The sequence below is a fragment of the Acidovorax sp. DMC1 genome, from assembly GCF_056314325.1.
In genome coordinates this window covers 147,113-204,783 of record NZ_JBQUYO010000006.1, presented here as the reverse complement: position 1 = coordinate 204,783, position 57,671 = coordinate 147,113, and the positions used below count along the sequence as shown (strand labels likewise).

Sequence of the window (57,671 nt, the reverse complement as noted above, 5' to 3'; positions counted from 1 at the left end):
TCGTCACGCGACGCGAGGGGCGGCAGTTGCGCCGTTATGGACACCTGTCCACCGGCAACTACAACGTGCGCACAGCCAAGCTGTATACCGACCTGAGCTACCTCACGGCCGACGAAGAGACCACGGCCGACATGGATGGTGTTTTCAATCATCTGGCCAGCCAGAACCGGCCTCCCAAGCTGCGTAAGCTCATGCTGGCGCCGTTCCATCTGCACCGCCGCATGATCGAAAAAATCGAGCGCGTAGGTCTGGCGGCAAGCCGTGGCGAAGAAGCGCGGATCGTGGCCAAGATGAACGCCCTGACAGATGAGGGGCTCATGCGTGCGTTGATCCTCGCCGGGCAGCGCGGTGCGCGCATCGATCTGATTGTGCGAGGGGCCTGCATGCTGGCGCCCCAGGTGCCGGGAGTGACTGACAACATCCGCGTGCGCTCGGTGATTGGACGGTTTCTGGAGCACACCCGTGTTTTCTACTTCTGTGCGGGTGATGAAGAAGACCTGTACCTGTCGAGCGCCGACTGGATGAACCGCAACATGATGCGTCGCGTGGAGCTGGCGTGGCCCGTCACGGACGCCAAGCTGCGGCAGCAGATCATTGACGAGTGTTTGGTGGCGTACCTGTGCGATGACCGGGATGCCTGGACATTGAATGCAGCCGGCATTTACGACCGCGCAGCACATCCTGTGGATGGTCATGGCGCACAGAACGCCTTGATGGTGCGCTACGGGCCGCGCCCAGTCCTTGGCCGCAAGGAGCCAGGGGCCGCATGATGGACTTGATTCTCTGGCGTCACGCCGAGGCGGAGGAAGCCCAGGACGGCGGGGATGACCTGGCCCGCCCGCTCACGCCCCGGGGCGAGAAGCAGGCAGCGCGGATGGCTGCTTGGTTGGACCGGCAGTTGCCGGAGGGCCTCAGGGTGGTGGCGAGTCCCGCGCGGCGAACGGAGCAGACGGCCCATGCCCTGGGACGCAAATTCAAGATGCGCGCTGAGCTGTTGCCTGGAGGAACGCCCCAGGATTTGCTGGAGCTGGTGCAGTGGCCTCGCGCCAAGGGGGCGGTGCTGGTGGTGGGCCACCAGCCCATGCTGGGCCAGACCGTTGCCCACTTGCTGCAACTCCAGGCCCCTGAATGCCCCGTGCGCAAGGGCTCTGTATGGTGGTTGCGCCAGCGCCAGCGCTGGGATCACAGCCAGACCGTCCTGATGGCGGTGCAGTCCCCCGAATTTCTGTAACTTGCCCGGCGATGTCCGAGTGCGAAAGCGCTCGCTCTGGACACGCCGTGTCTTGGGACAGACTTACTTGCGACCGGCTTTGCCGCCGGCCTTGGTCGCTGGCTTGGCAGGGGTTGTTGGCGCGGCTTCTGCTGCATCGGCCTTGGGGCGCCCGGTCTTGATCGACGGCACAGCTTGCAAGGCGCTGCGCAACGCGCTGTCTGACAGACCCGCGAGCACCTTGAGCCCTGCGCGCAGCAGCTCGCTTTTTTTGACAGGGTGGGCCAGTGCTGTGGCGCGGTCTTTCAGGGTGTCGAGTACCGCGTACTCGTCTTTGGGGATGGTGAAGCTGTCACGGACCAGTTTGGGCTTTTTGCCCTTGGGCTCCGTGGCCTTCACTGCAGCCACTGCCTTGGCAGGCTTGGTCGCGGTGGCTGGCTTGGAGGCTGGCGCCTTTTCTGCCGCAGCCTTTTTGGCGGGCTTTGCAGCCTTGGATGCCTTTGGAGCCTTGGGTGCCGTTACCGGCTTGGTTGTCTTGGCAGCTTTGACTGGCTCAGCGGCTGGGGTGACGATGGGGCTGGGGGTTGTGGTGGCAGTGGTCATGGCAGAAGATTGATAAACGGTATAAACAGTTTATACCGTTTTTGTTTCCCCTCAAGGCATGTCCACAGCCAGCTCCCATGGGGTTTTTTGCCAAGCTTGAACTTCTTCGCGCAGAAGGTGGGCCGACTGGGGGTATGCGATGGCCCATCCCGGGCGCGCGCTGACCCGAAATCGCTGTCCGTCCGCCTGCAATGACAGCCCTTTGCTATCAGGCTCCCGGCGTGCGTGGCACAGGGCCACGGCCAAGCGCAAGCACAGCAGTTGCAGCACAAAAATCGGATCGCCCAGTTCCACCCCCAGCTTGCGCACCTTCCCCCGCTGCCCCTGCACCAGAACTCCCAGACGGTGCAGTTCGGGCACCGCAAACCCAGCGGCATCCGTGTTGTCCAGAATGTAGGCGCCGTGACGGTGGTAGTCACTGTGTGAAATGCGGCAGCCAATCTCGTGCAACCGAGCGGCCCAGTCCAGCTTGCGGCTGGCGCGTTCGCTACCGGGCGGGGCAGCCTGGTCAAACAATGTGCAGGCAGTGCGCGCAACACGGTCTGCATGCTCCATGTCCACGCCAAACCGCTGCATCAATCCTTGGACGGTCGCAGTGCGCAGGTCGGTGCCAGGTTGTTCGCGATCCAGGAGGTCATACAAAGCCCCTTGGCGCAGGGCCCCTTGTGCAACGTGCATTTCGTGGATATCCAGCAGATCAAACACGGCACGCAGCACGCTGATGCCACCCCCGATGACTGCTCGGCGCTCCTCCTTGAGCCCGTCCAGGCGCAGACGGTCGGCACTTTGGGCGCGGAGCAAACGCTCCCGCAGCCAGTTGAGTCCATCGCGGGTGATCAGGCCTGGCGATCCTCCAGCGGCAGACAGAATGTCACCCACGGCGCCTGCTGTGCCCGACGACCCATAGGCGATGTCCCATGCATCGGGGCGAAAGGTTGCGAGCGCCTCGTCCAGCACTGCCTTGGCCGCAATCTCTGCCGCCAGAAAGGCCTGGGGAGAGAACTCACCATTGGAAAAATAGCGTTGTGACCAGGCCACGCTGCCTACCCGGAAAGAGGCCACCGCATGCGGCGTGAACTGCTCGCCAAGGATGAGTTCGGTGGATCGTCCTCCGATGTCCACAACCAAGCGGCGCTCGTCGGACTGGGGCAGCAGTCGCGCGACGCCCTGATAGATCAATCGGGCCTCTTCAGGCCCGGAAACCACATCAATCGGATATCCCAGCACCTCACTGCCGCGTGACAGGAACTCCTCGCGGTTGCGCGCTTCGCGCAGCGTCTGTGTGGCCACAGCGCGCACCTGGGCGCGGGGAAAACCTGCCAAGCGCTCCCCGAAACGAGCCAGACAAGCCCAACCCCGCTCCATCGCGTCGCGGGTCAGGTTGCGGTCTTCGTCCAGCCCATTGCCCTGTCGCACCGTTTCCTTCAGGTATTCCACCCGCTGGATGTGTCCGAACTCATAGCGCCCGATTTCCAGGCGAAAACTGTTGGAGCCGAGGTCGACCGCGGCGAGGCGTGTGCCGTTCTGCATGTGTGTTGGGTGGGAGCTGCGTGCGGCATCGTACCGCGATGCGCGTGCCCCGATCCGGGGCGTGGGCCGCTAATGCCTGGGCAGGCACGGATCGGGCTATGGAGGGAGTGTGATGGGGTTGTGTGACACATCCATGACGTCGGGTACACGGCGTCATGGCGGTTGTCGCAATGTTCCGGGGGTGGTCTTTTGTGTCACCGAATTGTCACGATAGGTCTCTAGAGTTCGCTGTGTTCCTGTTAACCCCTGCCGAAAGGTACCTCATGAAACGCGTATTTCTCAAAACCGTCGCAGTAGCACTGGCCGCCCTGGCAGTGGGCAACGCCTTTGCGGCAGACATCACCGGCGCTGGCGCCACGTTCCCTTTCCCGATGTATGCCAAGTGGGCGGAAGCCTACAAGAAGGAAACCGGCGTGGGCCTGAACTACCAGTCCATCGGTTCCTCGGGCGGTATTCGCCAGATCCGCGCCAAGACCGTGGCTTTTGGCGCGACCGATGCCCCACTGTCGGGCGCTGAGCTGGAAAAAGACGGCATGGTGCAGTTTCCTGCCATCATCGGCGGCACCGTGCCTGTGGTGAACCTGGACGGCTTCAAGCCCGGCGAACTGCGCGTGACCGGCCCCGTGCTGGCCGAAATGTACCTGGGCAAGATTACCAAGTGGAATGATGCCAAGCTGGCAGCTCTGAACCCCGGCAAGACACTGCCCGACCAAAACATCACCATCGTGCACCGCGCCGATGGCTCTGGCACCACGTTCAACTGGACCGACTATCTGAGCTCCGTCAGCAAGGAGTGGGCTGATACGGTGGGCAAGGGTGCTGCGGTGAAGTGGCCTGCTCAGTCTTCCGTGGGCGGCAAGGGCAATGAAGGCGTTGCGGCGAACGTGACCCGTGTGAAGGGTGCGCTGGGCTACGTGGAGTACGCCTACGTCAAGAAGAACAACATGACATTCCTGCAGCTGCAGAACGCCGATGGCAAGTATGTGTCGCCTGACGATGCCACCTTTGCTGCGGCAGCCGCCAGCGCTGACTGGTTCAGCGTGCCTGGCATGGGGATTTCGATGGTGAACGCCAAGGGGGCCAACAGCTGGCCCGTGAGCACGGCGTCCTTCATCCTCATGTACAAGGACCCTGCCGACAAGGCGCAATCGGCGGAAGTGCTGAAGTTCTTTGATTGGGCCTTTAAGAACGGCAAGGGCATGGCTTCGGAGTTGGACTATGTGCCACTGCCCGACAGCCTGACTGCGGAAATCCGCTCCAAGGTCTGGTCGCAAATCAAGAAGTAAAGCGGTTTGCCCCAGAATAGTGCCCATCGGTCGGCAGGTCTGGCCGATGGGCGCTGGTTTGTGGGGTCTCCAGAAGCCAGATGGGAGTCAACATGAGCGTGGGAACCACCATGAGTTCGCAACCCGTGTCCGTCAAGACGACGGACGCCCCCACACCGTCCATGGTGTCGATTGCCAAGCGGCAGCGGCTGCAGGATATCGTTTTCCATCGGCTGACCCAGAGCCTGTCGCTGCTGGTGCTGGTGGCGCTGCTGGGCATCATCGTCTCGCTGTTCATTTACGCGTGGCCAGCTTTCCACAAGTTTGGCATCCAGTTCATCTGGCGCGCTGAGTGGGACATCATCAATGAAGAATTTGGTGCGGCGATTGCCATCGTCGGCACCCTCGCCAGCGCTGGCATTGCACTGCTGATCGCCGTGCCGCTGGCATTTGGCATTGCCCTCTTTCTCACAGAAACCTGCCCCGTGTGGCTGCGCCGCCCGCTCGGCACGGCGGTGGAGTTGCTGGCGGCCGTGCCGTCAATCATCTATGGCATGTTTGGTCTGTTTGTGTTTGCGCCGTTGTTCGCAGACCATTTCCAGGTACCGGTGCAAAAGCTGCTCGGGTCCATGCCGTTGATTGGCTTCCTGTTTGGCGGCAGTACCAACGGCTTTGGCATCCTGGCTGCTGGCATCGTGCTGGCCTTCATGGTGCTGCCCTTTGTGGCGGCCGTGATGCGCGATGTGTTCGAGATCGTTCCCCCCATCCTGCGCGAGTCCGCCTACGGCCTGGGCTGCACGACCTGGGAGGTGGTGCGCCGGGTGGTGCTGCCCTACACGCAGAAGGGTGTGATTGGCGGCGTGATGCTGGGCCTGGGCAGGGCCTTGGGCGAGACCATGGCCGTCACTTTCGTGATCGGCAACGCCAACCGCATGCCCACCTCTCTGTTCTCGCCCGGCACGTCCATCGCATCCACGCTGGCCAATGAGTTCGGCGAAGCGGCGGACTTCCACTTGTCCACACTGTTCGCCCTGGGCTTCCTGCTGTTCGTGATCACGTTTGTGGTGCTGTCGGCCGCCAAGATCATGCTGCTGCGCGCCGAGAAGGCCAAGGGCCTGTAAGCCCTGCAGCCCGCTCCCGACCCTCTTCAGAGACAAGCTCCATGGAATTCAATCAACAACTCTACGCAAAGCGCCGTCGCTCCAACGCCATTGGCCTGACCCTGTCACTGGGCGCCATGGCACTGGGCCTGTTCGTGCTGCTCTGGATCCTGAGCGTGCTCCTGTCCAACGGTTTTGCCGCTTTGGACTGGAACATGTTCACTCAGTCCACCCCAGCGCCCGGCTCCGACGGCGGTGGCCTGGCCAACGCCATCGTGGGCAGCCTGCTGATGGTGGGCTTCACCGTGCTGGTGTCCACGCCCATCGGCGTGCTGGCGGGGGTGTACCTGGCCGAATACGGGGACCAGAGCAAGACCGCCGAACTGACCCGCTTTGTGACGGACATCATGCTGTCGGCCCCTTCCATTGTGCTGGGCCTGTTCGTATATGCCATTGCGGTCGCTACCGTGGGCAACTTCTCGGGCTGGGCGGGCAGCCTGGCGCTCTCGCTCATCGCCGTGCCAGTGGTGGTGCGCACCACCGAGAACATGTTGCGCCTGGTACCCGGCAGCCTGCGCGAAGCCGCCTTCGCCTTGGGCGCGCCGCGCTGGAAGGTCTCCACCATGGTCACCCTGCGCGCCGCCCGCAGCGGCGTGATGACCGGTCTGCTGCTGGCCGTGGCCCGCATCAGCGGCGAGACCGCGCCTCTGCTGTTCACCGCGCTGAACAACCAGTTCTTCAGCACCAACATGAATGCGCCCATGGCCAACCTGCCAGTCGTGATCTTCCAGTTTGCGCTGAGCCCTTACGAAAACTGGGTGCGCCTGGCCTGGGGTGGTGCGCTGCTCATCACGCTGTCGGTGCTGATCCTCAACGTCGTGGCGCGGGTGTTCCTGCGCGAAAAGAACCGCGTCTGATACCGGTTGCTGATCCGGCCAACACAATCGACAAGACTGCCTCCATTTTCAGGAATTGACAATGAACGCCACTGCTACCGCCACTGCCAGCAAGAACGCGCTGGAGCTGCGTAACCTGAGTTTTTTCTACGGCAAGTTCCAGGGCCTGCGCAACGTGAGCCTGGACATCGCCGAGCACAAGGTCACTGCCTTCATCGGCCCCTCGGGCTGTGGCAAGTCCACGCTGCTGCGCACACTCAACCGCATGTACAGCCTGTACCCCGGCCAGCGCGCCGAGGGTTCCATCAGCTTCTATGGCCAGGACATCCTGGACCCCAAGCAGGACATCAACCTGCTGCGCGCCCGCATCGGCATGGTGTTCCAGAAGCCCACGCCGTTCCCCATGTCTATCTACGACAACATCGCGTTCGGTGTGAAGCTGTACGAGACGCTGAGCAAGAGCGAGATGGACGACCGCGTGGAATGGGCGCTGTCCAAGGCGGCGCTCTGGACCGAGGTGAAGGACAAGCTGCACCAGAGCGGCCTGTCGCTCTCCGGCGGCCAGCAGCAGCGCCTGTGCATTGCGCGCAGCGTGGCGGTGAAGCCTTCCGTGCTGTTGCTCGACGAGCCCACCTCGGCGCTGGACCCGCTGTCCACCGCCAAGATCGAAGAGCTGATCGACGAACTCAAGCACGACTACACCATTGCCATCGTGACCCACAACATGCAGCAGGCCGCCCGCTGCAGCGACTACACCGCCTATATGTACCTGGGCGAGATGATCGAGTTCGGCGCCACCGAGCAGATCTTCTTCAAACCCGAGCGCAAAGAAACCGAAGACTACATCACCGGCCGTTTCGGCTAAGGAGACAGCAGATGCCCGATAAACATCTTTCGTCCCAGTTCGACAGCGAACTCAACAGCGTCTCTGCCCGCGTCATGGAAATGGGCGGCCTGGTGGAGTCCCAGATTCGCCAGGCGGTGTACGCGCTGTCGCAATTCAGCCTGGAAGCCGTGGAGACGGTGGCCTCGATGGAGACCCGCATCAACGCGATGGAGGTCGAGATCGACCAGGAGCTGTCCTCCATCATCGCCCGCCGCCAGCCCACCGCGCGCGACCTGCGCCTGCTGCTGGCCTTCTCCAAGGCCACAGCCAATCTGGAGCGCATGGGCGACGAGGCCAACAAGATGGCACGCATGGTGCGCTCCATCATCGAAGGCGGTGCGCCGCGTTCGTTGCCATCGAGCGACCTGCGTGTGGCGGCCGAGCTGGCCTCGGGCCAGCTGCGCAAGACGCTGGATGCATTTGCGCGGCTGGACGTGAAGGCGGCGGTGGCCATCCTCAAGGAGGATGACCTCATCGACAAGGAGTTCGACGGCTTCGTGCGCAAGCTCATCACCTACATGATGGAAGACCCCCGCACCATCTCCCCCAGCCTGGATCTGCTGTTCCTCGCCAAGGCCATCGAGCGCATTGGCGACCATTCCAAGAACGTGGCCGAACTCATCATCTATCTGGTCAAGGGCAAGGACGTGCGTCACACGGCCCTCGACGAGATCGAGTCGGCAGTGCTGTAAGTACGGGGCGCTGATTCACCATGAGAAAGCTTCCCCGTGTCCTCATCGTGGAGGACGAACCCGCGATTGCCGAGCTGATTGCGGTCAACCTGCGACACAACGGTTTCCAGCCCTTCTGGGCGGAAGACGGCGACAGCGCGCAGCGCGAGCTGGATGCCGTGCTACCCGACGTGATCCTGCTCGACTGGATGTTGCCCGGGCAGAGTGGTCTGTCGCTGGCGCGCAAGTGGCGTGCCGACAGCCGCACCAAGCCCATCCCTATCCTCATGCTCACTGCGCGTGGTGATGAGCCTGACAAGGTGGCCGGTTTGGACGCTGGTGCGGACGACTACATCACCAAGCCTTTTTCCACGCAGGAGCTGTTGGCCCGCATCCGTGCGGTGCTGCGCCGCCGTGCACCCGAGCAGGTGAGCGACAGCGTGAGCATTGGCGAGCTGGTGCTGGACGCCGCGACCTACCGGGTCACCTTCCAGGGTCAGCCCCTGAAGGTGGGGCCCACTGAGTTCAAGCTGCTGCATTTCCTGATGAAGCATGCCGAGCGCGTGCACAGCCGCTCACAGCTGCTCGACAAGGTGTGGGGTGACCATGTTTTCATCGAGGAGCGCACGGTGGACGTGCACGTCAAGCGCCTGCGCGAGGCCCTGGGTGCAGCGTCGGTGATGGTGGAAACGGTGCGCGGCGCGGGCTACCGGCTCACCGCCCAGCCGCAGGTACCGCTGTCGGCCTGATGCACGGGCGGGCTACCGCCTGTGAGTGATGCGACGTGCTCGATGGCTGCTGCGCAGCGGGCCACTGCGGCCGGCGTGCATTAGCAGTGGTGATGGATGGATGTGATGGATCAACGGGCGCGCGTGTCGCGCCCCTGGTGTTTCTGAGAAGGCTTTGCAATCCGCATGCTGTGGCGTATTTCGTTTTTCCTGCTGTGGCAGTTGGCGGGTGGTGGCCTGGGGTGGTGGCAAGGCGGGCCCTGGGGCGCTGCGCTGGGGGCCGCCATTGCTGCCTGGGCGTGGTTCGTCTGGGACTTGCTGCGGGGCGTGCGGGTGCTGCGCTGGTTGCGCACGGGCGACCTGGCATCGGTGCCGTCCATGCGTGGCATCTGGGGTGAGGCAGCGGACCGTGCGCGGCGGCTGCTGCGCAAGCAGGAGGCGCAGATTCGGGACAGCCAGGACCGGTTGCAGGAGATCCTGGCCGCCCTGCAGGCCTCCCCCAACGGTGTGGTGCTGCTGGATGCCCAGGGCCGCATCGAATGGTGCAACCAGATGGCGGCCAACCAGTTTGGCTTTGATGCGCAGCGCGACGTCATGCAGTCCATCGGCAACTTGCTGCGCAACCCCGAATTCACGGCTTACTTCGCCGCCAAGGACTTCACCAGCGACGTGGTGCTGGAAGGGCGACTGAGCACGCCGTCGCGGCCCGTACGCATCTCGGTGCACCTGCACCCTTACGGCGACGGCCGCACGCTGCTGCTGTCGCGTGATGTGACGGCATTGGAGCAGGCCGATGCGATGCGGCGCGACTTTGTGGCCAATGTGTCGCACGAAATCCGCACACCGCTCACGGTGCTGACCGGTTTTGTCGAAACCTTGCAGACCCTGCCGCTGAGCGCCGACGAGCGCTCGCGCTACCTGGGCATGATGGCGCAGCAGGCACAGCGCATGCAAAGCGTGGTGCAGGACCTGCTCACGCTGTCGCGTCTGGAGGGCAGCCCGCTGCCCGGCATGGCTGAATGGACGCCGGTGCAGTCACTGATGCAGCGCTGCGAGGAGGAGGGCCGCGCCCTGTCGGTACTGCTCACGCAGAACCAGCAGCGCCCGCATGCGATGCGCTTTCCTGCGGCTGACCTGCTGCGGGCCGAAGGCGAAATCGCGGGCGTGCCTGCCGAACTGCAAAGTGCCTTGTCCAACCTCGTCAATAACGCGGTGCGCTACACGCCCGGCGGTGGTTCCATCGAGGTGCAGTGGCTGCGCAAGGAGGACGGCAGTGCCGTGTTCTCCGTGCACGACACCGGTCCCGGCATTGCGCCCGAGCACATCCCGCGCCTGACGGAGCGCTTTTATCGGGTGGACCGCAGCCGTTCGCGCGAGACTGGTGGCACCGGGCTGGGCCTGGCCATCGTCAAGCATGTGCTGCAGCGCCACGGCGCCACGCTGGACATCGCGAGCACGCTGGGCAAGGGCTCGGTGTTTTCGGTCACCTTCCCGGCCAACCGCTTGCGGGGTTTTGCCCTGCCGGGCTGATGGCTCGCCAGAGCATGGCGGCGAACAGCAGTGCGGTGATTGCAAGTGCCGCAGCGCTGGCCGCCCAGAAGGGGGTGGGCGAAGCCACATCCGACCAAGGCCCGCTGCCTCCATAAGCCAACCAGTAGCCGCCGGCCAGGCCCGCGCCCCACAGCAGCGCGCAGTACACCACCAGTGGCGCCAGCGTGATGCGGTAGCAGCGCAGCACAAATACGCATAGCGTCTGCACCGCATCGGCAGCGTGGTACGCCGCCACCCAGCCGAGCACCGCGCCGGCCACGGCCGCCACGCTGGCGTTGTCGGTATAGATCTGGCTGATCGAGTATCTTGCTATTAATAAGATAGCTGCCAGGGCAACACCCACTAGCGCAGCCAGCGAAAAACCCATCAAAACCACTTGGCGGGCGCGCTGCGGCTGCTGTGCGCCCAGCCAGTAGCTCACCCGCGCACTGGTGGCGATGGACAGCGACAGCGGCACCATGTACAGCACGGCGGCCATGTTGGCAGCGATCTGGTGAGCGGCCGCCGACGTGGTGCCCTGGCGCGCGATGAACAAGGCCATCAGGGTGAAGGAGGTTACTTCCACCATCACGGCCAGGCCTGCCGGAATGCCGAGCTTGGCAAAGCCTGCAATGGTGGGCCAGTGCGGGGGCTCCATGCGGCGCCACAGCCCCAGAGGGGTATAGATGTCCTGCGTGCGCAGCAGCCACACCGCCAGGGCCAGCATGCTGCAGTTGACGACGAGCGTGGCCCAAGCGCAGCCCACCACCCCCTGTGCGGGTAGCCCCCCGCCGCCAAAGGTGAACCACACCGACAGCGGCAGCTTGATGAACAGCGAGCCCACTTGCAGCCACGTGACCAGGCGCGGATGGCCCAGGGCCTGGTTGAGGGTGCTGTAGATGCGGAACAGTAGGGCGGGCGGGAGTGCCAGTGCGAGCACGGCCAGATAGTTTTCAACCTGCGGTCGGAGCGCAGGCGGCACCTCCGTCCAGCGCAGCAGCGGGCCCGGCGACAGCAGCACCGCCATGCCCAGCACTGCCGCCGCAGCACACAGGTACAGGGCCTGTCGCAGCGATTGGCCCACGGCCTCAGGCTGTTGCGCCCCGCGCTGTTCAGCCCACACAGGGAGCAAGGCCTGCAGCACGCCCATCAGGGCAACGTACACACTGATGAAAATGGCCGACCCGACGGACAGTGCGGCCAGCGACGATTCGCTGTAGCGCCCCGCCACAATGGTGTCCGTCACCCCGAAGGCCATGACCGCCAGTTGCCCCGCCAGCACGGTCACGGCGTGCCGGGTGATGGTGGACAGCTCCGACATCAGCGAGCCGGGGCCACGCGGCGGAACAGCAGCAGGTTTTCGTTCTTGTCGGTGGGGCGGGGCAGGGTGGCCCATGCTTCCCACAGCTCAGCGCGGACCATGCGCTCGGACGCGGGCCAGGAGGCGCTGTCCACCAGCAGCCACAGGCATTCATCCTGCAGGCCCGCGCGCTGCAGCGACAGCTGTCCATGGAACTGCAGTGCCGCCACCTGAGCGCGGTTCAGGCCCACGGTCTGAATGCAGCCGGGATCCGGTCCCAGGGCGGTGATCACACTGCGCACCTGCGGGCCATAACTGCGCGCGTAGTCCAGCAGGGGTAGCCACAGGGTCATCAGCAACAGCCAGCCCAGAGCGGCACCGCCAGCGGGCAGCACCAGGCTCTTCCAGATGGGCGCCCGGTTGCGGGATGCACGCCACCATGCCAGGCCACACCAGCCCACGGTGGCCGCCACGGCCGCCAGCAAAGCCAGCACCGAAAACTGGGGCACAAACCCGGGCGCCAGTTTGGCCACGTTGGCGGCGGGCTTGGCAGGCACCCCGGTCTGCATGGCGATCCAGATCACCCAGATCGCGAGGGCCGAGGCAGTGAAGAACAGCAGCGTGAACCAGTCAATCAAAGCCCCCACACTGCGGCGCAGCGTGGGTAGGGCAAAAGCTGCCAGCGCAGCCAGGGCGGGCAGGCCCAGCAGCAAGGCCCGGTCTGCCGGCTGGGTGGTGATGGTGGCTCCGATGGACACCAGGGTGAACCAGAGGGGCACCAGCAGGTGCCGTTGGCCCGGGCGGCTGAAGATCTGCTGGCGCCAGCGCCACAAAGTCCACAGGGCCAGTGGCCAAGCCGGCCAGCCAAACCACAGCAGCAGGCGCGCCAGGCTCAGCCAGTCTTTGCCGCCGCCATCGAACCCCACAACCCGCCAGCGCCACAGGTCCAGGCCGTGGGCCAGGGCGGCCGCTGCCAGGGTGGAGGCTGCCAACACGGCAGCCCAGCGCCAGCGGCGGTCGGTGTTGCTTGCAGGCGCAAACAGCACCAGCACCGCGCCGCCCACGCCTAGCAAGGCCGTGAGGGCGGGGGCTCCTGACAGCGTGAGCCCGGCCATGCCCAGCACCAATGCCACGGCCGGCGCCACGGTGCGGTGAGGCATGGCGGCCACCGCAAAGAACAGCAAAGCGGTGCAGCCCAGCTGCGCCAGATAGCTTGTGACTTCATGCGACAGCTGCGCCAGGCCCAGGCAGGCGATCAGCGCCAGCAAGGCGCCATCGGCAATCGCACGCGCATAGTCCAGTGGGGAAGCCTCGCCGCCAAAAGCAAACGCAACCGGTTGGGCACCCGGGCTGCGGGCTAGGTAGTACACGCCATACCAGGTGGCCATCAGGGTGATGACCAGGAGCGCGATGAACGGCATGCGGGCCGCCATCTCCGGCGACAGCCAGGACGGTGCCATCTGCACGGCCCAGGCGCCCAGCCAGTAGGGCAGCAGACCTTCGGTTTCGGGGGGCATGCCGCCGAGCAGCGGACTGAGCCAGGGAGTGCGTCCCTGGGCCAGCTCCAGCATGTAGCCAAAGGCGGTGACGTCTGCGTTTTTCCACGGATCGCGGCCCACGAAGCCGGGCACTACGTAGGCAATGCAAAGCAGCAGCAGCGCCCAGCGGGGCAGCGGGCTGACGGCGTTCTGGGTAACGATGGCGGGGGTGGGTAGAGTCACGCGGCAGTGGGCGGCTGGGCAAAGGAGCCACCGAGAATAAAGGCAAAACCCATGAAAAAAGGCAGCCCGGTTGCCCGGGCTGCCTTTTTGGCGGGATCGCAGGGGCGAATTACTTCGCTGCGGTCTTGCCGAAACGGTTGCGGAAGCGTTCCACGCGGCCACCCATGTTGTCCACCGACTTTTGCGTGCCGGTGTAGAAGGGGTGCGATTCAGAAGAAGTATCCAGCTTGAACAGCGGGTATTCCTTGCCTTCGTGGGTTTCGGTTTCCTTGGTGTTCACGCACGAGCGGGTCACGAACTTGAAACCGTTGGACAGGTCCACGAACAGAACTTCGCGGTAGTTGGGGTGAATGCCTTCTTTCATGATCTTCCTTTGAGTCAACTGCGGGAGCCGCACCGGCCAGTCCGATGTACTTTCCGCAAGAAAAAGCCCTCTATTATTGCACAGACGGCGATTTGCTCGATTTCGCTCTGGCAGCGTGCCTGGGAGGATGACCTGGCCCAGGCCAGCGCCGCCGCACAAGCGCCTCAGTGGGTGTTACCCGCCACGACGCATCATGTCGAAGAAGTCCACGTTGGTTTTCGTGGCCTTCATGTTTTTGATCATTAGTTCCATCGACTCGATCTCGTCCATGTTGTACATGAACTGGCGCAGGATCCGGGTCTTCTGCAAGATCTCGGGCGCCAGCAGCAACTCTTCGCGGCGCGTGCCGCTCTTGTTGAGTTCGATGGCGGGGAACACGCGCTTTTCATACAGGCGGCGGTTCAGGTGGATTTCGCAGTTGCCCGTGCCCTTGAACTCTTCAAAGATCACTTCGTCCATACGGCTGCCGGTATCGACCAGCGCGGTGGCGATGATGGTGAGCGAGCCGCCTTCCTCGACCTTGCGGGCCGCGCCAAAGAAGCGCTTGGGGCGCTGCAGTGCGGCAGCGTCCACACCGCCCGACAGCACCTTGCCACTCGATGGCACGACGTTGTTGTAGGCGCGGGCCAGGCGGGTGATGGAGTCCAGCAGGATCACCACGTCCTTCTTCAATTCGACCAAGCGCTTGGCACGCTCGATCACCATCTCGGCCACGTGCACGTGGCGGGCGGCGGGTTCATCGAAGGTGGAAGCAATGATGTCGCCCTTGACCGTGCGCTGCATTTCGGTCACTTCTTCAGGGCGCTCGTCCACCAGCAGCACCATCAGGTGCACGTCGGGGTTGTTGGCGGTGATGGCGTGGGCGATGTGCTGCATCATCACCGTCTTGCCGCTCTTGGGCGGCGCCACGATCAGCGCGCGCTGGCCACGGCCGATGGGGGCGATGATGTCTATGATGCGGCCGGTGATGTTCTCGTCGCCCTTGATGTCGCGCTCCAGGCGCATCTGTTCCTTGGGGAACAGGGGCGTCAGGTTCTCGAACATCACCTTGTGCTTGTTCTGCTCCGGCGGGCCGCCGTTGACCGAATCCAGCTTGGTCAGGGCAAAGTAGCGCTCGCCGTCCTTGGGTGTGCGCACTTCACCTTCGATCATGTCGCCGGTGTGCAGGTTGAAGCGGCGCACCTGGCTGGGGCTGATGTAGATGTCGTCGGTGCTGGCCGTGAAGCTGGTGTCAGGGCTGCGCAGGAAGCCAAAACCGTCGGGCAGGATTTCCAGCACACCATCCGCAAACACCTGCTCGCCCGCCTTGGCGCGCTTCTTGATGATTGCAAACATCAACTCCTGCTTGCGCATGCGGCCCGTGTTTTCGATTTCGAGTTCTTCGGCCTGCTTCAGGACTTCAGACACGTGCAGTGCCTTGAGTTCATTTAAGTGCATGGATTGACTCCTTGGCGGAGCTGGTATGAATCTTGGGGGAGGTGGGCTGATGCCGGATGGGCTGCTGTTTGCAGGTCCGGCTCGCCAGGGATCTTGGTCCGGCTGCCAATGCGTGCAGCCCGGTGATCTGTGGGAATTATGACAGGAAAAAATGCGGGGGCTTCAGAGGCGCAACGCCTTGCCTTGCACGGCTGTCCGCTTGTTATTTACCCGCAGGTCTATCGCTCAACGAAAAAAGCCCCAGCGGCGGTGTTGCCGAGGGGCTTGGGGTGTGGGTCAGGCCAGTTGCTGGTCGATGAAGGCGGTCAATTGGGCCTTGCTCATCGCGCCGACCTTGGTGGCGGCCAGCTGGCCGTCCTTGAACAGCATCAGGGTGGGAATACCGCGAATGCCGAACTTGGCGGGGATCTCGCGGTTCTCGTCCACGTTCATCTTCGCGATCTGCAGTTTGCCCTGGTAGGTGCCTGCGACTTCGTCGAGGATGGGGGCAATCATCTTGCAGGGGCCGCACCACTCGGCCCAGTAGTCCACCAGCACGGGGGTGCCTGTTTTCAGCACGTCGGCTTCGAAGCTGGCGTCAGAGACATGTTTGATGAGTTCGCTGGCCATGGCGGATTCCTTGTTTTTGATCAGGTTGGGACCGGTGTACGTATAAAGTCTGGGCATTGTGACAGAAACCAATCCCCCATTCACCGGTATGGCCGGGGCCTGCGACGCTATGACTGTCATAGCGAAAAGCGATGATGGTGCAGGCTGGAGCCTGCACCTGTGGCAACGCGCTCTGGCCCAGGTGGCGGCCCATGCCAGTGCCCGGGGCGCTCATCTGGCCCGCACCGTGGTGCTGGTGCCCTATGCCCAGCTCATGCCCTGGGGGCAACGCCTGTGGGGGCAGCAGTTCCCGCAGGGCTTTGCTCCGCGTTTCGAGACGACCCGCAACTGGGCGCGCCAGCTGCAGGGTTTTGAGCCGTCGGCCGATGATTTTGCGGGCGATGCTGCGCGCGACACCCTCACGGCCCGCGCCCTTCTGGACCGCGTGGGGCAGGGCGCCCTGCGTGAAATGCTGGCCACGCCACTGCGAGAAGCCGCCGCCCAGCTGGCACCCGCCGTGGCGGCCGTGCCCCCCGCGCAGCGGGCAGCCTGGGGCGACGAGGCCCGCAAACTCCTGGCCACTGCGGATGAAGGCAGCAGCCTGCACTACGAGGCTCTGGTCGCGCGCCTGGCGCTGGAATGGGCGCTGGCCTCACGGCATGCCACCGATGTGTTGTTTGAGCCCGGTGTGCGGGAGGCCGTGGATGCGCTGGTGGTGCTGGAGGGCTTTCAGTCCGACGCTTTGCCCCAGGCCCTGTTGGCCCAATGGGGCGAACGGGGCGCCTGCATCGTGCTGCCATCGCTGCTGGAAGACGCTTCGGCGCCACCCCAACGGGCCTTGCATGCTGCCACTGACGCCGAAGACGAAGCCCACCGCGCAGCAGCCTGTGTCCTCCGCCACATCCGCGATGGCCGGGTGCCGGTTGCGCTGGCGGCCACCGACCGCGCGCTCATTCGCCGTGTGCTGGCCCATCTGGACAGCAGCGGTGTGCTGGTGCGTGATGAAAGTGGATGGATTCTGTCCACCACCCGTGCGGCGTCTCGCGTCATGGCCGCGCTGCAGGCCGCCGCGTGGAATGCCTCGTCCAACGACGTGCTGGACTGGATCAAGCACACCCCCGCGCTGACGCCGGGCGAGATCAACCGACTGGAGCAGTGGCTGCGCAAAGGCGTGCTGCAGCACTGGAGCGCGGCCTCCGCGCAGGACCTGAGTGCGCAGCCTCACCTGGCCCGCACCGTGGCCGCGGTGGAGACCTGGCGTGACACCCTGCGCGCTGCGCGCCCTTTGGCGCAGTGGCTGCCCGCTCTGCGCGCCGTGCTGGAGCAAGCGGGGCAATGGCAGGGCCTGCAGGCCGACCCCGCGGGCATGCGCGTGCTGGCGGCGCTGCGCCTGCAAGACGGCCAGCAAGCGGAGCTGCAAGGCTGGGGCGACAGTGCGGGCCGCCGCATGACGCTGGCGGAGTTTACCCGGTGGGTGAAGGACGTGCTGGAGGCCGAGCGCTACGTGGCCTCGCAGGCCGCTGATGCGCCCGTGGTGGTGTTGCCGCTGCCCCAATTGCTGGGCCGTCCTTTTGCGTCGGCCGTGCTCCCCGGTTGCGATGAGAAACGCCTGCAGGCCGCTCCGGAGCCCCCCGGAGACTGGTCCCAGGTCCAGCGCGAGGCCTGGGGTTTGCCCACGCGCCAGTCGCTGGAGGCCGCGCAGCGGGCCGCCTGGGCCTATGCCCTGCGCCTGCCCGTGGTGGATGTGCTGTGGCGCACGGGCGATGAAGGCGGTGAGCCCCTGCTGGCCAGTGCCCCGGTGCTTGCACTGCAGTTGGATGGCGCAGCCTCCCCCGGCGCCGATTACCGCGCTGCACGTGATGTGGTGGCAACGCCCACGCTGCGCCCCCTGCCCGTAGGCCAGACCCTGCCCGTGCGGCAACTCTCGTCCACTGCGTATTCCGACCTACGCCACTGCCCCTACCGTTTCTTTGCCCAGCGCCAGTTGGGTCTGCGTGAGGCCGACGAGCTGGACGCCGAGGTGGACAAGCGCGACTTCGGCAACTGGCTTCACGCGGTGCTGCAGCGCTTTCACGAAGACCTGCGCGACCAACCCACCGACGACGCGGGTGAGCGCAGCGCCCGCATGGACGCCGCCGCCGAGGCCGTCACCCGCGAGCAGCGCCTGCAAGACGGCGACTTTTTGCCCTTTGCCGCAGGCTGGGCGCAACTGCGCGACGGTTATTTGCAGTGGCTGGGCGGGCACGAGCAGCAGGGCGCGATGTTCCGCCAGGCCGAGGTCAAGGCCAAGCAACCTCTGGGCGACCTGGAACTGATCGGCACCATCGACCGCATTGACGGCGTGTCCAGCACCGGCGAGCCCACGGTGCTGGTGATTGACTACAAAACCGAAAGCGACAGCGTCACCCGCCAGCGCATCAAGAGTGGCGCGGAAGACACGCAGTTGCCGTTCTATGCCGCGCTGCTGCACCACGACACGCTGCGTGCCGCCTACGTCAATGTGGGCGAACGCGGCGAGACGCAATTGCATGAGCAGGACGAAGTGGTGCACCTGCGCGATGTGCTGATTGAAGGCATCCAGCACGACATGGCCCGTATCGCGGCCGGAGCACCCCTGCCTGCGCTGGGCGAGGGCTCGGTGTGTGAGTTTTGCGCCGTGCGCGGCCTGTGCCGCAAAGACATGTGGGCAGACGCCGAGCAGGTGCTGCCAACGCCAGAGACGCCATGACCGAGAGCACCCCCCAACCCATGCAGGCCGCCTACGAACACAACGGCTGCACCGTGTCGCGCGAGGCCTTCTACGCCATTGCCTGCGACCCTGCCCGCAGCGTGGCGGTGGAGGCCTGCGCTGGCGCGGGCAAGACTTGGATGCTGGTCTCGCGCATGCTGCGGGCGCTGCTCGACGGCTGCGCGCCGCACGAGATATTGGCCATCACCTTCACCAAAAAGGCCGCGGGCGAAATGCGGCAGCGCCTGCAGGAATGGCTGGAGCAGTTCAGCCACAAGCCACTGGAGGAGCTGACGGCAGAGCTGATTGCACGCGGAATCAGCCCCCAGGGCGCACTGGAAAAGCGCGAGGCGCTACAAAATTTATATCGCCAACTTCTGGAGGCTGGCCGCCCGGTGCAGATCCGCACCTTCCACAGCTGGTTTGCCGCGCTGCTGGGCACGGCCCCGTTGGCGCTGTTGCAACAGCAAGGCCTGCCCGCGCACTTTGAGCTGCTGGAGGACGATGCCGAGGCCGTGCGCGAGGTTTGGCCGCCTTTCCTGCAGACCGTGGCTGAGAGCGCCAGCCTGCGCGCCGACTACGAAGCCGTGATGGCCCGCCACGGCCGCTCGCAAACGCACAAGGCGCTGGCAGCGGCACTGGCCAAGCGCGTGGAGTTCGACTTGGCCGACGCGGCAGGTGTGGTGGATGCGTCGGTGCCACCGTTCCAGCAGGTCTACCCCGACCTAGCTGCTTTTGCCGAGCCTGCCGAGGCTCTGCAGACCGAAGCCGCCCTGCAACGCTGGCGCAGCCGTGCCAGCGCTCTGGGTGCTGAGTCCAACAAGACCCCGCAAAAGGCAGCGGACGCCATCATCGACGCGCTGGCCTGTCCCGACCTGAACCAGCGCCTGGACATGCTGCGCAAGGCCATGTTCGTCGCCAAGGAAGACCGCCTGTCGAAGAACCTGGAGAAGTTCCCCGCCGCGCAAGAGGCCGAGCCCGAGTTGCAGCGCCTTCTGGTGGCCCGCCGCCAGCACGAGGCCTGGCAGTACCAGCAGCGCATGGCCCGGCTGGCGCGCTGCCTGATTGCGCAGTTTGCCGTCGTCAAGCAGCAGCACGGCTGGGTGGACATGAACGATGTGGAGCGTACGGCCTTGGTCATGCTGGCCGACCCGGTGCTGTCTGGCTGGGTGCAAGAGCGGTTGGACGCGCGCATCCGCCACCTGCTGGTGGATGAGTTCCAGGACACCAACCCGCTGCAGTGGCAGGCGCTGCACGCGTGGCTGGCGGGCTATGCGGGCTCGGGCGGCGGCTCTGCCGCGCCCAGCGTGTTCATCGTGGGCGACCCCAAGCAGAGCATCTACCGCTTTCGCCGGGCCGAGCCGCAGGTGTTCATTGCTGCACAGGCCTTTGTGCGCGACGGGCTGGGCGGTGACCTGCTGAGCTGCGACCACACGCGCCGCAACGCTCAGGGCGTGATTGCCGCCGTCAACGCCGTCATGGGCCAGGCCCAGGCGCAGCAAGAGACCAGCGGTTTTCGTGACCACACCACCGAGTCGAAGCACCAGGGCCAACTGCTGCGTCTGCCCGCCATCATCGATGCGGATGACGACAGCCCAGGTGCCGCCCGCGACCCGCTGGCCTGGCGCGACAGCCTGACCGAACCCCGCCACGAAGCCGAAGAAACCCAGCGCATGCGCGAATGCACGCAGGCCGCCGCCTGGGTGGCCGCGCAGATCGCCAGCGGCATGCCGCCCAAGGAGGTGCTGGTGATGGCCCGCAAACGCGACCGCCTGGCCACCATGCAAGAGGCCCTGCGCGCCCTGCACCTACCCTGCGTGCAGCCTGAAAAGTCCGACCTGTTCGACGCGCCCGAGGTGCAGGACATGGTGGCGCTGCTGGACGCGCTGGTCTCGCCCACGCACGACCTGTCGCTGGCCCGCGCACTCAAGTCGCCGTTTTTTGGCCTGGGCGACGATGCCCTGGTGGCCCTGGCCGTGCAGCGCCGCCAGCCCGAGCATGCAGCTTGCAGCTGGTTTGATGTGCTATTGAAAAGTGAGCTGCTTCCGCATGAAATGCAAGCGCTAGGGGGCATTTTGATGCAATACCAGGGCTGGGTGCAGCGCCTGCCACCGCATGATGCCCTGCACGCCATCTACGAGCATGGCGACGTGCTGGCCCGCTTCGCCGCCGCCGCGCCCATCACGCAGCGCCAGGCCGTGCAGGCCAACCTGCGCGCGCTGCTGGCCGCCGCGCTGCAGCACGACGGGGGCCGGTACCTCACGCCCTACGCGTTCGTACGGGCCATGAAGAAGGGCGGCGTGCGCGCCCCTGGCCGGGCCGATGCGCAGGCCATCCGCCTGCTGACGGTGCACGGCGCCAAGGGGCTGGAGGCCGACTGCGTGCTGCTGCTCGATACCGACACCCGCCCGCAGAAGGCCGAAACCATGGGTGTGCTGGTGGACTGGCCCGGCGAGCAGTCTGCGCCCTCAGCGTTCATCTTTTTGGCCAGCGAATCCAACCCGCCCCCCAGTGCCGAGTCCACCCTGGCCGCCGAGCAGCAGGCCCGCAGCCGCGAGGAGCTGAACATGCTCTACGTGGCCATGACGCGCGCCAAGCACTGCCTGGCTGTGTCGTCGGTCCAACCGAGCAGCTCGGCTCCCGGCAGTTGGTGGAATCGATTGGCCCCGCTGGTGACGGAAGTCGATCTGCAGGCGCTGGGACCCATCGCACAGGGGGGGGAGGCTGCAGCGCCCGCGCAGGACTTCACCATTCCCAGCCTGCCGGTGCTGCCCGAGGCACTGCAAAGCGCGCGTGTGCATACCGCCGCGGGTCTGGAAGGCGGCGCCCCCGTGGCCATGCCGGGCGATGCCGAATCGACCCCGTTGTCGCGCCAGGGCGATGCCATGCACCAGCTGCTGGAGCAGGCTGGCGTGGCGGGCGCTCCACTCTCGGACGTACGCACCCACGGCTGGTCTGCTGCCCGACTGGCGCTGCTGGCTGCAGACCACGACATCACCGCCGCCGCCGCCGAGCAGGCCGCGCGCATGGCACAGGCCATTCTGGCGGGCGAGGGTGCCTGGGCGTGGGACCCGGCGCTGATCCAGACCGCCATCAACGAGGCTCCGCTGCACTACCAGGGCCAGAGCCTGCGCATCGACCGGCTGGTGCAGCGCCGCGCCGTACATGCCCAGCCCGCTGTGGACGCCCAGGCAGGCTGGTGGGTGCTGGACTACAAAAGCGCGTCGCAGCCCCAGCGCCAGCAGGCCCTGGTGGCCCAGCTGAAGCGCTACCGCGAAGCCGTGCAGGCGCTCATGCCGGGCGAGGTGGTGCATGCCGCTTTCCTCACGGGCGATGGGCGCATGGTGACGGTGGATGATGCAGCGCCTGAGGGGCTCGTGCATACTCCCGCACCCGGCACTGCGGCGCAGGCGTCGTCGTCCAGCGCATCGGGCGGCGCACCGACCCGGTCCCCGGCGCCCTCCGGCGTCGACCCGTTGCAGGGTTCCCTGTTCTGAACACTTGCACCTTTCCCTCTCCCTGACCTCCAAGGCCCTCGCTGTGTCCTACGCTCCTTCTGTTGCTCCGTCCGCGCTCTCTGCCTTGTCGTGCGAGGTGGCCATCATCGGCGGTGGTCCGGCGGGGCTCATGGCCGCCGAAGTGCTGGCCCAGGCGGGGGCGGCTGTGCATCTGTTCGATGCCATGCCTTCGGTCGGGCGCAAGTTTTTGCTGGCGGGCAAGGGTGGACTCAACCTGACGCATTCCGAGCCGCACGGGCCTTTTGTCAGCCGTTACGCCGGGCGCCAGCCGCAGGTCGAGCCATGGATCCGCGCCCTGGGTGGCCCCGAGATACGGGCCTGGGCGCAGGGCCTGGGGGTGGAGACCTTTGTGGGCACCTCCGGCCGGGTTTTTCCTACCGACATGAAGGCCGCGCCCTTGCTGCGCGCCTGGCTGCACCGCCTGCGCGGTCACGGGGTGCAACTGCACATGCGGCATCGCTGGCAGGGGTGGGCTGGTGACGGAGCGGGGCGATCCACGGAGCCGTCGAAGGAGCCGTCGACCAAACAGCCCATGGAGCCGCTCATGGAGCGATCTGCTGAGCCATCGGAGGGCAGTCTGCACACGCTGCGCTTTGCCACCCCAGCGGGCGAGGTGGTGGTCACAGCCCGTGCCGTGGTGCTGGCCTTGGGGGGCGCGAGTTGGGCACGCCTGGGGTCGGACGGAGCCTGGGTGTCCTTGCTGGCCGAGCGCGGCGTGGCCGTGGCGCCGCTGCGCCCCGCCAATTGCGGCTTCGACGTGGCGGGTATGCAAGCCCCCGCAGGCGAGACACGGCGCGCCTTTTTGCAAGAACTGCTGGGCCGCACGCCCGCCGTGCCGGTGGGCTGGACACCGCATTTTGCCGAGCGCTTTGCGGGCCAGCCGTTCAAATCGGTGTCGCTCAGTTTTTCTGGCAGCACCGGTCAGCATTTCCAGCGCCGGGGCGAGTTTGTGGCCACCGCCACGGGTGTGGAAGGCAGCCTGGTATACGCCGTGTCACATCTGTTGCGCGATGAGATCGAAGCCCACGGGCACGCCACGTTCCATCTAGACCTGCTGCCCGACCACAGCCCCGAACGGGTGCTGGTGGAGGTGCGCCACCCACGCGGCTCCCGGTCACTGTCCAGCCACCTCAAGAGCCGCCTGGGGCTGGATGGCATCAAGGCGGGTGTGCTGTACGAACACCTGGGCAAGGACGGCATGGACGACCCCGTGGCCCTGGCCCACGCCATCAAGGCGCTGCCCATCACCGTGGTAGCCCCCCGGCCCATTGATGAGGCCATCAGTACCGCAGGCGGCGTGACCTTGGAGGCGTTGGACGCGCACCTCATGGCCACGGCCCTGCCGGGCGTGTTCTGCGCTGGCGAAATGCTGGACTGGGAGGCGCCTACCGGCGGCTATCTGCTCACCGCCAGCATGGCCAGCGGTCGCGTGGCGGGTGAGGGAGCGCTGCAGTGGCTGGGCCGTACTGCAGGCGAGTGAAAAGAATCGAGAGGGCTCTGCCTTCGTCGGCTTTTGTACAGACCAAGTTGACTGGCTGCGGAGCGGGAGCTTTGAAGGAGAGAGAGCTTTTGCGCGACCGCACAAAAAAGAAGAAGTTGACGAGCCTTACCCCCGGCACTGACTCCACGGTTAGGGCTGCTTGGTTCCCCACCTGACCCGGTTGGCCGCTTCACCATGCGAGGAGGCCCGTCACCGCTGATTGTACGTCGGATGAAGGCCCTGATTTTTCAGTGGCTGTTTTGTTTGCCCTGGCGGTGCCAGGGGCGCCTGGCCCAGCCCGTAGAATCGCCCGCATGTCCTACCTCGTGCTCGCCCGCAAGTACCGCCCTCGCAATTTCACCGAGATGGTGGGGCAGGAGCATGTGGTCCAGGCCCTTTCGAATGCGCTGACCCAGCAGCGCCTGCACCACGCCTACCTGTTTACCGGGACGCGCGGTGTGGGCAAGACCACGGTGTCGCGCATTTTGGCCAAGTCGCTCAACTGCCAGGGGCCGGATGGCAACGGTGGCATTACCGCCACGCCCTGCGGCGTATGCCAGGCTTGCACCGACATCGACAGCGGCCGCTTTGTGGACTACACCGAGCTGGACGCGGCTTCCAACCGGGGCGTGGACGAGGTGCAAAGCCTGCTGGAGCAGGCGGTTTACAAGCCCGTGCAGGGGCGCTTCAAGGTCTTCATGATCGACGAAGTGCACATGCTCACCAACACGGCGTTCAACGCCATGCTCAAGACGCTGGAAGAGCCGCCTGAATACCTCAAGTTCGTGCTCGCCACGACCGACCCGCAAAAGGTGCCGGTGACGGTGCTGAGCCGCTGCTTGCAATTCAACCTGCGCCCTATGGCGCCCGAGACGGTGCTGGAGCACCTGACCCGCGTGCTGGCCAATGAGAACGTGCCCGCCGAACCGCAGGCGCTGCGGTTGCTGTCGCGTGCCGCGCGGGGCTCCATGCGCGATGCGCTGTCGCTGACCGACCAGGCCATCGCGTTTGGCAGCGGCCAGCTGCAAGAAGCGGGTGTGCGCCAGATGCTAGGCGCGGTGGACCGCTCCTACGTGTTCCGCTTGATTGATGCGCTGGCCCAGGGGGATGGCAAGACCGTGGTCGAAACCTCGGACGCGCTGCGCATGAACGGTCTGTCGGCCGCCTCCACGCTCGAAGAAATGAGTGCCGTGCTGCAGCGCATGGCTGTGTTCCAGGCCGTGCCGCAAATGGCTGGTGCTGTGGATGCCGACGATCCAGAAGCCGCCGAAACCGCCCGCCTGTCAACGCTGATGCCCGCCGACGAAACGCAATTGCTCTACAGCCTGTGCCTGCACGGGCGCGGCGAACTGGGCCTGGCGCCCGATGAGTACGCGGCGCTGACCATGGTGCTGCTGCGCTTGCTGGCCTTCAAGCCCGTCGGCGGTGCAGGGGGCGCTGGCGAATCGGCTGAAAAAAAAACTCTGACGCGGGCTGAAACGACAGCCTCCAGCCCTGTTTTGACAGGTACCGTGGGTGCATCGGCCGCCTTGGCTGCGCCGATCGCTGCGGCTCCGCAGGCCTCGCCTGTAGCACCTGCACCCAAAGTCCCTGCGCCCGCTCCGTTGGCCGCGCCAGCGTCTGCTGCGTTGGCGCGCCCTGTCCCCGCTCCAGCGGATGACCCTGCGGCTGCATCGGTGCACGATTCCGAGCCACCCCCATGGCCAGGATCTGATGAATCGGGTGCGGTGGCTACGGCGCCAGCGCCTGCCGCAACGGCGCTGCCCGTGCGCACGCCCGAGAGGTTGGGGCAAAACCCCGGTGCAGTGCAATCCGTCAAAGCGCAAGGCGCTCCTGAATATGTAGCAATTCCGGTGCGCGAAGCGCCGGAGCCTGGCGAGCGGCTGCAGCCGCTTCCGCTGTCTGCACCCACCCCCGTCTCTGCCCGCTACACGCCCACCGAAGAGGGCGATGTCTGGCACACCACCGTGCAGCAACTGATCGCAGCCGAAGCGATCACAGCGCTGGTGCGCGAGCTAGCCCTGCAATCGCAGCTGGTGGCGCGCGATGGGGGGCACTGGCTGCTGCGGGTGGAGCGTGAGTCGCTCAACCAGCCCACGGCGCGCGAGCGCCTGCGCGCTGCGCTGGAGGCGGCCGGCCATGCCACGCAGATCAGCGTTGAGGTGGGTGTGGTCATCGACAGCCCCGCCCGCCGCAATGCCGCTGCCGCGGCCGAGCGCCAGCGCCGCGCCGAGGAAATCGTGCACAACGACCCCTTCGTGCAATCGCTGATGCGGGATTACGGCGCGAGAATCGTGCCGGGCAGCATCAAGCCTGCATGACCGACCCTGAAGCCCTCACAAGCTCTGTTACCCATTCACTAGACTAGAAACCGAAAAGGAAACCACACCATGTTCAACAAAGGACAACTCGCCGGCCTGATGAAGCAAGCCCAGGCCATGCAGGACAACCTGAAAAAGGCCCAGGACGAACTGGCCTTCATTGAAGTCGAAGGCGAATCGGGCGCGGGCCTGGTGAAGGTGGTCATGACCTGCAAGCACGACGTCAAGCGCATCACCATCGACCCCAGCCTGCTGGCCGAAGACAAGGACATGCTGGAAGACCTGGTGGCGGCTGCGTTCAATGCGGCGGTGCGTAAGGCCGAGGAGACTTCGGCAGAGAAGATGGGCAAGCTCACAGCGGGCATGCCAGGACTCCCCGGCGGCATGAAATTCCCTTTCTGAGGCTGGCTACCGAGCGGGCGATCTGCGTCGTTGGGCGGTGCTCGGAATCCTCACGTACAGGAAGTACGTTCCGGTTCCTGTGCTCCGGCCGCCTAGCAGCTCATCCCGCTCGCTACGCCCTTGAGGGCGGGGGGGTGAAAGGCAAGTAGAAACTGGCCCGCGCCCTGACTACCTTTCGGGCGCAGCTTGTCGAAGCCTCGTTCCACATACCGCCAACTCCAATTCTCGGATTGCCTCTCACCCCATGTCCTCCACCAACTCCCTCGATGTTCTGATCCAGGCGCTGCGCCGGCTGCCGGGGGTGGGGGTGAAGTCTGCGCAGCGCATGGCGTTTCATCTGCTGCAGCATGACCGTGAAGGGGCGCTGGCGCTGGCGCGTGCTCTGGGGGAGGCGGTGGGCACCGTGCACCACTGCGCGCGTTGCCATACCTTCACCGAAGCCGAGGTGTGCAGCACCTGCCTGGACCCCGAGCGCGATGCCACGCGGCTGTGTGTGGTCGAGACGCCAGCGGACCAGTCGGCGCTGGAGCGCACGGGCGCCTTCAAGGGGTTGTACTTTGTGCTGATGGGGCGGCTCAGTCCGCTGGATGGGGTGGGGCCGAAGGAGATAGGCCTGCACAAGCTCATGGACCGCGCCACGGACGGCACCGTGCAGGAGGTGATTCTGGCGACCAATTTCAATGCCGAGGGCGAGGCGACTGCCCATGTGATCAGCGAGGCGCTCAAGAGCCGGGGGCTCCATGTCACGCGGCTTGCGCGCGGCGTGCCCGTGGGCAGCGAGCTGGAGTATGTGGACCTGGGCACGATTGCGCATGCGCTGGTGGATCGCCGGTGACCTGGATGTGCCTACCTGCCTGTGAGCCAGTCCGCTGGCTGGCAAAGGCCTGCGGCTAAAATACTCTCAATTTAATAGCTGCCAGCGCCTGTATTTGCTGCGCTGGGGCCTCAAAAGCTTCAAAAATGAATACCACCCTGCACGTCGCACGGTTTACTGTGGCCTATTGGTGTGTGCTGTTTGCCGCACTGCTGCCGATTGCCTGCGCCTGGCTGGCCAAAAGCGGCAACTTGGGCAAGTCCCGCAAAGAGGGCGGTTTTGACAACCACGACCCGCGCGGCTGGCTCTCGCGGCAGTCCGACTGGCGTGGCCGCGCCAACGCAGCGCAGGCGAACAGCTTTGAAGCGCTGCCTTTTTTCATCGGCGCGGTCATCATCGCCCACCTGCTGGGGGCAGGCCAGACACTGCTGGACTTGCTGGCACTACTGTATGTGTTTCTCCGCATCTTCTACGTGATGATGTATGTGGCGGACATGCCAACGGCGCGCAGCGCGGTCTGGGCCGGTGGTTTTCTGGTCAATATCGCCATCCTTTTCATCGGATACCGTTGAGCGCGCCGGGGGCTTTTCGCTCCACCGGTGGTGCCCCGCAGTGGACGCCTGCACAGGGCGGTACGTAGTAACCCGCAGGGATTCACCCTGATGCGATTTTGCCTGTGCTGCGGCACGATTGTTGCAATGCAGCATTGTCTTTTTGGCTGATTCCATGTCCTTGCCTCCACTCACCCGCCGCGCCTTTGGCGCCGTATCTGCCTTGTCGGCAGCTGCGGTGTGGGCGCCTGCCGTCGGGGTGCGTGCGCAGACCGATGGCGCGGCGCTGGGGCGGGTGACCGTGGCGGTCGGCGGCCAGGGCGTTCTGTACCACCTGCCGCTGGCGCTGGCCGATGCGTTGGGGTACTTCCGCTTGGAAGGCCTGGACGTGGTGGTGCGCGACTATTCGGCGGGAGCTCTGGCCTGGCAGGCGGTGCAGGACGGTGCGGCCGATGTCTGTTCCGGTGCGTTCGAGCATGTGTTGCGTGCGCAGGCGCGCGGTCATGCCTACCGTGCGCTGGTGGTGCAGGGTCGGGCGCCACAACTGGCGCTTGGTGTGTCCCTGCGGTCGGTACCGGCGTACAAGGATCTGGGCGACCTCGCAGGGCGCAAGGTGGGCGTGTCGTCGGTGGGCTCCTCCACCCACTTGGCCGCCAGCCTGATGCTGATGCGCGCAGGTGTGCCCTTGCGGGAGGTGTCGTTTGTGGGCGTGGGCTCGGGCACCAATGCCATGAACGCGCTGCGTTCCGGCCAGGTGCAGGCGTTGTGCCATGCCGATCCCATCATGACCCTGCTGGAGCAAAAGGCGGACACCCGCATCGTGGGGGACCTGCGCTCGCTCAAGGCCGCGCAGGACATGTTCAGCGGCACGATGCCCGCCAGTTGCCTGTATGCGCCCCAGGCGTTCATCCAGAAGCAGCCTGCCCAGGCCCAGGCCCTGGTCAATGGCGTTGTGCATGCGCTCAAATGGCTGCAGACGGCAGCGCCAGCCGATCTGGTGAAAACGGTACCACCTGCCTATCTGATGGGCGACCGGGGGCTGTACTTGGCGGCGTTCAGCCGCGTGCGTGAGACCTACTCCACCAATGGCCTGATGCCTGACGAAGGCCCTGCCACCGCATTGCGGGTGCTGTCGCGGGTGTTGCCCGAACTGGCCGAGGCCAAGATCGAACTGGCCCGTACCTTTACCAGCGACTTCGTGCGCAAGGCGCGCCAGAAGTACAGCGTCTGACGAATTGCGGTTGTGGGGGTTGAGGCTGAGTCCTCTGGCATCGACTACAGTGTCAGCCGCCTGCACAGATACCCGCCACTGCACCGCGATCACTCCGCGCCACCGGCATTGCGCAGGCCACGTATGCGGCGCTTGTGCTGTGCCATTCCCGAGCCATTTTTCAAGGACCCATCACCATGTCGCTGAGCCTCAGCATCGGCCCGCTCGTTTCCCTTATCGCAGGCATTCTCATCCTGGTCATGCCGCGCCTGCTCAGCACCATCGTGGCGCTCTACCTCATCATCATGGGCATTTTGGGGTTGCTGGGCATGCACACGCTCCGTTTCTGAGCACGGCCCCAGCCACTCAGCCCAGCGATGTCCTGCCAGCCTTCGCGGCCGGCAGGGGCGCGGGTCAGCGGCGCTTGACTTTGGAGGGCGTGCCTCCGCGTCGCGAGGGCGCGGGTGCCTGGCGTTTGGCCGCCGTGGCGACCGAGGCGCGGGCGCTGCTGCCGCTGCGCGCTTGGCCCTGGCGCACCGGCAGGTACACCACAACTTGCTGGCCTACCTTGAATGCGGCATTCGCCCGCACGTCGTTCCAGTCGGCCACGCTGGCGGCTGCCAGCTTGTAACGCCGGGCAATGCTGGCCACCGTGTCGCCCTTGCCGGCGCGCACGGTGGTGCGGCGGGTGACGATCTCGGGGGTGAGGCTCAGCTGGCCGTTGTCGGCCAAGTGGGACGACACGTCTTGCCGTGTGGTTGTGGAGCGCGGCACCATCAGGGCCGAGCCCGCCTTGATTAGCATGCGCGGCGGGATGTTGTTCATGCTGCGCAAGTCGGCTTCGCTCATGCCTGCACGCTGGGCCGCTTCGGCCACGCTCATGGTGGTGGGCACGGACCACACGGTCCAGCTGGCGTACTGGCCTTCGCGCTTGGCTTCGAGATTGCGCTGGAACACCTTGGCGTTGTCCCAGGGAAGCAAGATTTGTGGTGTGCCCGCCGCCAGGATCACAGGCCGCTTGAACGACGGGTTGAGCGCGCGGAAGTCTTCCTCCCGGATACCTGCCAGCGATGCCACCAGCGACACGTCGATGTCGTGCGTGATGTCCACGGTCTGGAAGTAGGGGTGGTTTTCGATCAGCGGCAATTCAGTGTTGAACGCCTCAGGGTTGGCCACGATGTTCTTCACTGCCTGCAGCTTGGGCACATACATGCGGGTCTCTGCCGGCATGTTCAGGTCGCTATAGCTGGTGCCCAGCCCCAGCTTCTGGTTGCGGGCAATGGCGCGGCCCACGCTGCCTTCGCCCCAGTTGTAGGCAGCCAGGGCCAGGTGCCAGTCGCCAAACATGCCGTAGAGCTTTTGCAGGTAGTCCAGCGCTGCGCGGGTGGACGCCAACACGTCGCGGCGGTCGTCGCGGAAGGCGTTCTGCTTGAGGTCGAAATAGTTGCCCGTGGCAGGCATGAACTGCCACATGCCTGCGGCCTTGGCGCTCGATACGGCCTGGGGATTGAACGCGCTCTCGATGTACGGCAGCAGTGCCAGCTCGGTGGGCATGCCCCGGCGTTCCAGCTCTTCAACGATGTGGAACAGGTATTTGCTGGACCGCTCCGTCATGCGCTGCATGTAGTCAGGGCGGGTGGCATACCACTGCTCGCGGTCCTGCACCAGCTCGTGCTGCAGGTCTGGCATGGCAAAGCCGCGCCGGATGCGGTCCCACAGGTCGGCCGGGGCCGACAGCGACGCCACCTCGCCACTCGCGGCTTGCGCGGCGGTGATGGGTTTGAGCGGGCCGTTGGGGATGACAGGAGTGTGGGGGGCGGTAGGGGCTTTGGTGCTGGTGGTGCTGCCGCCAGCAGCGGCTTGGTCGGGCGCTGAACCCGTGGTGGCGCAACCTGTCAGCCACAAAAGGCCAGCCAGGCAGGCAATGTGCAAAATCTTCATCGGAACTCGTTTTTCCATTGACGCAGCGCGGCCAGCACCGCTACAGCGTCGTCAAGGGACACCTGCGCATCGTAGCCCTGGGCGGCTTGTGCCACCGGGCTCTGCCGCACGCGCAGAAAGGGGTTGATATCTCGCTCCAGTGCCATCTGCGAGGGCAGGGTGGGCTGGTTCTGGGCCCGCAAGGCCTCGCATTGGCTGCTGTAGTGGAGCAGGGCGGCATTGCCAGGTTCCACGGCACGTGCAAACTTTAGGTTCGACAGGGTGTACTCGTGGGTGCAGCACACCCGGGTGTTGCCGGGCAGCGCAGCCAGCCGGTCCAGCGAGTCCAGCATCTGCGCAGGCGTGCCTTCGAACAGCCGCCCGCAGCCGCCCGAGAACAGCGTATCTCCGCAGAACAGCAGGGGCGCGCCGTCCATGTCGGCGCAGTAGTAGGCGATGTGGCCGGCCGTATGCCCCGGCACATCGATGACCTGGAACTGCAGCCCCAGCGCGTTGACGGTATCGCCCTGCGCCAGCCGCGACAGCGGCTCGGGGATGCGCTCCCGTGCAGGGCCATACACCTGTGCGCCAGTGGCGGCGCGCAGGGCATCGACTCCGCCGACATGATCGGCATGGTGGTGCGTGACTAGAATTGCCTGCAATGTCAGGCCCCGGCGGTGCAAGGCCTGCTCCACCGGCGCGGCTTCTCCCGGGTCCACCACGATGGCCTGGCGGCCGTCGTGCAGCATCCAGATGTAGTTGTCGGTAAAGGCGGGCAGCGGTAGCAAGTTCATGAGCGATCAAATTATAGGTTTGCACCACTGGTTCGACTCCCCCCCCGGCCGCTATCTGCTCGCTTGGGAACAGGCGCGCTTTGACGAGGCGGTGGCCAATATTTTTGGCTACCACAGCCTGCAGCTCGGCATGCCGCTGCTGGACGGCCTGCGTGCCAACCGCATGCCCCACCAATGGCTGGCCATGGGCCAGGAGGCGGTGGAAGGTTCCATCGCCTTTGTCGAGACTGGGGGTGTCGATGGCCCGCTGCAGCGTCGCGCGGTGGACTTGCTCACCGAGCCCGTGGCCCTGCCTTTCCCCGCCGCCAGCCTGGACCTGCTGGTGCTGCCGCACACACTGGAGCTGAGCATCGACCCCCATGCCGCGCTGCGCGAGGTGGAGCGGGTGCTGGTGCCCGAGGGGCGCGTGGTCATCAGCGGCCTGAACCCCACCAGCCTGTGGGGCTTGCGGCAGCGGCGTGCGCGGCTGTACCAGCGCCTGGGGCTGGGCAACCTGTACCTGCCCGATGTCGGCGAGTTCATTGGTTACCGCCGCCTGCGCGATTGGCTGCGGCTTTTGAATTTCGAAGTCGAATCGGCCCGTTTTGGCTGTTATCGTCCAGCGGTGCGCACGGCACACTGGCTGGAGCGTTTTGGCTGGATGGACCCTCTGGGTGAAAGGTGGTGGCCGATCCTGGGCGCTGCGTATTTCCTGGTGGCCGTCAAACGGGTGCATGGCATGCGTTTGCTGGAGCCCGCCTGGCGCACCCACCGCCAGCGTGCGGCGGGCACCGTGCCCATCGCCAACCGGGCGTCACAACGCGGGGTGAGTTCCTCGCGGGCCGCCCGCCGGCAGCCCGGCACGAGCCTTGAGCCCATTCGTATCCGGTTGCCCGGCAGATCCATCCCCGGTGCTGCAACCATCCATCACATTGTCAGGAACAGAGTTTGAACCAGGTAGAGATTTACACCGATGGCGCCTGCAAGGGCAACCCCGGCCCCGGCGGATGGGGCGTGTTGCTGCGCTCCGGCGCGACCGAAAAAGAACTGTTCGGTGGCGAACTGGGCACCACCAACAACCGCATGGAGCTGATGGCGGTGATCGAAGCGCTCTCGGCCCTCAAGCGCCCCTGTGCCGTGACGCTGTACCTGGACAGCGAGTACGTGCGCAAGGGCATCACCGAGTGGATCCATGGCTGGAAGGCCAAGGGCTGGCGCACCGCCTCCAAGCAGCCCGTCAAGAACGTGGAGCTGTGGCAGCGGCTGGATGCGCTGGTCAGCACCGGCGGTCACCGCATTGAGTGGCGCTGGGTGAAGGGGCACTCGGGCGACCCGGGCAACGAGCGCGCCGACGAGTTGGCCAACCGGGGCGTGGACCAGGCCCTGGGCCGTAGATAGCCTGAAAGTCGACTCAGCGTTTCGCACAAGCCTCTTCGGAGGCTTTTTTCATGGCCGTGCCGGGGACTGCCGCTTGCGGCCAATGCCCTGGGATATTGCAGCGCATGGCTGCGGCTGCATACACCCACTGTTACATTGTGTGACTGCGCTTCCCACCTCAACGGATTGACTGACCCATGGCGTCCAAGAACAAGTACCTCGTTTTCGCTGTCATCGGCATCGCGGCTGCATCGGGCGCAGCCTGGTGGTTGCAGAAACCAGCCCAGCCACCGCAGCGTACCGAGGCCGGGGCGAGCGGGACGGGTACACCTGCGGGCGGTGGTGCCGCTGCGGGTGCCGGTCGCCCCGTGGCCGTGGAGGCCGTGACCGTGCGGAAGATGGCGCTGCGCGACGATGCCGAAGCCGTAGGCAGTCTCAAGTCGCGCCAGAGCGTCATGCTGCGCCCCGAGGTGGGCGGGCGCATCACCCAGCTCAACTTTCACGATGGCCAGCGCGTGCGGCGCGGGCAGGTGCTGGTGCAGCTGGACGACCAGTTGCCCCGTGCACAAATCCAGCAAAGCCAGGCCGAGTTGTCGATTGCGCAGGCCAACCACAAGCGCAACCAGGAGCTGGTGGCTCAGGGTTTCATCAGCCAACGCTCTGTGGATGAGAGTGCTGCCAACCTGGAAGTGGCCCAGGCCAAGCTGGCGCTGGCCCAGGCCACCGGCCAGCGCCTCAAGATCGTGGCCCCGTTCGATGGTATTGCGGGCATTCGGGGTGTGAACGTGGGCGACTACCTCAAGGACGGGGCCGACATCGTCAACATTGAAGACCTCGATGCGGTGTACGTGGACTTCCGTCTGCCCGAGCGGCTGCAGAGCAAAGTGCGCCCGGGCCAGACCGCACAGATCACGTTTGATGCACTGCCGGGTGTGCGCTACGCCGCCCTGGTGCAGGCCATCAGCCCGCAGATCGATGCAGATGGGCGGGCCATTGCGGTGCGCGGCTGCATCGACAACCGCCGGCTGCAATTGCGTCCCGGCATGTTCGCGCGGGTGACGACCGTATTCTCCGAACGCAGCGACGCGCGCGTGGTGCCCGAAGAAGCCATCGTGCCCGACGGCTCCAGCCCCTATGTGCTCAAGGTGGTGGAGGGCAAGGAGCCCGGCAGCCAGGTGACTCGCCGCACCCCGGTGCAGCTGGGCGTGCGCTCACCCGGATGGGTGGAGATTCTGGACGGCCTGAGCGCTGGTGACCTGGTGGTCACGGCGGGCCAGCAGCGCATCCGCAAGGACGGCACCGAGGTGCGCGTGGTGGAGCTGGGCAAGCAGGGCAACGGTGGCGCGGCGGCCGCAGCCGCGCGCCTAGCGTCGGGCGCTTCAGGTGCCGCGACCGGGGCGGGCCCAAAGGCTGCAGCAGGGGCCGATGCGCCTGCGCCGAACACCTCTGCGGCGCCAGCATCTCCATCTCCCGTGACAGCCTCCACGGTGCCGAGCGCGATGGCGGTTCGCAGGGAGGCCCAACCCCTGCCAGGTCCCAACCCTTGCCAGCTGGCTGGAAGCGCGACCCGATCAACGGCCCCGGGCCGCCGTACGCCTGTCTGACGGGCTGCCTGTCGTCACCCTCTGATGCCTACGGACTGCCATGCAACTCGCTGAAATATCGATCCGCCGGCCGGTGTTTGCCACCGTGCTGTCGCTGCTGGTGCTGCTGATTGGTGCGGTGAGCTTCACGCGCCTGTCGGTGCGCGAATACCCCAAGATCGACGAACCCGTGGTCACCGTCAGCGTGCGCTACGCGGGCGCGTCGGCCGAAGTGATTGAATCGCAGGTCACCAAGCCGCTCGAAGACTCCATCGCCGGGATCGACGCGGTGGATGTGATCACCTCCATCAGCCGGGCCGAACAAAGCCAGATCAGCGTGCGCTTTCGGCTGGAGAAGGATGCCGACAACGCGGCAGCCGAAGTGCGCGACCGCACGGCCCGTGTGCGCAACCGCCTGCCGCTGGCGGTGGATGAGCCCGTGATTGCCAAGGTCGAGGCCGACGCTTCGCCCGTGATGTGGCTGGCCTTCAGCAGCGACACGCGCACCCCGCTGGAGGTCAACGACCTCATCAACCGCATCGTCAAACCCCGTTTGCAGACCGTGACTGGTGTGGCCGACGTGCCGATTTACGGCGAGCGCAAATACGCCATGCGGGTGTGGCTGGACCCCGAACGCATGGCCGGTTACCGCCTGACCACGCAGGACGTGGAAGACGCCATCCGCCGCAACAACCTGGAGCTGCCCGCGGGCCGCATCGAGTCGCAACAGCGCGAGTTCAGCGTGACCTCGCAGACCGACCTGAAAACCCCGGCACAGTTTTCCGACATCGTGATCCGCACGGTCAACGGGTTCTCGGTGCGGGTGCGCGATGTCGCCCGGGTCGAAGAAGGCCATGCCAGCGACCGCAGCCGCGTGCGGCTCAATGGCCGCGATGCGATCTCGGTGGGTGTGATCCGCCAGGCCACGGCCAACCCGCTGGAGCTGTCCAAAGGCGTGCGCGCCATGATCCCCCTGCTCAAGGCCGATCTGCCGCCAGACATCGGCATCGACATTGCCAACGATAACTCCTTGTTCATCGACCGCTCCATCAAGAGCGTGTACTCCACCATCATCGAGGCCGTTGTGCTGGTGGCGCTGGTGATCTTTGTGTTCTTGCGCACCTTCCGGGCGTCCATCATCCCCATCATCACCATCCCGGTCAGCCTGGTGGGCAGTTTTGCGCTGATGGCACTGGCGGGCTTTTCGATCAACACGCTCACGCTGCTGGCGCTGGTGCTGGCCATTGGCCTGGTGGTGGACGACGCCATCGTGATGCTGGAGAACATCTACCGCCACATCGAAGAGGGGCTTGACCCGTTCTCGGCCGCCATCAAGGGTGCCCGTGAAATCGGCTTTGCCATAGTGGCCATGACGCTCACGCTGGTGGCGGTGTATGCGCCGCTCGCATTCACGCCAGGCCGCACGGGGCGCCTGTTTGTGGAGTTTGCACTGGCGCTGGCCGGGGCCGTGGTGGTGTCGGGCTTTGTGGCCCTGACGCTCTCGCCCATGATGTGCTCGCTGTTGCTCAAGCACAACCCGAAGCCCAACTGGTTCGATCGCTCCATGGAGCGCTGGCTCACGGCCCTGTCAGACGCGTATGGTCGTTTGCTGCGCTGGATCGTTACGGCCCGCTGGGGCGGCACGGGTTCTGGGCGGGGCGGTGTGCGGGGTGCGCTGTTCCAGGCCCGCTGGATCGTGCTGGGCGTCATGGCCCTCAGCGGCGCAGCGCTGGTGCTGGTGTTCCCCACCATGCGGCAGGAGCTGTCGCCGCTGGAAGACCGGGGCACCATTTTGGCCAGCGTGACCGCACCCGACGGCGCCACGCTGGACTACACCAACCGCTATGCGCTGGAGCTGGAAAAGATCGGCAACACCTACCCCGAATTCGACCGCGTGTTTGCCAACATCGGCAATCCCACGGTGGCACAGGGCAGCGTCATCTACCGCACCGTGGACTGGGAAAAGCGCGACCGCACCACGCTGGCCCTGGCCAAGGAGCTGCAGCCCAAGGTGGCGGGCCTGCCCGGCGTGAATGCCTTCCTGATCACGCCGCCGTCGCTCGGCCAGGGCTTTCGCTCGCGGCCCCTCACCTACGTGATCCAGACCTCGGACAGCTACGAAAACCTGAGCAAGGTGGTGGCCGCGTTCATGGCCGAGATTGCGCAGAACCCCGGCATCGTGTCCCCTGACGTGGACCTGCGCCTGAACAAGCCCGAGCTGCGCATCGAGGTCAACCGCGAACGCGCCGCCGACCTGGGCGTGAGCGTGGAAGTGGTGGCCAAGGCCATCGAGACCATGCTGGGCGGCCGCACCGTCACGCGCTACAAGCGCGATGCCGAGCAGTACGACGTGATCGTGCAGACCGAGGCGCGAGGCCGCACCACGCCCGAGAACATCGACACCATCTACGTGCGCGGCCGCAACGACGCGATGATCCCGCTGACCAGTCTGGTCAACGTGCGCGAAAGCGTGAGCCCGCGCGAGCTGAACCACTTTGGCCAGCGCCGCTCGGCCACCATCACGGCCAACCTGTCGTCCGACTACTCGCTGGGCCAGGCCATCACCTTCATGAACGAGACGGCCGCCAAGGTGCTCAAGCCCGGCTACACCACCGACCTGAACGACACCTCGCGCGAGTTCAAGAACTCCCAAGGTGCGCTGGGCGTGGTGTTTGTGCTGGCGCTGGTGTTCATCTTCCTGGTGCTGGCGGCGCAGTTCGAGAGCTTTATCGACCCGCTGGTCATCATGGTGTCGGTGCCGCTGTCGATGATTGGTGCGTTGCTGGCGCTCAAGTGGAGCGGCGGCTCGCTCAACGTGTATTCGCAGATCGGGCTGATCACGCTCGTGGGGCTGATCACCAAACACGGCATCCTGATCGTGGAGTTCACCAACCAGCTGCGCGAAGAGGGCATGGAGATGGTGGACGCGCTGGTCAAGGCCTCGGCCCAGCGCCTGCGCCCCATCCTGATGACCACGGGTGCCATGGTGCTCGGAGCCATCCCCCTGGCACTGGCCACGGGTGCTGGCGCCGAAACGCGCACACAGATCGGCTGGGTGATTGTGGGTGGCATGTCGCTGGGCACGCTGCTCACCATTTTTGTGGTGCCCACCATGTACACGTTGTTCGCCCGCAAGGCGGTGCCGGGGGCCAACACTGCGGTGGCGGTGGACGCGCCGGCACACCCGCTGCACCCGCACGACTATGTGGCCAAGTAACTTTCAATAGGGGGCGGGCTGATAAGCCGTGCGGCTAAAGCCATCAAAGCAATACAACACAAGAAAGGGGCCCGTGGGGCCCTTTCTGCTTTTCAGTGCATGCGTGAACGATGTGTGGGTCGAGCTGGCGGCGCGGGGGGCTCAGGCCAGCACCGACTGCACCGCGTCCTGCAGTTCTTGCCCGCCTTGTGGGCGCACCAGGCGGGCCACTTCCTGGCCGTCTTTCAGAAACACCAGCGTGGGCCAGAGCTTCACACCGAACGTGCGGCCCAGGCGCTGGCCAGGGCCGTCTTCCACCTTGACGTGGGCAATGTCCGCGCGGTCCTTCAGGGCGGCTTCGATCAGCGGCTGGGCGCGTTGGCAGTGGCCGCACCAGGGCGTGCCGAACTCGACCACCGTGGCGCCGGGCAGGCGGTCCACATCGTCTCGGGATGGGGGTTGTGCAAGGTGTTGCGCGGAGTAGGGCATGGCGTGATTCGTGGTCTGTGAACAGAGCGAGAGGCAGGTTTCAGGTTACCTTGGTGGCCGGTGCCATGCACCGGCTGGCGGCGCATTGCCGTGTCAGATCACGCCCTCAAACACCATCACGTCCACCGCATCGCCCACCGCCACATTGCCTTGCCCGTGGTGCAGCACGATGAGCCCGTTGGCCTGCACCATGGAGCTGAGCACGCCCGAGCCCTGGTTGCCGGTGGTGCGTACCTGCAGCGTGCCGTCGGCGGCGGTGGTGACCAGGCCGCGCTGGTATTCGGTGCGGCCGGGCTTCTTGCGCATGGGCTCGGTGCTGATGGCTCGCAGCAGTGGGGGCGCCGCACGGGTGCACCCCATCATGCGCAGCAGGGCGGGGCGCACAAAGGCCAGAAAGGTCACCATCACCGCCACGGGGTTGCCGGGCAGCCCGAAGAGCACTGCGCCACCGGGGGCTGTATTGATATCAGTATTGATATTATTTTGATAGCTGTCAGCGCTTGATGCACTAGCGCTTGAGGCCGAAACGGCTTGATTTTCTGCGTTGCCGATGCGCCCCACGGCCATCGGGCGGCCCGGGCGCATGGCGATGCGCCAGAAGGCCACGTCGCCCAGCTTTTTCATCATGGTGCGGGTGTGGTCGGCCTCGCCCACACTCACGCCGCCGCTGGTGATGATGGCGTCGGCCTGCTGGGCTGCCTGGCGGAAGGCGGCTTCAAGCAGCGCGGGTTCGTCACGCACCACGCCCAGGTCAATCACCTCCGCCCCCATGCGCGTGAGCAGGCCGAACACGGTGTAGCGGTTGCTGTCGTACACGGCGCCTTCGCGCGGCGCCTCGCCCAGGCTCAGGATCTCGTCGCCGGTGGAGAAGTACGCCACGCGCAGGCGGCGGACCACCGTGACGGTGGGCAGGCCCAGGCTGGCCACCAGGCCCAGGGCGGCAGGCGTCAGCAGCTCGCCACGGGCCAAGGCCACGCGGCCTTCCATGATGTCCTCGCCCTTGAAGCGGCGGTTGTCGCCGGCGCGCAGCACATCGGCGGCAATGGTGATGTGGCCGTCGGCTGCGGCGGTCGTGAACTCCTGCGGCACCACGGTGTCCAGCCCGGCGGGCATGATGGCGCCGGTCATGATCTTCACGCATTCGCCCGCCGCCACCGTGCCCGCCCAGGCCTTGCCGGCCAGGGCGGTGCCCACCACGCGCAACGTGAGCGGCTGCCCGGCCACCAGTTGCGCACCCGCAAAGGCGTAGCCGTCCATGGCCGAGTTGTCGTGGGGCGGCACGCTCACCGGGGAGATCACGTCTTGCGCCAGCACGCGGCCCAGCGCGCTGAACAGCGGCAGCACTTCGGTGGCGGTGACGGGCTCGACCAGCCGGTCCAGAAACTGGTTCACATCGGCAGCGCTCAGGGCCTGCGGGTCGTAGCCTTGCAGCTCGGCGGCTATCTGGGCAATGGTTTTCATGGGTGGGATTGGCTTGAATTCAGTGGGAGAGCAGCCGCAGCATGTGCAGCTTGTCGTAGCCCACGCCATCCACCACGATGGCGTGGGGCAGCAGGCCCCAGGCGCGGAACCCGGCCTGCTCGTACAGGCGCACCACGTGGTGGTTGGACGCGGTGACGGTAAGCACCAGCTGGGTCAGCCCCGGCACCTGGCTGGCGGCCTGCATGCAGGCCTCCACCAGCATCCGGCCAATGCCCCGGCGCTGCGCAGCGGGCGACACCATCATGCCCACCACCACGGCGCAGTGGCGCTGCTTGGTGCGTTGTTCGCGCTCGCAACCCAGGCAGCCGAGCAGCTGGCCTGCCGCGTCAAAGGCGCCCAGAAAGAACTGGCCGGACTCCAGCGCGCCAAACCGCGCCACGTACTCGCTGGCATCGCGGCCCACGGAGGATTCGTAGTCCGAGGTGAAAGCATCCGGCGCCGTGCGCAGTGCCTCGTCGCGCAGGGCCTTGTAGGCCACTGCATCGGCGGCGACCAGGGGGCGGATGTGTACCGCGCCAGCATCCGCTGGTTCCACTGGTTTCACTGCGTCCACGGGGGGCGATGGTTCATGGGGTGGGCGGGCAGCTCAGGCCTGGGGCGCGCTGCTGCTTTCCAGCGCGTGCAGCTCGGCCAGCGTGTTGGCGTTGAAGAAGGCCTGGGGGTCGTCGCCCGGCTGGTCGAAGGGCACGATGGCACAGCGGTGCTGGCCCGTCCACGCGTCGATCTTGCGGCCACCGGCCTGGGTGAAGGCGACCAGGCTTTCCAGCAGGTCCACACGCAGCAGGCAGAACACCGGCTGCGGGCGCACGGTGATGTGGCCCTGGCCGTCGTCTTCGGGCGCTGCGGCCATGGCAATGTCGGCACCCTCGGCGTCTGCCGCGGCCGCCAGGCGCTGGGCGAGGTCCAGCGGAAACAGCGGAGTGTCGCAGGGCACCGTCAGCAGCCAGGGCGTTTCGCAGCGCTCCAGCCCGGTCAGAAAGCCCGCCAGGGGCCCGGCGTAGTCGCTCAGCACGTCGGGCCACACCGGCGTGCCAAACGCTTCGTAGGCCGCCAGATTGCGGTTGGCGTTGACCATCACGTTGCCCGTCTGCATCTGCAGCCGCATCAGCGTGTGCAGGGCCAATGGCAGCCCGCGAAAGTTCTGCAGGCCTTTGTCCACCCCGCCCATGCGGGAGCCTCGGCCCCCTGCGAGGACCAGGCCGGTGATGTCTTGGGTTTGAATCATGGATGCTCTTCAAAAGAATGCAGGCCGGAATTTCCCGTGGCCTTTGAGACTGCGCTCTGCAGGTCAGGGCAGCCAAGCAAGGGCCGCCCCGCAGCGAGGGCTGCGTCCCCCTTCCCGCATCGCGCAGCGGTGCGAGAGAAGGGGGAAGCGACGCAGTCGCTCAGGGGGTTGTCCGAGGTCATCCGCCGATGTAGCTCATCTCAACGCGCCGCGCCCCCTGGCCGGTGTCGGCGGGCAGGCTGCTGCGCAGCTCCGAATAGCGGTCGTTGCGTTGCTGCCAGATGGGGGCGATGGCCGAGGCAATGTCAGCATCGCTTGCGCCGCCGCGCAGCAGGCTGCGCAGGTCGTAGCCCTGGCTGGCAAACAGGCACAGGTAGAGCTTGCCTTCGGTGGACAGGCGCGCGCGGTTGCAGTCGTGGCAGAAGGCCTGGGTCACGCTGCTGATCACGCCCACCTCGCCCAGCGCGGGGTCGTGTTGGCCCTGCGCATCGGCATAGCCCCAACGCTCGGCGGTTTCGCCGGGGCTGCTCGGGTCCAGCGGCACCAGTGGCAGTTCGGCGCGCAGGCGTTCGATGAGTTCGGCCGACGGCAGCACCTCGTCCATGCGCCAGCCGTTGGTGGCGCCCACGTCCATGTATTCGATGAAGCGCAGCGTGGTGCCTGTGCCGCGAAAGTGCCGCGCCATGGGCAAGATTTCGTGGTCGTTGGTGCCGCGCTTGACCACCATGTTGACCTTGATGTGCGACAGACCCGCTGCATGCGCGGCCTCGATGCCGGCCAGCACATCGGCCACCGGAAAGTCCACATCGTTCATGCGGCGAAAGATGGTGTCGTCCAGGCCGTCCAGGCTCACCGTCACGCGGTTCAGGCCCGCGTCCTTCAGGGCCTGGGCCTTGCGCGCGAGCAGCGATCCGTTGGTGGTGAGGGTGAGGTCGGGCGCCAGGCCATCCACGGTGCGCAACTGGGCCAGTTGCGCCACCAGGTCTTCGAGGTTCTTGCGCAGCAGGGGTTCGCCGCCCGTCAGGCGGATCTTGCGCACGCCATGCGCCAGAAAGAGCCGCGCCAGCCGTGTGATTTCCTCAAAGCTCAGCAAAGCCCCGTGCGGCAGGTAGGGGTAATCCTTGTCGAACACTTCCTTGGGCATGCAGTAGTTGCAGCGGAAGTTGCAGCGGTCCGTCACGCTGATGCGCAGGTCGCGCAGCGGGCGGCCCCGGGCATCGGTGAGTAGCCCTGTGGGGCTGACCAGCTGGGCTGGCACCTTGGCCGCCAGCGAGGCCAGGCGCTCATCGACCAGCGGAATCACGCGTTCAGACATGGGTGGGCTCGTTCAGCAGGGCGGGAGGGCACATGGCCCGCATTTTCTCACTCCAGCCAGCGCACGTTCTGCAGGATCTCGTCGAAGAAGCTGCGCAGCATCAAGGTGCTCATGCTGAAAGGGTCGAAATCCGGGGTGCTCGAGTATTTGAGGAACAGCTGCCGGTTGGCGTCCACCGAGCCCAGAAGCCCCATGGACCAGCTGGTGAAGCGGCGGTGCGGGATCTCGCCAAAGTCCAGCACGGCCGTGTCCTTGTGGCGCGTGTCCTTGAGCAGGCGGTGGTACAGCGCGTTGACGGCAGCGCGGTCGCCTTCGAGCTGCTGCAGGAAGATGCCGTTGTTCAGGCACAGCGCGCCAGTGATGCCCGCGCGGGCATTGTTGCGCTGCGAGGCGCTCAAGATGTCCTTGATGTCCGCAGGGCCGAGCACGCGGGAGGTGCGGCTGGCGTAGGTCAGTTGTATCAACATGTTCGTCTCCTGAGCGGCGCAGTGTGTCAGGTTTGGCGGGGAGGTGTGGGCCCTTCTGCGAATGACCTTGAAGGCGGATTTGTTGCGGCAGCGCAAACGATTGCGGCGGATGGCGGTGCGCTTTGATCTGGCGCAGGGCATGGGAATGCTGCATCGCAACAATGCAGGCATCCGATTTCAAAGGGTTCCCATGCCAGTTCGCGAGGTATTGAACAGCTTCTCCGCAGACGCCATGCCCTGCCAGCGCCGTGTGGCGGTTCAGTGGGTGGCGGCAGGCATCCTGCTGCCCACCTGGGCGAGTGGGGCCGTTGGGGCCCAGGCACAGATGGGGTTGTCCGGCGCCATCAACTATGCGGGTTGGTTCCGTGCGCTGTCGCAACGCATGGCCAAGGCCTATTGCCAGCAGTACCTGCAGGTGCTGCCCGGCGCGGCGGTGGATGTGATGGGGCTCGCCCGCAAGATGGCGCAGTCGGGCAGCAGCGAGCTGGCCCGGGGCATGCAGACCGGGCGCTGGCCCGCCGACGTGGGGCGCCAGCTGGAAGACGTGCAAAAGCAGTTTGCGCTGCTCAACCAGCTGACTGCAGCGCCGGCCACCCAGACCGCCCTGGTGGTTGCGGCCTCCGAGCAGGCCGACCGCACGCTGCTGGTGGCCCAGGCTGTGACCGAGTCCATCGAGAAGATGGCGCAGGCGCCCAGCGCCCGCCTGGTCAACCTGGCGGGCCGCCAGCGCATGCTGTCGCAGCGCCTGGCCAAAAACTACTTCTTGAGTGCTGCCAAGGTGGAGTCGAAGGTGGTGCACGCGCAGCTGGCGGCCGATGCGGCCGACTTCCGGCAGGCGCTGCAGACGCTCAAGTCAGCGCCAGTGTCCACGCCCGCCATCCGCAGCGAGCTGGAGCTGGCCGACTCGCAATGGCTGTTCTTCGACGCGGCCCTGCGCCGCCCGGCCGACGACGCCGGGCTCAACGCGGTGGCAACGACCAGTGAACGCCTGCTGGGTGTGATGGACAAGCTCACCGGCCTGTACGAGGCGGCCCTGCGCGAGGTGCTGGGCTGATCGGCTGCTCGCGGTTCGGCCCATCGGGTCACCGGCCGTTGCAGGCAACGGGCTGCGTGAAGTCCGCCAAGCTGCAATCGCGCCCCACCAGTACCAGCCGCGTATCCAGCGCGTCGAAGAATCCTGGCGGCGGTGGCATTTGCAACTGCTGCACACGCTTGTTTGCATCGATGCGCACGGCGGCCAGCTCATAGTCGCGCGCCAGGGCCATCCACAGGCCGTGGGCACCGGCAGATTGGCGTGCCCCCGTCATGAGGCAACGGCCCGAGTCCAGCCACCAGCGGTAGATGGCCGTGGCAATGCCCATGCGCCGGTAGCCGTGCGCCACCTTGGTGTGGGGTGCGCGCAGGTGGCGGTCGGTGCGGCGGTCCACCTCCACCAGCCGGTTGAACACGGTGTAAGCCACGATGCGGTTGCGCAGTGGATCGATCGCGTACACAAAATATTCGCCATCGGCCTCGCGCAGGCGAAACACCAGCCCGCGCAGGTGCAGGGTCAGCGGTTGCATCGCATCGCGTGTGCGATGGTTGGTGCGGATGCGGTCGTACAGCGCATCGAACTCGCGCTGGATGTCGCGGCCCGACAGGTCCACGTCGATGCGCAGCTCGGTCAGCCACTGGGCCCAGCGGCCCCGCAGGCCTGGGCTGGACTGCGCTTTGGTGGCCGTGGCATGGCCTGGCAGGTGCAGGCAGAAGGTGTTGGCCGTCATGGCGTGCTCCCCGGGCCGCCTGCCCAGCAGCCGCTCAGCAGGCGCGCGGGGTGTTCGCGGGCGCTGACCTGGGCGCTGTGGGGCCAGTCGGGCAAGGGCACATCCAGGCCCGCATACACGCCATAGGCTTCGCCCGCGGCAATCGTGTCGCCCGCCCACAGGCTCTCTCCCGCGCGGATGGTGCCACCGGCGTGGATATGCCCACCGGCCCGCACCCCCCAGCCCACCTGCAGGTGGCCCTTGCAGTCCACATCGCCCATCACCCACAGGCCCCGGGCCGCCTGCAGGGCCGCGCCGGCATGCAGGTGGCCGCCCACCTTGAGGCCGCCTTCGCAGCCCAGGTCGTCCGCCACGCGCAGATCCTGGGCCACCCGGCAGTGGCCGCCGATCTGGACGGCGGCGCCGCAGTCCAGCTCCCCGCCCACGCGCAGGCTGCCCGTGCATTGCAGCCGCTGAGCCACGGTCAGCGACCAGCCCGCGCGCACATCGCCCTGCAGCCGCGCGCTGCCCTCGCAGCGCACCGCGCCTGCCACGCGCAGGTCTTCGCCCACGCGCAGTGCACCACCCACCCGCAGGCCGCCCAGCACGCTCAGGCTGCGGCCCGTGCGCAGCACACCTTCTACGTCGGCATGGCCCCGGCAGCGCACGCTGCCGGCAAACACCAGCGCGTCGGCCTCCAGGTGGTCCACCTCCAGCACATCGCTGGTGGGGCCGAACTGGTCCAGCATCCAGCACGCGTCTTCGACGCGGCGTTCGCGCACCAGGTCGTCCAGCAACGCCTGGTAGTTGCTGGCGCCTTCCTGGCGGCGCAGGTACCAGCGGTACCCGTCGGCGCAGGGCTGCTTGGCACGGATGAACTGGCGGGTGATGTCGGCGGCGGCTGCGTGGGCCACGGCCTGATCGACAGCACCGTCGCGCGCAAGCGCAGGGGCAGCAAGTGGGTGCGCGGGCGCGCACGGGGCGAGCGAAATCTCGCCCGAAGGAAACGGGGGCATGGACACTCCTGACGTCCGCGCCCCGGCCGTGGCCAAGGCGCAAGCTGGCGCTGGGCGTGGGGCCCGGCGACAGGAGGTGCGCGAAAAGAATGCGGAGGGGAGGGGGTGTCGCCGGGCTCAGGAATCTGCAGCAAGGGTGCAGAGAGCGCGGTCACCGGCCTGGAGCGTGGCCTGCGAGCGCACGCCACGGCGCAGCGGCGCGGTAGCGCTGGCGGCTGGGGTGTGGAGCTGGCTCGCAAACATCGGCGGCACTATAGGCAGCAGGGCCACCACGGTCAAATCAATCCGCACTGTCCTAGTGCGGATTGAGGCGCTCAAAAATGGGGCGTAGTGGCTGCTTCAGGGCATGCCATGACGCGCCTGTTGGCGTGCTTGCTTAAACGCAGCGCCCGCCATCCACTTCGATACACACGCCGCTGATGAACGATGCCTCTTCGCTCGCCAGGTACAGCGCTGCATTGGCCACATCGAGCGCGGTGGAGAAGCGGCCCAGCGGAATGGTGGCCAGGAACTTGGCGCGGCGCGCATCGTCCACCGGGCCGCCTGCAAACTCGGCAGCCAGGCCCGTGTCGGGGTTGAACACGGGGTTGATGCAGTTCACGCGGATGTTGTCGGGGCCCAGCTCGGCGGCCATGGACTTACTGGTGATGATCACGGCGCCCTTGGAGCCGTTGTACCAGGTCAGGCCTGGGCGGGGGCGCAGCCCGGCGGTGGAGGCGATGTTGATGATGCTGCCGCCGCCCGCCTGGCGCAGTGCGGGCACGGCGTGGATGGCGCTCAGGTAGATGCTCTTCATGTTGATGGCATAGACCTTGTCGAACTCTTCCTCGCTCACTTCGAGCATGGGGCGGTTGCGGTGCGTCCAGCCCGCGTTGTTCACCACCACGTCCAGGCGGCCGTACAGGCGCACGGCTTCGTCGACCATGGCCTTCACTTCGGCGGACTTCGTCACGTCGGCCTTGAAGAACGCTGCCGTGCCGCCCGCGGCCGTGATCTCGGCCACCACACGCTGGCCGCCCGCTTCGTTGATGTCATTGACGATGACCTTGCCGCCTTCAGCTGCCAGGCGCTTGGCGATGCCCTCGCCGATGCCGTTGCCAGCGCCGGTGACGATGATGGATTTGTTCTGCACACGCATGGGTGTCTCCGATGGGTTGGGGTGATATATCAAAATTGATAGCTACCAGCGAATATTCAACCAGCGCTAGCGCCCGATGGGGCTGAAATTTCAGTGGCCGAACCCGTATCTGCCGTAGAGGGAGCCGGGGCGGGTGCCTTGGGCTGCCGGCCATAGAACTGGGGGAAAAACTCTTTCACGCCTTGGCCGTTGAAGTCCCATCCCGTGCACTGGCCCAGGTGGCGCGGCGGCTCGTCCGGGTTGGCAGACGAAAACACCGCAGGAACCGACTGGAACGCTGCCGTGGCCAGGTTGAACAGCAGCTCGCGCAGGTGCGTGCAGCTTTCCACGCCGCCCAGATGCTTCTGGATGGCCTGGCGCCAGCCGCGCGCCATGCTGCAGCCCACCATGCGCTGCAGCGCGGCCTGGGCCTCGGTGCAGCCCTTGAGCGGGTGCGAGTCCATCGCCACGTCCACCGCCTGCACCACCAGCTGGCGGTTCACGGTCACGCGCAGCCACATGTGGTGGATGGCTTCACCCGCCAGGCGCTGCTTGGTGGGATCGCGAAAGGAGGTGGCGTCGTAGGCCTTGCTGTCGTGCAGCTCGCCTTCGATGTCCCACAGGCCATCGTCGCGTTCAAAGCCCTGGTAGTTCACCCGGCGGACATGTTTCAGGGTGCGGGGGGCGGGGGGACTCAGGGGCATGGAAAAAGAAAAATCGTCGTGCAGAAGCGGCCAAGGTTACTGGGGCCTGCCTGCGCTGTCGTGCGCAGGCGAGACACTAAGTGCGGTGTCGCACGCTATCAGGCACTGAAAACCGCGTCTTTTCGGCCAGGGTTGCGTTACAAATCCTCGCGATACCTGCTGGTATCGCTGTGGTTTGCGCCTTGCCCTGACCAAAAATCCATCGGTTTTCAATGTGCCTTCCAGCGTGCAACACCGCACTAGGCTTCTTCAACCGTACTTGATGGCCACCGTCTTCAAGGTGGTGAAGCCGTACAGCGCCTCAAAGCCCTTTTCGCGCCCATAGCCGCTGGATTTGACGCCGCCAAACGGCAGCTCCACACCGCCGGCCGCGCCGTAGTTGTTGATGAACACCTGCCCGCTGTGCACGCGCTTGGCCATGCGGAATTGGCGCGCGCCGTCGCGCGTCCAGATGCCCGCAACCAAGCCGAACTGCGTGGCGTTGGCCAGTTCCACGGCGTGGTCTTCGTCCTGGAAGGCCATGGCCGAAAGCACGGGGCCGAAGACTTCTTCCTGCGCCAGGCGATGGCCCACGGGCACATCGCGCAGCAAGGTGGGGGCCTGGTAGTAGCCGGTCTCGGGGGCTTCGTCCACCACCACGCCCTGGGCCACCATGGGGATGCCTGCCACTTGCGCGTCGGAGAGGAAGTCCCACACGCGCTGCTGCTGCGTCTGGCGGATCAGCGGGCCCACGTCCAGGTCCATGGCGGCGGGGCCGACGCGCAGCTTTTCAAACGCCTTGCCCAGGCGCTCCAGCAGCGGTTCGTAGATCAGCGAGTCGATCAGCACGCGCGAGCCGGCCGAGCAGGTCTGCCCTGCGTTCTGCACGATGGCGTTGATGACCACGGGAATGGCAGCGTCCAGGTCAGCGTCGGCAAAGATGATCTGCGGGCTCTTGCCGCCCAGCTCCAGCGTCACGGGGCAGTGGCGCTCGGCCGCTACCTGCTGGATCAGCGTGCCGATCTTGGGGCTGCCGGTGAAGCTGATGTGGTCGATGCCGGGGTGGCGCGCCAGTGCGTCGCCCACCTCATGGCCGTAGCCAGTGACGATGTTCAGCGCCCCGGCGGGGAAGCCCACTTCGGCCGCCAGCTGCGCCACGCGGATCAGCGACAGGCACGCGTCTTCGGCGGGCTTGACCACGCACACATTGCCCGCCGCCAGCGCGCCGCCTACGCTGCGGCCAAAGATCTGCATGGGGTAGTTCCAGGGGATCACATGGCCCGTGACGCCGTGGGGCTCGCGCCAGGTGAGCACGCTGTAGCCGTCAGGGTAGGGGATGGTCTCGCCGTGGAACTTGTCGCACGCACCGGCGTAGAACTCGAAGTAGCGCGCCAGCGCAATCGCGTCGGCGCGTGCCTGCTTGGTGGGCTTGCCGCAGTCGCGCTGCTCCAGCGCCGTCAGCTCGTCCGCGTGATCCAGTATCTTGGCCGAGAGCTTTTGCAGCAGGCGGCCGCGTTCCACCGGGGCCAACTTTTGCCACACCGCGTGGTAGCACTGGCGGGCTGCATGCACCGCCGCGTCGATGTCGTCGGCGTTGCTGCGCTGGATCTCGTCGAAGGGCTGGCCGTCGGACGGGTCGATCACAGGGATCGTGCGGCCCGAGGACGAGGGCACCGAGGCGTTGGCGATGTAGTTGAGTTGCATGGCCGCCATTTTGCCCCGAAATGGAATGTGTGCTTAGTATTTGTGTAAAAACCGGCCCATGCGATAGTGCATCATGCCTTAGATGCTATTGATTCGATAGTAATCAGGCAAAAACGCCCCGCAGGCCGGCCAGGTCCAGAATCTCCACCTCGCCGCGCTGCACGCGCACCAGCTGGCGCGACTCCAGATCTTTAAGGATCTGATTGGTGGTCTGGCGCGAGATCGCCAGCATCAGCGACAGCTGCTCTTGCGAGATCTCGATCACCCGCCGCGACTGCCCTTCGGCCGTCCACTGCCCGTAGCCCTCGGCCATCATCACCAGGCGCCGTGCCAGGCGCTGCGGGGCGGGCAGCAGCGCCAGCTCTTCCATCGCCACAAAGGCCGAGCGCAGCTTGTCGGTCATCAACAAAGCCAGCGCATGCCAGTGCTGCGGGTGGGCCTGCAGCCAGTGCTGCAGCCGCTCGTGCGGGATGTGCACCAGGGTCGTGGGTTCGGTGGCCTGCGCATCGTGCGTGCGGGCCGAGTTGTCAAACACCGAGATCTCGCCAAACCAGTGCGGCGGCTCCAGGCGGATGAGCAGTGCCGCACGCGCCTCATCGGCCCGCCCCCGGGTGCCCGAGATGCTGACCGCGCCGCGCACCACCGCATACAGGCCACAGGGCGCATCACCACGCCGGAACAGCACCTCACCCGTCGCCAAATGGCGCAACTGCGCCATGGCAATCAGCGGCTGGGCAAAGTCGAGCGGCAGGTGGGCAAACCAGCGGCCAGTCTGGAGGACGGGTAAATAGGCAGAAGGGGTGGACATGGGATGCGAGTGAACGGGGCAGGAGGGCGGCGGGGGTTTTGTCGTCTGCACGACAGACGCTGGCGCAGCCCGAGAGCGAGTATTGATGCTGCGCAAAACACATGCCGGAGACACCCATGAAAACCCTGATCGACCACCTCTCCCAATACGCCGACTACCACCGCGACCCGCGCAACATCCACACCCATTTTGTGGGCGTGCCCATGATCATGTTTGCCGTCGTCATCCTGCTGTCGCGCCCGACCTGGATGGTGGGGGCGGTGCCGGTAAGCCCGGCGCTGCTGGCTGCGCTGGCGGCCAGTGTTTTCTACTTCCGCCTGGACATGCGCTTTGGCCTGGCCATGGCCGCGCTGCTGGCGGCCATGCTGGTGGGCGGGCAATGGGTGGCCGCCCAGACCCTGGCCGTGTGGCTGGCCACGGGCATTGGCCTGTTTGCGGTGGGCTGGGTGATCCAGTTCGTGGGCCACTACTACGAAGGCCGCAAGCCCGCGTTTGTGGACGACCTTGTGGGCCTGATCGTCGGCCCGCTGTTTGTGGTGGCCGAATGGGCCTTTGCGCTGGGCCTGCGCAAGGAGGTGCAGGCCGCCATCGAGGCGCGCAGCGGCCCGGTGCACCTGCGCACGGGGCAGGCTGCTGCCTGAGCGCTCGGGGTTTTACACCCTTCTTTCTGCCCTTGCCGCTAGGGCGTCTCTGCGCCGCCTGGTCCCTCGCTGCGCGGCAGCCCTTGGCTCCGCCGTCCTTACCCCATTGAATGGAGCGCGGCCGCCGTGGCCGCGTGTGTGTTTCCATGAATTTTGTTTCCATCCTGCCCACGCTGCTCTTCATCGCGCTGGGCCTGGTCATGTTTGGCCTGGGCCTGTCGCTCACGGTGGGGGATTTCACGCGCCTGCTGCAGCACCCGCGCGCCGTGGTGCTGGCCCTGGTGCTGCAGGTGCTGGTGCTGCCAGCGGCCTGCTATGCGCTCATCGTGCTGCTTGGCGTGTCGCCGCTGTATGCCGTGGGGCTGATGCTGCTGGCGGCCTCGCCCGGCGGGGTGTCGGCCAATCTGTTCAGCCACCTGTTTGGTGGCAATGTGGCGATGAACATCTCGCTCACGGCCATCAACACCGTGCTCTCCATCGTGAGCCTGCCGCTCATCACCAACTGGGCCATCAACACCTTTGCGCACACGGGTCAGGTGGTGCCGCTGCAGTTCGGCAAGGTGGTGGAGGTGATCGTCATCGTGCTGGTGCCCGTGGTGCTGGGCATGGGGGGGCACCGCCGCGTGCCATCGTTCAGCGCGCGCATGGAAAAGCCCATGAGGACCTTCAGCGCCGTCGTGCTGGCCGCGTTCGCGCTGATCGCCATCGCCAAGGAGTGGTCGGCCCTGGTCGAGTCCTTCGCGGGTATAGGCCCTGCCGTGCTGCTGTTCAACGCCATCAGCCTGGCATCGGGCTATTACCTTTCGCGTGCGGCGGGGCTGGACAAATCCATGGCTACGGCCATCAGCTTCGAGATCGGCATCCACAACTCCACGCTCGCCATCTTCATCGCGCTGTCGGTGCTGGACAACTTCCAGCTCGCGCTGCCTGCGGCCATCTACTCGGTCAGCATGTACCTGATGGCCACGCTGTTTGGCACGCTGGTGCTGCGCCGCAAGGGCGTGGTCGAAGCCCGGGCCGCGTGATGCGGCTCGCCGTGGGGGTGAAGAGAGCGTTGTGGGCGCTGGCATTGCTGGTGCTTTTGGCTCTGGGCGCGCTGGTCTGGGCCCTGCAGCAGCATCCGTCGCTGCAGCCCTAGGCCGATCTGCGGTGGAAGGCTCCCGGCGGTGGTGAGGCGGCATCGAGCCTCAAGGTGACTTTTCTCGGCGTGTCCACCGTGCTGCTGGGCGATGGCGAGACAGCGCTGATGACGGACGGGTTCTTCTCGCGCCCCGACAAGCTGCAGACTTTTCTGGGCCAGGTGGAGCCGGACATGCAGGCCATCGCCCAGGGGCTGCAGCGCGCGGGTGTTCCGGGCAGGGTGGGCAAACTGGCAGCGGTGATCCCGGTGCATTCGCACTACGACCACGCGATGGACGCCCCCGAGGTCGCCCGCCGCACGGGGGCGCTGCTGCTGGGTTCCGAGTCCACCGCCAACGTGGGGCGCGGCGCGGGCCTGGCCGAGTTGCAGATCCGGGTGGCCCGGCTCGGCGAGCCGCAGCAGTTTGGCCGCTTCACGGTCACGCTGTACCCCAGCCGCCATGCGCCCACGGGCTTTACTGGCGGCGAGATCACCGCGCCGCTGCGCCCGCCCGTGCGCGCCAGCGAGTACAAGGAAGGCCAAAGCTACGCGCTGCATGTGGCGCATGGCGGTCGCAGCTTGCTCATCGTGGGCAGTGCCGGTTTTGAGCCGGGTGCCTTGCGCGGCGTGCAGGCGGATGTGGTGCTGCAGGGCATCGGTGCCCTGGGCCCACGGCCCGAGAGCTACCGCGAAGCGTTGTGGACCGAGGTGATTGCCGCCGTCGGCGCCCGGCGTGTCATCCCCATCCATTGGGATGACTTCTGGCAACCACCGGGCCAGCCCATGCAGCCCATGCCGCCACCGCTCGACGACTTCGACGCGTCGATGGCATTCCTGCGCGCCCGTGGTGCGCGGGACGGTGTGGAGGTGCGCCTGCCGCTGGAGTGGCAGGCCATGGATGTGTGGGCCGGGCTACCAGCGCGCCGGTGATTGGGGTTGGTGCATAGCGCCATCTGAATTTGCCTTGTTTTGTGGATGGAAAAAATGGCCCTGGATGACTGCGTGTGGAGTGGTGAGACATAGGCAGTTCTGCGAGTCCATCCCCTAAATGAGGGATGGACGCTGAAAACTGCCCCGATACATTCCATCGGAAAGCTACCGAACCTGTGCCCCTGGGTTCTGTTGCGTCCGCTTCCACAACCGCTTCCACCCTAAAAGGCTAGACCATGGCAACCATCAATGGCACCCCCGCTAATGAAACTCTCGAAGGGAGCGCGGCTGACGACGACATCCAGGGCTATGCAGGCAACGACAGCATCGTGGGTGGTCTCGGTTTTGACCGGGCGGTGTACTGGTCGGCAACAGGTGCTGTCACCGTCAATCTGGCGACAGGTCGGGCCAGCGGTGCTGACGGGAACGATACCTTGGTTGGGATAGAAGGCATTGGTGGTTCTGTCCATAGCGATGTGCTGACGGGCAGTACCAATGACTGGTTCGAGATGTTCACCGGCAGTTTGGGTGATGACACCATTGATGGAGGTGCCATCACCACCGCAAACAATGGAAATCGTGCCAGCTACCAAAGCGCTAGCGGATCGGTGACCGTGGATTTGCAGGCGGGCTCGTCCTCCGGTGCCGACGGCAATGACAGGCTGATCAACATCAATCATGTTCGTGGGTCGAATTTCGATGATGCCCTCTTGGGATCCGGTGCGACGAACTACACGGAATTCTTTGAGGGACGAGGTGGGAATGACTTTATTGACGGGCGAGGTGGCTTCGACTTCGTGAGGTTTGACGCAGCGGCCTCGGGCGTCCACGTCAATCTGGCAGATGGCCGTACCTATGCAGATGGCCACGGGGGTAATGACACTCTTGTCGGCATCGAGGGTATTCAGGGCACCAGTTTCAATGACACCCTCATAGGCGGTAACCCCTCTGGTGGGGTGGTAGTCAGCGATGGACTGAGTGAAGTCTTTCGCGGAGGCGGTGGCAACGACACCATCGATGGCGGACAAGGCTATGACCGGGCGGAGTACAGCACGTCTACGTCCGGTGTGTTGGTGAACCTTGCAACGAATTCAGCCCAGGATGGCCTTGGTGGTGTCGACGCTCTTTTTAATGTCGAGGCGGTTACCGGCTCCAGCCACAACGACACCTTCATCGGCAGCGATGCTGAGTTCGAATCCTATGAAGGTGGCGCTGGCGACGACAGCATCAATGGCAACGGTGGATGGGATCGGTTGGACTACCGATCGCTTCCTTCCACGGGTGTCAACGTGGATTTGGCCGGCGGTACCGCCTCCGATGGACAAGGTGGCACTGACACGTTCAGCGGCATCGAAGGTGTTCGTGGCAGTGCATTCAATGACACCATTGCTGGGGACAGCAACGACAACAAGCTCGAAGGCCTGGGCGGTGATGACGGCATCAGCGGCGGTGATGGCCACGATTCGCTGGAAGGCGGCGATGGCAACGACACATTGCTGGGAGGAGATGGCAGCGACGATATCCGGGGCGGCGCAGGAAATGACTCCATCGATGGCGGTGCGGGTGACGACCAGATTGTGGGCGGGGCGGGGGCTGACACCTTGAACGGAGGTGCCGGCCGGGATTGGGTGAACTACTGGGATGCTACAGCGGCTGTCAACGTGAACCTGGCCACCGGCGCGGGTACAGGTACCAGCACTGGCAGCGACAAGCTGTCGGGCTTTGAATCCGCGAGTGGTAGTAACTACAACGACACGCTCGCCGGAGATGCCAACAACAATGACTTCAACGGAGGCCAGGGCAACGACAGCATCACTGGCGGCGGGGGGCAAGATCGCGTGGGTTACTGGGGCGCGAGTGGTGCCGTTACCGTGAATTTGGCGACAGGCCGTGCCACAGGTGCGGATGGCAATGACACGCTGGTCGGAATTTCCGGTGCCACTGGCTCCGCTTTCGGCGATTCACTGCTTGGCAACGACGCAGACAACACGTTTGAGGGCGGATCTGGCAACGACACCATTGATGGTGCCGGAGGAAACGATTGGGTCTGGTATGGCGGTTCCGCTACCGGCGTCAATGTTGACCTGGAGGCGAGCACAGCCACGGATGGTCTCGGTGGGATAGACGCGCTCACAAACCTTGAAAACATCGCAGGCTCGCGTTTTGCTGACACCTTGTTGGGGAGTTCGGCCGCCAATTCGCTGGTGGGCGAAGGGGGCGACGATGCCATCGACGGTGGTGCGGGCAACGACTGGATCAATGGTGGCGCTGGCAATGACACGATTCTGGGCAGTGCCGGTAGCGACTTCCTGCAGGGAGGGCAAGGCGACGACTCCATCAACGGTGGTGCCGTTACGGACCGCTTTGGCTACACCGACGGCAACACCCTAAGCTACGAAGACAACACCAATGGCATTGTGATGGACCTCTCAGGCATCACGGGTGATGGCAGTGGTGGTGCCGGCATCGTGACCGATGGATGGGGCGGCACCGACACGGTGGTCAACGTCCCGTTCATACGGGGCTCAGCTTATGCAGACAGCATTTTGGGGAGTAGCGCCGAGATCTTTGAGATGTTCGAGGGAGGTACCGGCAACGACACCATCAATGGTGGTGCCATGAACTTCAGCCCAGACGGTACCGTGAGCAACAGCAATCGCGTGTCTTACCAAAATGCAGGGAGCGCGGTCAGTGTGGACTTGCAAGCAGGCACGGCCACTGGCGGTGCTGGAAACGACGTTCTCAGCAACTTAAACCAAGTGCGCGGTTCCAGTTATGCCGACACGCTGCTTGGCGCGGAAACGACGGACTATGTTGAACTATTCGAAGGCCGTGGCGGCAATGACACGATCGATGGGCGTGGTGGCTTTGATATCGCGCGCTATGACTTTGCACCCACCACCACGGGCATCAATGTCAACCTGGCCACTAATACCGCTGGTGATGGACAGGGCGGGACAGACAGGCTCGACAACATCGAAGGCGTGTATGGCACAGGGTTTGCAGACACCCTGATAGGTGATGCTGCGAACAACCGGCTCGAAGGCCGTGGCGGCAACGACAGCATTAGCGGTGGCTTGGGCAGTGACACTCTGCTCGGCGGCTCAGGCAATGACACGCTGGATGGTGGGGATGGGGTGGATGCGGCGGGGTTCCAGTACGCGTACAACCAATATGCCATCACCCGCGTCAACGACACCGATCTGCGCTTGGTGCGCGGCAGCGACACCACCATTCTCCGCAATGTGGAGTACCTGGGGTTCAGTAGCGGTGCGGATGTGCGTACCCTTCAGGACATTCTGGGAAACACGCCCAGCGACTATTCAGACACGCTGACAGGCACCGCTGGAGACGACAGCCTCAGTGGTGGCAAAGGCAACGACTCGATCTCCGGTCTGGCGGGCAATGACACGCTCAGCGGCGGCGAGGGCAATGACACGCTGGTGGGTGGCCTGGGGGACGATCTCTACGCGGTGGACTCATTGAATGACGTGATCGCCGAGGTGGCGGACGAGGGCGAGGACTCCGTGCAGGTAGCGTTGGCGTCGGGTAGCTACGCGCTGGGAGATCATGTCGAGAATGCTACGGTCGTATCTTCCGCGGCGGTCGGCCTTGTAGGCAACGCCCAGGCCAATCAATTGGTTGGAAATGCGGTAGCCAACACTCTCAGCGGTAACGATGACAATGACCTTCTGCAAGGTCTTGCGGGCAATGACACCCTGAGTGGTGGAGATGGGAGTGATACCTTGGATGGCGGGGCGGGCACGGACCGCTTGGTGGGTGGGATTGGTGATGACATCTACGTGGTAGATGCCAGCGGCGATGTGCTGGTGGAGGGGCTCAGTGAAGGGGTTGATGAGGTCCGGGTTGCTTTCACTGCTGCTGGAACCTATGTGCTTGCGAGCAATGTCGAACATGCAACGGTCCTGACCAGCAACCCGGCGCTGGCTGTCAATCTGACGGGCAACGACAGCGCTAATGCGCTGACCGGTAACGCAGGCAACAACGTGCTCAGCGGGCTTGGTGGTGATGACACACTGGTGGGCAACATGGGCTCCGATACCGTTGATGGCGGTCTTGGCAACGACACCTTGGTGCTGGCTGGCAATCGCAATCAATACACCGTCACTCGCACAGCGACAGACACGGTGCTCGCACGCATCGGAGGTGGAGAGACCGTCACATTCCGTGGGGTGGAGAGTGTGCAGTTCGGGGACGTCACCCAAAACATGGCGCAAGTTCTGGACAGCTCCATCAGTGCCTTCAACGACACCGTGCAAGGCACGGCAGGCGATGACAGCATCGACGGGCTGGCGGGCAACGACAGCATCAGCGGCCTGGGAGGCAACGACACCTTGGTAGGTGGCCTGGGTAGCGACACCCTGGTAGGTGGCCTGGGAGACGACACCTACACGGTGGATGCCTTGACGGATACGGTGGTGGAGGCCTCAGGCGAAGGCACGGACCTGGTGAATGTGTCGATGACTTCGGGCGTCTACACACTGGGCGATCACGTGGAGAACGGCACGGTGATCGGCACGGGTGGTGCTGGCATCACGGGCAATGCGTTGGACAACTTGCTGACGGGCAATACGGCAGCCAACACGCTCACGGGTGGTGGGGGCAATGACACGCTGGACGGTGGAACGGGTTCAGACAGGCTCATCGGAGGAGATGGGGACGACACCTACAAAGTGGATGCCACGGGCGACGTGATCGTGGAGGTGGCGGGCCAGGGCATGGACAGCGTGGAAGTGAGGCTGACGACGGGCACATACACACTCAGCGGCAGTGTGGAGAACGCCACGGTGATGAACGCGTTGAACGTGAACGTGACGGGCAGCGGGGATGGCAACGTGCTAACGGGCGGGGCGGGTAACAACGTGCTCAACGGGATGGGGGGCAATGACACGCTGATTGGTGGGCTGGGCAATGACACGCTGGACGGCGGAACGGGCACCGATCTGGCGGTCTTCGATGGGGCCCTGGCGGACTACACTATATCCAGGCCAACGGCGACCGACATCAAGCTGGTGCGTGGTGGCCAAACCATCATCGTGCGGGGCGTGGAGAGCTTCCAGTTCACGGATGGAGTCAAGACATTGGGGGATGTGGCGGGCAACACCCCCAGCGCACTGGCGGACACCCTGGAAGGCACGGCAGGCGATGACAGCATCGACGGGCTGGCGGGCAACGACAGCATCAGCGGCCTGGGAGGCAACGACACCTT

General features: G+C 65.5%; 48 protein-coding genes and 1 other RNA gene (1 of these 49 cut by a window edge). 27 read left to right on the top strand and 22 right to left on the bottom strand.

Annotated elements, in window-relative coordinates; translation table 11 throughout:
• Both ppk1 and ACT531_RS14450 read left to right on the top strand, forming a co-directional pair.
• Positions 1–770, top strand: partial view of a polyphosphate kinase 1 gene (gene ppk1, locus ACT531_RS14455; protein ID WP_209820396.1) — the end only. 1,291 nt of this gene lie to the left of the window's left edge; the window shows 770 of its 2,061 coding nt (coding positions 1,292–2,061); its start codon lies off the left edge, out of view; it ends in the stop codon at positions 768–770.
• Entirely contained in the window at positions 767–1,231 is a 465-nt protein-coding gene (locus ACT531_RS14450) for a SixA phosphatase family protein (protein WP_476017854.1), read from the top strand. Before ppk1 ends, ACT531_RS14450 begins: the two co-directional genes overlap by 4 nt.
• A gap of 63 nt (positions 1,232–1,294) precedes the next feature.
• Here the strand turns inward: ACT531_RS14450 and ACT531_RS14445 are convergent, their stop codons facing one another.
• On the bottom strand, positions 1,295–1,813 hold the full coding sequence (locus ACT531_RS14445; RefSeq protein ID WP_476017853.1) for a hypothetical protein: 519 nt from the start codon (positions 1,811–1,813) through the stop codon (positions 1,295–1,297).
• A gap of 51 nt (positions 1,814–1,864) precedes the next feature.
• The gene (locus ACT531_RS14440; RefSeq protein WP_209820399.1) at positions 1,865–3,343 is read right to left on the bottom strand and encodes a Ppx/GppA phosphatase family protein; all 1,479 of its coding nucleotides are present in this window, start codon (positions 3,341–3,343) and stop codon (positions 1,865–1,867) included.
• Positions 3,344–3,606: 263 nt separating this feature from the next.
• On the opposite strand from ACT531_RS14440, the gene pstS reads away from it, so the two are divergent.
• The 7 genes from pstS to phoR all read left to right on the top strand — a co-directional run bounded on the left by pstS (position 3,607) and on the right by phoR (position 10,419).
• Positions 3,607–4,629, top strand: coding sequence for a phosphate ABC transporter substrate-binding protein PstS (gene pstS, locus ACT531_RS14435; protein WP_476017852.1), 1,023 nt, complete (start codon positions 3,607–3,609; stop codon positions 4,627–4,629).
• 80 nt (positions 4,630–4,709) lie between these two features.
• Positions 4,710–5,729, top strand: a complete 1,020-nt coding sequence (gene pstC / locus ACT531_RS14430; RefSeq protein ID WP_015013587.1) for a phosphate ABC transporter permease subunit PstC — start codon at positions 4,710–4,712, stop codon at positions 5,727–5,729.
• Between the two features lie 41 nt (positions 5,730–5,770).
• Positions 5,771–6,625, top strand: a complete 855-nt coding sequence (gene pstA / locus ACT531_RS14425) for a phosphate ABC transporter permease PstA (protein WP_015013588.1) — start codon at positions 5,771–5,773, stop codon at positions 6,623–6,625.
• A 61-nt stretch (positions 6,626–6,686) separates the two neighbouring features.
• Positions 6,687–7,469, top strand: coding sequence for a phosphate ABC transporter ATP-binding protein PstB (gene pstB / locus ACT531_RS14420; RefSeq protein WP_015013589.1), 783 nt, complete (start codon positions 6,687–6,689; stop codon positions 7,467–7,469).
• A gap of 11 nt (positions 7,470–7,480) precedes the next feature.
• Positions 7,481–8,182, top strand: coding sequence for a phosphate signaling complex protein PhoU (gene phoU / locus ACT531_RS14415; protein ID WP_010457902.1), 702 nt, complete (start codon positions 7,481–7,483; stop codon positions 8,180–8,182).
• A 20-nt stretch (positions 8,183–8,202) separates the two neighbouring features.
• Entirely contained in the window at positions 8,203–8,910 is a 708-nt protein-coding gene (phoB, locus tag ACT531_RS14410; RefSeq protein ID WP_015013590.1) for a phosphate regulon transcriptional regulator PhoB, read from the top strand.
• A 165-nt stretch (positions 8,911–9,075) separates the two neighbouring features.
• Positions 9,076–10,419 (top strand): phosphate regulon sensor histidine kinase PhoR, encoded by a 1,344-nt coding sequence (phoR, locus tag ACT531_RS14405; protein ID WP_110959046.1) that lies wholly within the window; start codon positions 9,076–9,078, stop codon positions 10,417–10,419.
• Here phoR and ACT531_RS14400 read toward each other — a convergent pair.
• From ACT531_RS14400 to trxA, 5 genes are all read right to left on the bottom strand, one after another.
• Positions 10,373–11,740: an MATE family efflux transporter gene (locus tag ACT531_RS14400; protein WP_476017851.1), complete on the bottom strand. Its 1,368-nt coding sequence runs from the start codon at positions 11,738–11,740 to the stop codon at positions 10,373–10,375. The two genes, phoR and ACT531_RS14400, sit on opposite strands and share 47 nt — an antisense overlap.
• Entirely contained in the window at positions 11,740–13,440 is a 1,701-nt protein-coding gene (locus ACT531_RS14395; RefSeq protein WP_476017850.1) for a hypothetical protein, read from the bottom strand. The genes ACT531_RS14400 and ACT531_RS14395 overlap by 1 nt, the downstream gene beginning before the upstream one ends.
• A 109-nt stretch (positions 13,441–13,549) precedes the next feature.
• Positions 13,550–13,804 carry a type B 50S ribosomal protein L31 gene (locus ACT531_RS14390; protein ID WP_015013594.1) on the bottom strand — a complete coding sequence of 85 codons (255 nt, stop codon included), beginning with the start codon at positions 13,802–13,804 and terminating at the stop codon, positions 13,550–13,552.
• A gap of 174 nt (positions 13,805–13,978) precedes the next feature.
• Entirely contained in the window at positions 13,979–15,241 is a 1,263-nt protein-coding gene (gene rho, locus ACT531_RS14385) for a transcription termination factor Rho (RefSeq protein WP_060987513.1), read from the bottom strand.
• A gap of 276 nt (positions 15,242–15,517) precedes the next feature.
• Positions 15,518–15,850 carry a thioredoxin TrxA gene (trxA, locus tag ACT531_RS14380; RefSeq protein WP_015013596.1) on the bottom strand — a complete coding sequence of 111 codons (333 nt, stop codon included), beginning with the start codon at positions 15,848–15,850 and terminating at the stop codon, positions 15,518–15,520.
• Positions 15,851–15,959: 109 nt separating this feature from the next.
• Between trxA and ACT531_RS14375 the strand changes: the two genes are divergently transcribed.
• The 3 genes from ACT531_RS14375 (at position 15,960) to ACT531_RS14365 (ending at position 23,555) form a co-directional block, all read left to right on the top strand.
• Positions 15,960–18,557 (top strand): PD-(D/E)XK nuclease family protein, encoded by a 2,598-nt coding sequence (locus tag ACT531_RS14375; protein ID WP_476017849.1) that lies wholly within the window; start codon positions 15,960–15,962, stop codon positions 18,555–18,557.
• Positions 18,554–22,054: a UvrD-helicase domain-containing protein gene (locus ACT531_RS14370; RefSeq protein ID WP_476017848.1), complete on the top strand. Its 3,501-nt coding sequence runs from the start codon at positions 18,554–18,556 to the stop codon at positions 22,052–22,054. Before ACT531_RS14375 ends, ACT531_RS14370 begins: the two co-directional genes overlap by 4 nt.
• Positions 22,055–22,184: 130 nt before the next feature.
• Positions 22,185–23,555, top strand: coding sequence for a TIGR03862 family flavoprotein (locus tag ACT531_RS14365; RefSeq protein ID WP_476017898.1), 1,371 nt, complete (start codon positions 22,185–22,187; stop codon positions 23,553–23,555).
• A gap of 115 nt (positions 23,556–23,670) precedes the next feature.
• On the opposite strand, the gene ffs is transcribed toward ACT531_RS14365, so the two are convergent.
• Positions 23,671–23,767, bottom strand: an RNA gene (gene ffs / locus ACT531_RS14360) — signal recognition particle sRNA small type.
• Positions 23,768–23,869: 102 nt separating this feature from the next.
• Here ffs and dnaX point away from each other — a divergent pair.
• From dnaX to ACT531_RS14330, 6 genes are all read left to right on the top strand, one after another.
• A complete protein-coding gene (gene dnaX / locus ACT531_RS14355) occupies positions 23,870–25,876 on the top strand; it encodes a DNA polymerase III subunit gamma/tau (protein ID WP_476017847.1) in 2,007 nt (668 codons plus the stop codon).
• Positions 25,877–25,945: 69 nt separating this feature from the next.
• Positions 25,946–26,278 (top strand): YbaB/EbfC family nucleoid-associated protein, encoded by a 333-nt coding sequence (locus tag ACT531_RS14350; protein WP_015013601.1) that lies wholly within the window; start codon positions 25,946–25,948, stop codon positions 26,276–26,278.
• A gap of 244 nt (positions 26,279–26,522) precedes the next feature.
• Positions 26,523–27,113 (top strand): recombination mediator RecR, encoded by a 591-nt coding sequence (recR, locus tag ACT531_RS14345; protein ID WP_476017846.1) that lies wholly within the window; start codon positions 26,523–26,525, stop codon positions 27,111–27,113.
• 125 nt (positions 27,114–27,238) lie between these two features.
• The gene (locus tag ACT531_RS14340) at positions 27,239–27,664 is read left to right on the top strand and encodes an MAPEG family protein (protein ID WP_015013603.1); all 426 of its coding nucleotides are present in this window, start codon (positions 27,239–27,241) and stop codon (positions 27,662–27,664) included.
• Between the two features lie 154 nt (positions 27,665–27,818).
• Entirely contained in the window at positions 27,819–28,874 is a 1,056-nt protein-coding gene (locus ACT531_RS14335) for an ABC transporter substrate-binding protein (RefSeq protein WP_015013604.1), read from the top strand.
• 176 nt (positions 28,875–29,050) lie between these two features.
• Complete coding sequence (locus ACT531_RS14330) at positions 29,051–29,203, top strand: DUF3096 domain-containing protein (RefSeq protein ID WP_015013605.1); 153 nt, start codon at positions 29,051–29,053, stop codon at positions 29,201–29,203.
• 64 nt (positions 29,204–29,267) lie between these two features.
• Here ACT531_RS14330 and ACT531_RS14325 read toward each other — a convergent pair whose 3' ends face one another.
• Positions 29,268–30,794, bottom strand: coding sequence for a transglycosylase SLT domain-containing protein (locus tag ACT531_RS14325; RefSeq protein ID WP_476017845.1), 1,527 nt, complete (start codon positions 30,792–30,794; stop codon positions 29,268–29,270).
• Positions 30,791–31,567: a hydroxyacylglutathione hydrolase gene (gloB, locus tag ACT531_RS14320; RefSeq protein ID WP_476017844.1), complete on the bottom strand. Its 777-nt coding sequence runs from the start codon at positions 31,565–31,567 to the stop codon at positions 30,791–30,793. Before gloB ends, ACT531_RS14325 begins: the two co-directional genes overlap by 4 nt.
• Between gloB and ACT531_RS14315 the strand changes: the two genes are divergently transcribed.
• The 4 genes from ACT531_RS14315 (at position 31,566) to ACT531_RS14300 (ending at position 37,723) form a co-directional block, all read left to right on the top strand.
• Positions 31,566–32,498: a class I SAM-dependent methyltransferase gene (locus ACT531_RS14315; RefSeq protein WP_476017843.1), complete on the top strand. Its 933-nt coding sequence runs from the start codon at positions 31,566–31,568 to the stop codon at positions 32,496–32,498. The two genes, gloB and ACT531_RS14315, sit on opposite strands and share 2 nt — an antisense overlap.
• Positions 32,495–32,944: a ribonuclease HI gene (gene rnhA / locus ACT531_RS14310; protein ID WP_422849280.1), complete on the top strand. Its 450-nt coding sequence runs from the start codon at positions 32,495–32,497 to the stop codon at positions 32,942–32,944. Before ACT531_RS14315 ends, rnhA begins: the two co-directional genes overlap by 4 nt.
• 176 nt (positions 32,945–33,120) lie before the next feature.
• Positions 33,121–34,527: an efflux RND transporter periplasmic adaptor subunit gene (locus tag ACT531_RS14305; protein WP_476017842.1), complete on the top strand. Its 1,407-nt coding sequence runs from the start codon at positions 33,121–33,123 to the stop codon at positions 34,525–34,527.
• Between the two features lie 40 nt (positions 34,528–34,567).
• Entirely contained in the window at positions 34,568–37,723 is a 3,156-nt protein-coding gene (locus ACT531_RS14300; protein WP_476017841.1) for an efflux RND transporter permease subunit, read from the top strand.
• Positions 37,724–37,864: 141 nt separating this feature from the next.
• Here ACT531_RS14300 and ACT531_RS14295 read toward each other — a convergent pair whose 3' ends face one another.
• From ACT531_RS14295 to ACT531_RS14270, 6 genes are all read right to left on the bottom strand, one after another.
• Positions 37,865–38,191 carry a thioredoxin family protein gene (locus ACT531_RS14295; RefSeq protein WP_476017840.1) on the bottom strand — a complete coding sequence of 109 codons (327 nt, stop codon included), beginning with the start codon at positions 38,189–38,191 and terminating at the stop codon, positions 37,865–37,867.
• 93 nt (positions 38,192–38,284) lie between these two features.
• Positions 38,285–39,652 (bottom strand): molybdopterin molybdotransferase MoeA, encoded by a 1,368-nt coding sequence (gene moeA / locus ACT531_RS14290; protein WP_476017839.1) that lies wholly within the window; start codon positions 39,650–39,652, stop codon positions 38,285–38,287.
• A gap of 19 nt (positions 39,653–39,671) precedes the next feature.
• A complete protein-coding gene (locus ACT531_RS14285) occupies positions 39,672–40,226 on the bottom strand; it encodes an N-acetyltransferase family protein (protein WP_476017838.1) in 555 nt (184 codons plus the stop codon).
• A gap of 33 nt (positions 40,227–40,259) precedes the next feature.
• Entirely contained in the window at positions 40,260–40,898 is a 639-nt protein-coding gene (gene mobA / locus ACT531_RS14280) for a molybdenum cofactor guanylyltransferase MobA (RefSeq protein ID WP_291445673.1), read from the bottom strand.
• Between the two features lie 178 nt (positions 40,899–41,076).
• Positions 41,077–42,213 carry a GTP 3',8-cyclase MoaA gene (moaA, locus tag ACT531_RS14275; RefSeq protein ID WP_476017837.1) on the bottom strand — a complete coding sequence of 379 codons (1,137 nt, stop codon included), beginning with the start codon at positions 42,211–42,213 and terminating at the stop codon, positions 41,077–41,079.
• A 47-nt stretch (positions 42,214–42,260) separates the two neighbouring features.
• On the bottom strand, positions 42,261–42,680 hold the full coding sequence (locus tag ACT531_RS14270) for a BLUF domain-containing protein (RefSeq protein ID WP_015013617.1): 420 nt from the start codon (positions 42,678–42,680) through the stop codon (positions 42,261–42,263).
• A gap of 190 nt (positions 42,681–42,870) precedes the next feature.
• On the opposite strand from ACT531_RS14270, the gene ACT531_RS14265 reads away from it, so the two are divergent.
• Entirely contained in the window at positions 42,871–43,734 is an 864-nt protein-coding gene (locus ACT531_RS14265; RefSeq protein WP_148279934.1) for a type IV pili methyl-accepting chemotaxis transducer N-terminal domain-containing protein, read from the top strand.
• Positions 43,735–43,762: 28 nt separating this feature from the next.
• Here the strand turns inward: ACT531_RS14265 and ACT531_RS14260 are convergent, their stop codons facing one another.
• From ACT531_RS14260 to ACT531_RS14235, 6 genes are all read right to left on the bottom strand, one after another.
• Entirely contained in the window at positions 43,763–44,443 is a 681-nt protein-coding gene (locus ACT531_RS14260) for a hypothetical protein (protein ID WP_476017836.1), read from the bottom strand.
• Positions 44,440–45,438: a bactofilin family protein gene (locus tag ACT531_RS14255; RefSeq protein ID WP_476017835.1), complete on the bottom strand. Its 999-nt coding sequence runs from the start codon at positions 45,436–45,438 to the stop codon at positions 44,440–44,442. The genes ACT531_RS14260 and ACT531_RS14255 overlap by 4 nt, the downstream gene beginning before the upstream one ends.
• Positions 45,439–45,814: 376 nt before the next feature.
• Entirely contained in the window at positions 45,815–46,576 is a 762-nt protein-coding gene (locus tag ACT531_RS14250) for an SDR family oxidoreductase (protein ID WP_015013621.1), read from the bottom strand.
• Between the two features lie 56 nt (positions 46,577–46,632).
• On the bottom strand, positions 46,633–47,259 hold the full coding sequence (locus ACT531_RS14245) for a DUF2889 domain-containing protein (RefSeq protein WP_476017834.1): 627 nt from the start codon (positions 47,257–47,259) through the stop codon (positions 46,633–46,635).
• A 249-nt stretch (positions 47,260–47,508) separates the two neighbouring features.
• Positions 47,509–48,942 carry an aldehyde dehydrogenase family protein gene (locus ACT531_RS14240; RefSeq protein WP_476017833.1) on the bottom strand — a complete coding sequence of 478 codons (1,434 nt, stop codon included), beginning with the start codon at positions 48,940–48,942 and terminating at the stop codon, positions 47,509–47,511.
• A gap of 103 nt (positions 48,943–49,045) precedes the next feature.
• On the bottom strand, positions 49,046–49,750 hold the full coding sequence (locus tag ACT531_RS14235) for a Crp/Fnr family transcriptional regulator (RefSeq protein WP_476017832.1): 705 nt from the start codon (positions 49,748–49,750) through the stop codon (positions 49,046–49,048).
• Positions 49,751–49,866: 116 nt separating this feature from the next.
• On the opposite strand from ACT531_RS14235, the gene ACT531_RS14230 reads away from it, so the two are divergent.
• The 4 genes from ACT531_RS14230 to ACT531_RS14215 form a co-directional block, all read left to right on the top strand.
• On the top strand, positions 49,867–50,391 hold the full coding sequence (locus ACT531_RS14230) for an Mpo1 family 2-hydroxy fatty acid dioxygenase (RefSeq protein ID WP_476017831.1): 525 nt from the start codon (positions 49,867–49,869) through the stop codon (positions 50,389–50,391).
• 146 nt (positions 50,392–50,537) lie between these two features.
• On the top strand, positions 50,538–51,416 hold the full coding sequence (locus ACT531_RS14225) for a bile acid:sodium symporter family protein (protein WP_476017830.1): 879 nt from the start codon (positions 50,538–50,540) through the stop codon (positions 51,414–51,416).
• Positions 51,417–51,583: 167 nt separating this feature from the next.
• Complete coding sequence (locus ACT531_RS14220) at positions 51,584–52,441, top strand: MBL fold metallo-hydrolase (protein ID WP_476017829.1); 858 nt, start codon at positions 51,584–51,586, stop codon at positions 52,439–52,441.
• Positions 52,442–52,677: 236 nt separating this feature from the next.
• Positions 52,678–57,671 (top strand): beta strand repeat-containing protein (locus tag ACT531_RS14215; RefSeq protein WP_476017828.1); only part of this gene is annotated, 4,994 nt, incomplete at its 3' end.

Bases quoted from the DNA above. Each gene is read 5' to 3' on its own strand.
- ACT531_RS14235 (WP_476017832.1), bottom strand. From the start codon at position 49,750: ATGTCCACCCCTTCTGCCTATTTACCCGTCCTCCAGACTGGCCGCTGG.
- phoR (WP_110959046.1), top strand. From the start codon at position 9,076: ATGCTGTGGCGTATTTCGTTTTTCCTGCTGTGGCAGTTGGCGGGTGGT.
- ACT531_RS14265 (WP_148279934.1), top strand. From the start codon at position 42,871: ATGCCAGTTCGCGAGGTATTGAACAGCTTCTCCGCAGACGCCATGCCC.
- ACT531_RS14390 (WP_015013594.1), bottom strand. From the start codon at position 13,804: ATGAAAGAAGGCATTCACCCCAACTACCGCGAAGTTCTGTTCGTGGAC.
- ACT531_RS14230 (WP_476017831.1), top strand. From the start codon at position 49,867: ATGAAAACCCTGATCGACCACCTCTCCCAATACGCCGACTACCACCGC.
- mobA (WP_291445673.1), bottom strand. From the start codon at position 40,898: ATGATTCAAACCCAAGACATCACCGGCCTGGTCCTCGCAGGGGGCCGA.
- ACT531_RS14370 (WP_476017848.1), top strand. From the start codon at position 18,554: ATGACCGAGAGCACCCCCCAACCCATGCAGGCCGCCTACGAACACAAC.
- ACT531_RS14240 (WP_476017833.1), bottom strand. From the start codon at position 48,942: ATGCAACTCAACTACATCGCCAACGCCTCGGTGCCCTCGTCCTCGGGC.
- ACT531_RS14245 (WP_476017834.1), bottom strand. From the start codon at position 47,259: ATGCCCCTGAGTCCCCCCGCCCCCCGCACCCTGAAACATGTCCGCCGG.
- rho (WP_060987513.1), bottom strand. From the start codon at position 15,241: ATGCACTTAAATGAACTCAAGGCACTGCACGTGTCTGAAGTCCTGAAG.
- ACT531_RS14375 (WP_476017849.1), top strand. From the start codon at position 15,960: ATGACTGTCATAGCGAAAAGCGATGATGGTGCAGGCTGGAGCCTGCAC.
- trxA (WP_015013596.1), bottom strand. From the start codon at position 15,850: ATGGCCAGCGAACTCATCAAACATGTCTCTGACGCCAGCTTCGAAGCC.
- ACT531_RS14300 (WP_476017841.1), top strand. From the start codon at position 34,568: ATGCAACTCGCTGAAATATCGATCCGCCGGCCGGTGTTTGCCACCGTG.
- ACT531_RS14400 (WP_476017851.1), bottom strand. From the start codon at position 11,740: ATGTCGGAGCTGTCCACCATCACCCGGCACGCCGTGACCGTGCTGGCG.
- pstB (WP_015013589.1), top strand. From the start codon at position 6,687: ATGAACGCCACTGCTACCGCCACTGCCAGCAAGAACGCGCTGGAGCTG.
- pstS (WP_476017852.1), top strand. From the start codon at position 3,607: ATGAAACGCGTATTTCTCAAAACCGTCGCAGTAGCACTGGCCGCCCTG.
- moeA (WP_476017839.1), bottom strand. From the start codon at position 39,652: ATGAAAACCATTGCCCAGATAGCCGCCGAGCTGCAAGGCTACGACCCG.
- ACT531_RS14305 (WP_476017842.1), top strand. From the start codon at position 33,121: ATGGCGTCCAAGAACAAGTACCTCGTTTTCGCTGTCATCGGCATCGCG.
- ACT531_RS14270 (WP_015013617.1), bottom strand. From the start codon at position 42,680: ATGTTGATACAACTGACCTACGCCAGCCGCACCTCCCGCGTGCTCGGC.
- ACT531_RS14315 (WP_476017843.1), top strand. From the start codon at position 31,566: ATGAGCGATCAAATTATAGGTTTGCACCACTGGTTCGACTCCCCCCCC.
- ACT531_RS14350 (WP_015013601.1), top strand. From the start codon at position 25,946: ATGTTCAACAAAGGACAACTCGCCGGCCTGATGAAGCAAGCCCAGGCC.
- gloB (WP_476017844.1), bottom strand. From the start codon at position 31,567: ATGAACTTGCTACCGCTGCCCGCCTTTACCGACAACTACATCTGGATG.
- ACT531_RS14335 (WP_015013604.1), top strand. From the start codon at position 27,819: ATGTCCTTGCCTCCACTCACCCGCCGCGCCTTTGGCGCCGTATCTGCC.
- phoU (WP_010457902.1), top strand. From the start codon at position 7,481: ATGCCCGATAAACATCTTTCGTCCCAGTTCGACAGCGAACTCAACAGC.
- dnaX (WP_476017847.1), top strand. From the start codon at position 23,870: ATGTCCTACCTCGTGCTCGCCCGCAAGTACCGCCCTCGCAATTTCACC.
- ACT531_RS14325 (WP_476017845.1), bottom strand. From the start codon at position 30,794: ATGAAGATTTTGCACATTGCCTGCCTGGCTGGCCTTTTGTGGCTGACA.
- ACT531_RS14450 (WP_476017854.1), top strand. From the start codon at position 767: ATGATGGACTTGATTCTCTGGCGTCACGCCGAGGCGGAGGAAGCCCAG.
- ACT531_RS14340 (WP_015013603.1), top strand. From the start codon at position 27,239: ATGAATACCACCCTGCACGTCGCACGGTTTACTGTGGCCTATTGGTGT.
- moaA (WP_476017837.1), bottom strand. From the start codon at position 42,213: ATGTCTGAACGCGTGATTCCGCTGGTCGATGAGCGCCTGGCCTCGCTG.
- ACT531_RS14330 (WP_015013605.1), top strand. From the start codon at position 29,051: ATGTCGCTGAGCCTCAGCATCGGCCCGCTCGTTTCCCTTATCGCAGGC.
- phoB (WP_015013590.1), top strand. From the start codon at position 8,203: ATGAGAAAGCTTCCCCGTGTCCTCATCGTGGAGGACGAACCCGCGATT.
- ACT531_RS14255 (WP_476017835.1), bottom strand. From the start codon at position 45,438: ATGCCCCCGTTTCCTTCGGGCGAGATTTCGCTCGCCCCGTGCGCGCCC.
- pstC (WP_015013587.1), top strand. From the start codon at position 4,710: ATGGGAGTCAACATGAGCGTGGGAACCACCATGAGTTCGCAACCCGTG.
- ACT531_RS14250 (WP_015013621.1), bottom strand. From the start codon at position 46,576: ATGCGTGTGCAGAACAAATCCATCATCGTCACCGGCGCTGGCAACGGC.
- pstA (WP_015013588.1), top strand. From the start codon at position 5,771: ATGGAATTCAATCAACAACTCTACGCAAAGCGCCGTCGCTCCAACGCC.
- ACT531_RS14440 (WP_209820399.1), bottom strand. From the start codon at position 3,343: ATGCAGAACGGCACACGCCTCGCCGCGGTCGACCTCGGCTCCAACAGT.
- ACT531_RS14295 (WP_476017840.1), bottom strand. From the start codon at position 38,191: ATGCCCTACTCCGCGCAACACCTTGCACAACCCCCATCCCGAGACGAT.
- ACT531_RS14365 (WP_476017898.1), top strand. From the start codon at position 22,185: ATGGCCGCCGAAGTGCTGGCCCAGGCGGGGGCGGCTGTGCATCTGTTC.
- ACT531_RS14445 (WP_476017853.1), bottom strand. From the start codon at position 1,813: ATGACCACTGCCACCACAACCCCCAGCCCCATCGTCACCCCAGCCGCT.
- recR (WP_476017846.1), top strand. From the start codon at position 26,523: ATGTCCTCCACCAACTCCCTCGATGTTCTGATCCAGGCGCTGCGCCGG.
- ACT531_RS14225 (WP_476017830.1), top strand. From the start codon at position 50,538: ATGAATTTTGTTTCCATCCTGCCCACGCTGCTCTTCATCGCGCTGGGC.
- ACT531_RS14260 (WP_476017836.1), bottom strand. From the start codon at position 44,443: ATGACGGCCAACACCTTCTGCCTGCACCTGCCAGGCCATGCCACGGCC.